General features: G+C 57.3%; 50 protein-coding genes and 1 pseudogene (1 of these 51 running past the window's edge). 27 read left to right on the top strand and 24 right to left on the bottom strand.

Annotated features, from left to right (window positions below):
* Window positions 1-475 precede the first annotated feature (475 nt).
* Both VOM14_RS19040 and VOM14_RS19035 read right to left on the bottom strand, forming a co-directional pair.
* On the bottom strand, window positions 476-1,156 hold the full coding sequence (locus VOM14_RS19040) for a DUF2242 domain-containing protein (RefSeq protein ID WP_327630282.1): 681 nt from the start codon (window positions 1,154-1,156) through the stop codon (window positions 476-478).
* A 206-nt stretch (window positions 1,157-1,362) separates the two neighbouring features.
* Complete coding sequence (locus VOM14_RS19035) at window positions 1,363-2,013, bottom strand: lytic transglycosylase domain-containing protein (protein WP_327630281.1); 651 nt, start codon at window positions 2,011-2,013, stop codon at window positions 1,363-1,365.
* A 329-nt stretch (window positions 2,014-2,342) separates the two neighbouring features.
* Here VOM14_RS19035 and VOM14_RS19030 point away from each other — a divergent pair, with 329 nt between their 5' ends.
* The gene (locus VOM14_RS19030) at window positions 2,343-2,603 is read left to right on the top strand and encodes a DUF6723 family protein (protein ID WP_327630280.1); all 261 of its coding nucleotides are present in this window, start codon (window positions 2,343-2,345) and stop codon (window positions 2,601-2,603) included.
* 354 nt (window positions 2,604-2,957) lie between these two features.
* Here the strand turns inward: VOM14_RS19030 and VOM14_RS19025 are convergent, their stop codons facing one another.
* The 6 genes from VOM14_RS19025 to VOM14_RS19005 form a co-directional block, all read right to left on the bottom strand.
* Window positions 2,958-5,240, bottom strand: coding sequence for a hypothetical protein (locus tag VOM14_RS19025; protein WP_327630279.1), 2,283 nt, complete (start codon window positions 5,238-5,240; stop codon window positions 2,958-2,960).
* Between the two features lie 37 nt (window positions 5,241-5,277).
* Window positions 5,278-6,144: a hypothetical protein gene (locus VOM14_RS19020; RefSeq protein ID WP_327630278.1), complete on the bottom strand. Its 867-nt coding sequence runs from the start codon at window positions 6,142-6,144 to the stop codon at window positions 5,278-5,280.
* Between the two features lie 104 nt (window positions 6,145-6,248).
* Window positions 6,249-7,898, bottom strand: a complete 1,650-nt coding sequence (locus VOM14_RS19015) for a TniQ family protein (RefSeq protein WP_327630277.1) — start codon at window positions 7,896-7,898, stop codon at window positions 6,249-6,251.
* Window positions 7,888-8,718 (bottom strand): TnsD family Tn7-like transposition protein, encoded by an 831-nt coding sequence (locus VOM14_RS31445; RefSeq protein ID WP_442955561.1) that lies wholly within the window; start codon window positions 8,716-8,718, stop codon window positions 7,888-7,890. Before VOM14_RS31445 ends, VOM14_RS19015 begins: the two co-directional genes overlap by 11 nt.
* Before the next feature lie 898 nt (window positions 8,719-9,616).
* On the bottom strand, window positions 9,617-11,083 hold the full coding sequence (locus VOM14_RS19010; protein ID WP_327630276.1) for a hypothetical protein: 1,467 nt from the start codon (window positions 11,081-11,083) through the stop codon (window positions 9,617-9,619).
* A gap of 183 nt (window positions 11,084-11,266) precedes the next feature.
* Window positions 11,267-11,593: a hypothetical protein gene (locus VOM14_RS19005; protein ID WP_327630275.1), complete on the bottom strand. Its 327-nt coding sequence runs from the start codon at window positions 11,591-11,593 to the stop codon at window positions 11,267-11,269.
* A gap of 1,299 nt (window positions 11,594-12,892) precedes the next feature.
* Between VOM14_RS19005 and VOM14_RS19000 the strand changes: the two genes are divergently transcribed.
* The 9 genes from VOM14_RS19000 to VOM14_RS18960 all read left to right on the top strand — a co-directional run bounded on the left by VOM14_RS19000 (window position 12,893) and on the right by VOM14_RS18960 (window position 19,013).
* Window positions 12,893-13,399 carry a DUF6471 domain-containing protein gene (locus VOM14_RS19000; RefSeq protein WP_327630274.1) on the top strand — a complete coding sequence of 169 codons (507 nt, stop codon included), beginning with the start codon at window positions 12,893-12,895 and terminating at the stop codon, window positions 13,397-13,399.
* A gap of 171 nt (window positions 13,400-13,570) precedes the next feature.
* Window positions 13,571-13,930: a hypothetical protein gene (locus VOM14_RS18995; protein WP_327630273.1), complete on the top strand. Its 360-nt coding sequence runs from the start codon at window positions 13,571-13,573 to the stop codon at window positions 13,928-13,930.
* A complete protein-coding gene (locus VOM14_RS18990) occupies window positions 13,927-14,250 on the top strand; it encodes a BPSL0761 family protein (RefSeq protein WP_327630272.1) in 324 nt (107 codons plus the stop codon). Before VOM14_RS18995 ends, VOM14_RS18990 begins: the two co-directional genes overlap by 4 nt.
* Window positions 14,251-14,489: 239 nt before the next feature.
* Window positions 14,490-14,819, top strand: a complete 330-nt coding sequence (locus tag VOM14_RS18985; protein ID WP_327630271.1) for a hypothetical protein — start codon at window positions 14,490-14,492, stop codon at window positions 14,817-14,819.
* A gap of 25 nt (window positions 14,820-14,844) precedes the next feature.
* Entirely contained in the window at window positions 14,845-15,129 is a 285-nt protein-coding gene (locus tag VOM14_RS18980) for a hypothetical protein (RefSeq protein ID WP_327630270.1), read from the top strand.
* 129 nt (window positions 15,130-15,258) lie between these two features.
* Entirely contained in the window at window positions 15,259-15,819 is a 561-nt protein-coding gene (locus tag VOM14_RS18975; protein WP_327630269.1) for an HAD domain-containing protein, read from the top strand.
* A 296-nt stretch (window positions 15,820-16,115) separates the two neighbouring features.
* Complete coding sequence (locus VOM14_RS18970; RefSeq protein ID WP_327630268.1) at window positions 16,116-17,219, top strand: hypothetical protein; 1,104 nt, start codon at window positions 16,116-16,118, stop codon at window positions 17,217-17,219.
* Window positions 17,220-17,228: 9 nt separating this feature from the next.
* Entirely contained in the window at window positions 17,229-17,651 is a 423-nt protein-coding gene (locus VOM14_RS18965; RefSeq protein ID WP_327630267.1) for a hypothetical protein, read from the top strand.
* A gap of 18 nt (window positions 17,652-17,669) precedes the next feature.
* The gene (locus VOM14_RS18960; protein ID WP_327630266.1) at window positions 17,670-19,013 is read left to right on the top strand and encodes a type II toxin-antitoxin system HipA family toxin; all 1,344 of its coding nucleotides are present in this window, start codon (window positions 17,670-17,672) and stop codon (window positions 19,011-19,013) included.
* A gap of 575 nt (window positions 19,014-19,588) precedes the next feature.
* On the opposite strand, the gene VOM14_RS18955 is transcribed toward VOM14_RS18960, so the two are convergent.
* The 5 genes from VOM14_RS18955 to VOM14_RS18935 form a co-directional block, all read right to left on the bottom strand.
* Window positions 19,589-20,590 carry a transketolase family protein gene (locus VOM14_RS18955; RefSeq protein ID WP_327630265.1) on the bottom strand — a complete coding sequence of 334 codons (1,002 nt, stop codon included), beginning with the start codon at window positions 20,588-20,590 and terminating at the stop codon, window positions 19,589-19,591.
* A complete protein-coding gene (locus tag VOM14_RS18950) occupies window positions 20,587-21,438 on the bottom strand; it encodes a transketolase (RefSeq protein WP_327630264.1) in 852 nt (283 codons plus the stop codon). The genes VOM14_RS18955 and VOM14_RS18950 overlap by 4 nt, the downstream gene beginning before the upstream one ends.
* Window positions 21,439-21,464: 26 nt before the next feature.
* Window positions 21,465-22,793, bottom strand: a complete 1,329-nt coding sequence (locus VOM14_RS18945) for an MFS transporter (protein WP_327630263.1) — start codon at window positions 22,791-22,793, stop codon at window positions 21,465-21,467.
* A gap of 139 nt (window positions 22,794-22,932) precedes the next feature.
* A complete protein-coding gene (locus VOM14_RS18940) occupies window positions 22,933-23,682 on the bottom strand; it encodes an SDR family NAD(P)-dependent oxidoreductase (RefSeq protein WP_327630262.1) in 750 nt (249 codons plus the stop codon).
* 123 nt (window positions 23,683-23,805) lie between these two features.
* Complete coding sequence (locus VOM14_RS18935; RefSeq protein ID WP_327630309.1) at window positions 23,806-24,696, bottom strand: LysR substrate-binding domain-containing protein; 891 nt, start codon at window positions 24,694-24,696, stop codon at window positions 23,806-23,808.
* Window positions 24,697-25,117: 421 nt separating this feature from the next.
* Here VOM14_RS18935 and VOM14_RS18930 point away from each other — a divergent pair, with 421 nt between their 5' ends.
* The 4 genes from VOM14_RS18930 (at window position 25,118) to VOM14_RS18915 (ending at window position 29,707) form a co-directional block, all read left to right on the top strand.
* Entirely contained in the window at window positions 25,118-26,647 is a 1,530-nt protein-coding gene (locus VOM14_RS18930) for a sugar ABC transporter ATP-binding protein (protein ID WP_327630261.1), read from the top strand.
* 45 nt (window positions 26,648-26,692) lie between these two features.
* A complete protein-coding gene (locus VOM14_RS18925) occupies window positions 26,693-27,688 on the top strand; it encodes an ABC transporter permease (RefSeq protein ID WP_327630260.1) in 996 nt (331 codons plus the stop codon).
* 34 nt (window positions 27,689-27,722) lie between these two features.
* A complete protein-coding gene (locus VOM14_RS18920) occupies window positions 27,723-28,739 on the top strand; it encodes a substrate-binding domain-containing protein (protein WP_327630259.1) in 1,017 nt (338 codons plus the stop codon).
* A gap of 71 nt (window positions 28,740-28,810) precedes the next feature.
* Entirely contained in the window at window positions 28,811-29,707 is an 897-nt protein-coding gene (locus tag VOM14_RS18915) for an amidohydrolase family protein (RefSeq protein WP_327630258.1), read from the top strand.
* Window positions 29,708-29,816: 109 nt separating this feature from the next.
* Here the strand turns inward: VOM14_RS18915 and VOM14_RS18910 are convergent, their stop codons facing one another.
* From VOM14_RS18910 to gabT, 5 genes are all read right to left on the bottom strand, one after another.
* On the bottom strand, window positions 29,817-30,797 hold the full coding sequence (locus tag VOM14_RS18910) for a CobW family GTP-binding protein (protein ID WP_327630257.1): 981 nt from the start codon (window positions 30,795-30,797) through the stop codon (window positions 29,817-29,819).
* A 7-nt stretch (window positions 30,798-30,804) separates the two neighbouring features.
* Window positions 30,805-32,409, bottom strand: a complete 1,605-nt coding sequence (locus tag VOM14_RS18905; protein WP_327630256.1) for an amidohydrolase family protein — start codon at window positions 32,407-32,409, stop codon at window positions 30,805-30,807.
* A gap of 44 nt (window positions 32,410-32,453) precedes the next feature.
* The gene (locus VOM14_RS18900) at window positions 32,454-32,792 is read right to left on the bottom strand and encodes a tRNA-binding protein (protein WP_327630255.1); all 339 of its coding nucleotides are present in this window, start codon (window positions 32,790-32,792) and stop codon (window positions 32,454-32,456) included.
* Between the two features lie 81 nt (window positions 32,793-32,873).
* Entirely contained in the window at window positions 32,874-34,076 is a 1,203-nt protein-coding gene (locus VOM14_RS18895; RefSeq protein ID WP_327630254.1) for an aldehyde dehydrogenase family protein, read from the bottom strand.
* Between the two features lie 3 nt (window positions 34,077-34,079).
* Window positions 34,080-35,378 (bottom strand): 4-aminobutyrate--2-oxoglutarate transaminase, encoded by a 1,299-nt coding sequence (gabT, locus tag VOM14_RS18890; RefSeq protein WP_327630253.1) that lies wholly within the window; start codon window positions 35,376-35,378, stop codon window positions 34,080-34,082.
* Between the two features lie 253 nt (window positions 35,379-35,631).
* Here gabT and VOM14_RS18885 point away from each other — a divergent pair, with 253 nt between their 5' ends.
* The 6 genes from VOM14_RS18885 (at window position 35,632) to VOM14_RS18860 (ending at window position 45,276) form a co-directional block, all read left to right on the top strand.
* Entirely contained in the window at window positions 35,632-36,918 is a 1,287-nt protein-coding gene (locus VOM14_RS18885) for an MFS transporter (protein ID WP_327630252.1), read from the top strand.
* 48 nt (window positions 36,919-36,966) lie between these two features.
* The gene (locus tag VOM14_RS18880) at window positions 36,967-38,529 is read left to right on the top strand and encodes a PucR family transcriptional regulator (RefSeq protein WP_327630251.1); all 1,563 of its coding nucleotides are present in this window, start codon (window positions 36,967-36,969) and stop codon (window positions 38,527-38,529) included.
* 138 nt (window positions 38,530-38,667) lie between these two features.
* A complete protein-coding gene (locus VOM14_RS18875; protein ID WP_442955560.1) occupies window positions 38,668-41,634 on the top strand; it encodes an FAD-binding and (Fe-S)-binding domain-containing protein in 2,967 nt (988 codons plus the stop codon).
* Window positions 41,631-42,236, top strand: coding sequence for a hypothetical protein (locus tag VOM14_RS18870; protein ID WP_327630249.1), 606 nt, complete (start codon window positions 41,631-41,633; stop codon window positions 42,234-42,236). The genes VOM14_RS18875 and VOM14_RS18870 overlap by 4 nt, the downstream gene beginning before the upstream one ends.
* Before the next feature lie 128 nt (window positions 42,237-42,364).
* Window positions 42,365-43,747 (top strand): aspartate aminotransferase family protein, encoded by a 1,383-nt coding sequence (locus tag VOM14_RS18865; protein WP_327630248.1) that lies wholly within the window; start codon window positions 42,365-42,367, stop codon window positions 43,745-43,747.
* A gap of 56 nt (window positions 43,748-43,803) precedes the next feature.
* Complete coding sequence (locus VOM14_RS18860) at window positions 43,804-45,276, top strand: NAD-dependent succinate-semialdehyde dehydrogenase (protein WP_327630247.1); 1,473 nt, start codon at window positions 43,804-43,806, stop codon at window positions 45,274-45,276.
* Window positions 45,277-45,332: 56 nt separating this feature from the next.
* Here the strand turns inward: VOM14_RS18860 and VOM14_RS18855 are convergent, their stop codons facing one another.
* From VOM14_RS18855 to VOM14_RS18835, 5 genes are all read right to left on the bottom strand, one after another.
* Window positions 45,333-46,469, bottom strand: a complete 1,137-nt coding sequence (locus tag VOM14_RS18855; RefSeq protein WP_327630246.1) for a porin — start codon at window positions 46,467-46,469, stop codon at window positions 45,333-45,335.
* Between the two features lie 302 nt (window positions 46,470-46,771).
* On the bottom strand, window positions 46,772-46,987 hold the full coding sequence (locus tag VOM14_RS18850; protein WP_327630245.1) for a hypothetical protein: 216 nt from the start codon (window positions 46,985-46,987) through the stop codon (window positions 46,772-46,774).
* Between the two features lie 111 nt (window positions 46,988-47,098).
* Complete coding sequence (locus tag VOM14_RS18845; protein ID WP_327630244.1) at window positions 47,099-47,590, bottom strand: Lrp/AsnC family transcriptional regulator; 492 nt, start codon at window positions 47,588-47,590, stop codon at window positions 47,099-47,101.
* Between the two features lie 27 nt (window positions 47,591-47,617).
* Window positions 47,618-48,361, bottom strand: a complete 744-nt coding sequence (locus VOM14_RS18840) for a haloacid dehalogenase type II (RefSeq protein ID WP_327630243.1) — start codon at window positions 48,359-48,361, stop codon at window positions 47,618-47,620.
* Between the two features lie 118 nt (window positions 48,362-48,479).
* Window positions 48,480-49,205, bottom strand: a complete 726-nt coding sequence (locus VOM14_RS18835) for a haloacid dehalogenase type II (RefSeq protein ID WP_327630242.1) — start codon at window positions 49,203-49,205, stop codon at window positions 48,480-48,482.
* Window positions 49,206-49,566: 361 nt separating this feature from the next.
* Here VOM14_RS18835 and VOM14_RS18830 point away from each other — a divergent pair, with 361 nt between their 5' ends.
* From VOM14_RS18830 to VOM14_RS18810, 5 genes are all read left to right on the top strand, one after another.
* Window positions 49,567-50,478, top strand: coding sequence for a DMT family transporter (locus tag VOM14_RS18830; RefSeq protein ID WP_327630241.1), 912 nt, complete (start codon window positions 49,567-49,569; stop codon window positions 50,476-50,478).
* A 302-nt stretch (window positions 50,479-50,780) separates the two neighbouring features.
* The gene (locus VOM14_RS18825; RefSeq protein ID WP_327630240.1) at window positions 50,781-50,981 is read left to right on the top strand and encodes a CocE/NonD family hydrolase C-terminal non-catalytic domain-containing protein; all 201 of its coding nucleotides are present in this window, start codon (window positions 50,781-50,783) and stop codon (window positions 50,979-50,981) included.
* A 427-nt stretch (window positions 50,982-51,408) separates the two neighbouring features.
* Window positions 51,409-52,308, top strand: a complete 900-nt coding sequence (locus VOM14_RS18820) for a LysR substrate-binding domain-containing protein (RefSeq protein ID WP_327630239.1) — start codon at window positions 51,409-51,411, stop codon at window positions 52,306-52,308.
* 146 nt (window positions 52,309-52,454) lie between these two features.
* Window positions 52,455-53,750, top strand: a complete 1,296-nt coding sequence (locus tag VOM14_RS18815) for an MFS transporter (RefSeq protein WP_327630238.1) — start codon at window positions 52,455-52,457, stop codon at window positions 53,748-53,750.
* 10 nt (window positions 53,751-53,760) lie between these two features.
* The gene (locus VOM14_RS18810) at window positions 53,761-55,020 is read left to right on the top strand and encodes a metal-dependent hydrolase family protein (protein WP_327630237.1); all 1,260 of its coding nucleotides are present in this window, start codon (window positions 53,761-53,763) and stop codon (window positions 55,018-55,020) included.
* Between the two features lie 78 nt (window positions 55,021-55,098).
* Here VOM14_RS18810 and VOM14_RS18805 read toward each other — a convergent pair whose 3' ends face one another.
* Window positions 55,099-55,842 (bottom strand): FadR/GntR family transcriptional regulator, encoded by a 744-nt coding sequence (locus VOM14_RS18805; RefSeq protein ID WP_327630236.1) that lies wholly within the window; start codon window positions 55,840-55,842, stop codon window positions 55,099-55,101.
* 339 nt (window positions 55,843-56,181) lie between these two features.
* On the opposite strand from VOM14_RS18805, the gene lhpI reads away from it, so the two are divergent.
* Both lhpI and putA read left to right on the top strand, forming a co-directional pair.
* A complete protein-coding gene (gene lhpI, locus VOM14_RS18800; protein WP_327630235.1) occupies window positions 56,182-57,099 on the top strand; it encodes a bifunctional Delta(1)-pyrroline-2-carboxylate/Delta(1)-piperideine-2-carboxylate reductase in 918 nt (305 codons plus the stop codon).
* A gap of 248 nt (window positions 57,100-57,347) precedes the next feature.
* A pseudogene (gene putA, locus VOM14_RS18795) lies at window positions 57,348-57,671 on the top strand (trifunctional transcriptional regulator/proline dehydrogenase/L-glutamate gamma-semialdehyde dehydrogenase) (its annotated part continues 3,387 nt past the right edge of the window); the annotation flags it as partial.

Here is a 57,671-nt window from a genome sequence, read left to right as displayed (position 1 = left end):
GCTTGCAAAAGAAGACACGCAATCTTCGTACCGTCCGGCTTCAATTTGCGCGTGTCGACGCGTGCGATCTGTACGTTCGCGAGCGATCGCCGATGGAAAAAACACGGCCGCCGGAAGGCCCGCCTGCGCGGCCTGCAGCGGGCTAGTTATCCACACCGACCTCTGCATAACTTTGGGATAGCGCATTGAACAGCCTGTGCGCGAAATCTTGATAAGCCGGAGCGATCGGTTCGAGCCGGAAAAGTTATCCCTGGCTGGTAGCTTTTCTACAGTGCCGCTCCGCACGGTTATTGGTTTCGCATTCCCTTGATGTAACGGAAGAATCGCCGGTTATCCACAGACAGGACGCGCCCTTGTTAACTACTACTACGTATGTATACGTCTGAGATAAAAGACATAGGAGAACTGCCGCTGCGCGCTGAATTCGCAGGCTGAATGCGCTTCGATTCTCATCAGCCGCTGCGCGCATCGGAAGTTAGCGCAATGCCCCCGGGTCGCTGGCGGGTTGGACGGAAGCAGCTTTGTCGATCGCGTCGGACAGAACGGGCGACGGCGCGGTCGCTTCAACCGGCACCGGCAGCAGATGCGTCTCGATGCGGTCATTCACGACAGGCTGCGTGCGCACCACCGTTTGCAGGTAATGATCGACGAGTCCGAAAAAGCGGTCGTAGAACTTGCCCGACGGAATCGTTTCGCTGGAAATTTTCACCATGGCGTCGCTGTTCGAGCGGATCGGTAGCGATAGCGAGCCGAGCACGCTCAACCCGACGCTCGCCGACGTATCGCTCTTCTTCAGCGCAAAGCCGTTCTGCACCGCATTGACGTAGACGATGCTCGTACTGCTCGCCTCTTCGCCCGGCGTACAGACCACATGAAATTCGACGGACACGTGGGTGTCGCTGGTCGGCTGGAAGTTCTTGGTTCCGTCGACGGTGTCGGTGCCTGTCATCGTCGTCAGATAGCCCTGACTCAGCAACGCGCGGCGCGCGGCCTCGCAGGAATCCGTCACGCTGGAGTTGAAATTGCGCGCGTAAGGGCTCGCGCCGGTTTCGAACAATTCCTGCGAAAACTTGGGCGTGGGCGCGCTGCTACAGGCGGCCAGCGTCATCAGGCCGCACAGCGACGCGGTCGTGATCTTGAAAAGCGAGGTGGACATGGTCAATCGGAAAACGCTGCGTGAATGCGAAACAAATCGCGAGGGAAATGCATTGTAGAGCGGTTGCCACGCGTGCGTAAAAAGCATGCAGCAAAGCAGGCAGCGCGCGGCTTGCGTTGTCTTTCACGAAGCCGTGGCGATGCAAGGGCCGCGGCTTAACGACGGCGCAGTGACCAGCAAGCGGAGAAAGAGACGAAGCGCGGCGCTCAGTTCGACGAAGCAGGAAGCGTTGCCGACGCCGCTGCGCCGTCGCCGATGGCTTTTATCGCAGGAACCGTGAAAGCATTGATCCAGTTGCCCGGCACAGGGCAACTGCGGTCATTCGCCCGCGCGTCGCAAAGGCCGGCGTCTTGAGCATTTCCAGACTTTGCGAGGTCGCGCGACGGTGCGACGCCCGCGAAATCGCCGGCACGCAAGCTCACTTTCTGCGCGTAGGCTTGCGAGCCGCCGTAGTTCTTCAATGCGGCGTTGACGTCGCCGTTGGCCGAGCGCACGTAGCCCGACAGAATCGCGGAGCCGACTTCGATATTCGTCGTCGGCTCCGTCAGATCTTTCACGTTCCTCAAAAGTCCGCGATGCGCGCTCGGCACGACCTGCATCAGCCCTGTCGCGCCATTCGCGCCCTTGGCCTTCTCCTTGAAGCGCGATTCGATCGAGATGACCGCCAGCAGCAATGCGGGCGGCAGCGAATATTTCGATGCAGCGGATTGAACCGCGTCGGAAATCTTTTGAGCCTTTTCTTTTGCCACGCCGAATTTCTGCGTCAGATACGCGGACATGCGGTCACCGTTTTCCTCTGCCATCGCGGTTTGCGCGAGGCCGAGCGAAAGCAGAATCAGGCAAAGTAACCGGCTCATGGAATAGGTCTGACGAAAAGAATGGCGCATTATAACCTTGCCTTAAAAATAGGCATCGAGTGGGGGAATGAGGACTCAGGGAGCGGCTGGCGGGCGAAACCCCGCGCACGGGGCGGTTCAGGGGCGGCCGGTCGGCTTGCAGACCCGCGTTTTTGACGTCTTAAAGTTATGCTGTTAGTTGCAAATGTGTTGATTGCGCTCGGCCATTGCAGTGTTCGGCGCCTTTGTGAGACGTCTCGTTTCCTCGAATTTGAGACAATGGCGTCTGCCGGCACGCGCTTTTTTTTCGCGGCACGCTGGCCCATCGAACACGAGATGTCCCACTCAGCATGAGCAAGATCGCATTTATCCCCAGCGTCCCGGCAACGTCAGAGGAAGACTTCGACATATCGGCAGGCTCGAAGCTCGCCGGCTATCGGCGTTTCTTCGGCGTATTGAAAGTGACTCGAACGACGGACGGCCGCGTGCTGTTCCCATTCGACGGCGCGCCCGAACTCGGCCCGTATCCCACGAAGCTGGAGGCGATCGCCGCGGCGCAGGTATACGGCGAGCACATTGTCATGAGCGATCTGGCTCGCCCGGAGCTTTGACGGGCCGCTGACGCCCTCGGAGAAGGAGCCCGCAAGCGCGGGCTCCAATAAAAAAAACGCCGGCTTCTAGCCGGCGCTTTGCTGCCCAAGAATGAAAGCGTCCCCCATTGCACTTCGCATTTCGCGGAAAGCCAGGCCACACTTGCTTCTCGGAGGTTTGAGGGACACTTTTTCGAGCCCCGTTATACCCCCAAAAAACGCATGATTCCCCAATTTGGTGCCAAAACCGAATGAAAGTGTCCCTCACCAAGTCCCGCATGGCTGAGCGAGGAAAACAACCCCCAGCAAAGCACTGGATTTTCCACCTTTCTCTATCGCCACGGTCTCGTGTTCAGACCGTGGCTACCCGGCGGGTTACCAGTCGACGGCCACCGGTCGTCGAGGGCGCTGTGAACGAAAATCTGTCTCCGGCGCACGTTGCGCAGGAACGTCGTCTCTAACGGCGGGTGCTCCCAGACGTGTGACCAAGTCACGGGTGTCGTCATGCTGACCGAAGGCAGTCGCCGCCTCCTTGGCCTCAGCCTTAGTGACCCCCTTCGTCCAGCCGTCGACCTTCTCCATCTTTTTTTGCTTAGCCTTGGACACCGGCTTCGCAGGGGTCTTGTCGACAGGTGCATGGAAGCGCTCCTTGTCCCGCTTTTTCGCCAAATCGGCGTTCGACAGCATGGTCATGTAATCGTGGAGAAACTTGTACCCATCTCCGTAGACCTTCAACGCGCCGTCGGTTGCGTCGAGAAGCTCCAGTTCTCCGTCGTTGTCCCATAGGAGGTGCAAGGGAGAGGTGAATAACTCGTACCCCTTGATTACCATCGTCTTATTGCCATTACGTTTTGCGTACTCGGTCGCCTTCTGCTGAAGCAACGGCGAGGTGTAAGTTCGCCTGGCCAACGAGACAAAGCCTCCCGGAGCTTTTTTTTCGAAAGGCACGGACAACTGCCGGAAGATTTTTTCTTCGGTCCAATCCCATGATGCATCCCCTCTCTGAAGCGCCTGGTTATACAAAAAGACTTCTTTTGGTACAGGGGCCACGCCCGCTTTGGCCATTTCCTTCGTGCGAAGGTCGGTGACTTTATGCGTGACGTTGTACTTGCTGATGGCCGTAAGAAACGCCTGCATGAACTGCCGGAAGGTTATGACCGCACCTTTAGGGGCATCTCTCAACTTCAGACGATTCCGCGAACGTACCTCGTCTTTTTCGTCACCCGTGCCTCTTACGGGCTCTTGGTAACTTGAGCCGGGAAGGTTGCCCAGTTCCTTCTGCAGATAGCCGATGAAGTTTTCCACATTGCCCTTGCCCTCTGGGTCTCCTGGTTCGGCCATCAACAATTGCTCTCTCATGCGAGTCACAATCGCATGTTGAAACTTCTCCGAGATACCTGCGTAGCGGTCAACGAAGATTTTCCTCGCACAACCGTAGACCATCCCATTCAGCTTCGGTACGCCCCATCTCAGCAGCTCTCGCTCTTTGTCGGTGTAGGCACTGAAGACACAAGCAAGATACGCGTTGGTATCCTCATTTCCTAAAGTAACATAATGGCCGATGCAGCACTGGCTACCTCTATCGAAAGCGACGAGAAACGTAGGCTTGAGAGCTCCGTCAATTTGAATAAAGTCGCTACCAAACCGCAGAAAGTTCGTCGATACGGTGCCATCGATGTCGAATACGTTCAAGTCACCATTGGCGAGTTGAGCCGTACTCCCAGCTTTCCGACCTTCTTCAGCGCGCCGTTTCAACTCAATGCGCGCCTCAATCAACGCCTTTCGTCCTTCCTCCAGCATCGATGAATCGGGTGGATAGTGGCGAGGGTCAATCGGGTAATACTGCGTCTCACCCGCTTCGTTGCGGTTGTAGCCAACGAGCTTGAGTTTGAAACGCTCAAGCAAATCGACAACCGTAGTAGCGGCCTTGGCAGCATGCTCGCGGATAAATTTCACCCACCTAGTCAGCATCTTAGGGCGGAGTTGCTTTCTCCCGAGATGCGTATCAGGGTCAAGCCGCTCCGAGGACGTCTTCCTGCCCTGCTTGATGTACTTTCCGTCGACCTTCAAGTCACGTCTGCTTTTGCCTTTTCCGCCTTTTCGCCAATGCTGCTCAGCGGTAGCATTCTTATGCCCACCATAAAAGAGGTGTCGCTCGTAATACTTTCTCACGGTCTTAGGGTCTACCTCAAAGAGCTCCTCTACGCACTTGACCATCTCCGAGTAAGTATTTTCGTCCCGAAACGGGTCATCTCCGAAGGAGCCTTCGATGTATTCCATCATGCGCCGCCGCGACACCATGTCTCTCACGCCCTTCGTGCCCAGCGCTTGCTTTTGACGAATTCGGAAGTCGATGGCCTCGTCATCCTCCATCTCATCGGGAATCGCGCGTTCCTCAATAGGCCGCAGCAGCCCAGCTCGAAACCAGCTCTCGGCCCTCCCACGTTTGAACGAGACTCTATTCTTCAAAGTATCATCTTGGTCGCTAATTTCAGCCACTCCATTCGGCGCTTCACCGAGCTTGACCGCGTAGATGAAATGCTCACTATCCCCTAGATATCGGTATAACGTTTGCTTTCCGCTTGGCAGAATGTGTACGAAGGACTCGAACTTCCTGAAGTTAATCGGTCTAGGTCCATAGTAGTCCCTAATATTCATGTTTTTGCTCCTTTTTGAGTTTTGATGGTTGTGCCTTTTACTTCTTCAGGTGCATCGGCTCGAGAGGGTGTATCTCATAACGATGGTCCCACTGGAGGTGGCCCAAGAAGAACGCTATTGCCATCACTCGATACGCTTCGTTCAAGCTCCAGCCGTGCCGCTTGCCGACCATTCCAACGACTCGGTCCATCGAGCCTTTTGCCTCAGACTTCTTGAGCGCCCTTCCAAAAATGGCTGCCGGTCTTGCCAGACCGCGGATGTCGTCGGTGCTTTGTTGCCCCATGTACGTGAGCAGACGTTCATAGTTCGTTGTCTCAAGTTCAGAAACCGTCAATTCGGTCATTTGCTCATGCGTTCCACCCCACTCCCACAGGCCGTCAGCCTCCTTCCTATGTCGCGTGATTACCTTGCGGTCTAACAGCTGTGCGTCCGGTTTTGCCGAAACGCCGTGGTAGATGTGATAAGGGAGACCCGGCAAGCAGAGCCTGAGCATGAAATCGATTGTTCGGAGTCTGTTGTCGGGGTATCGGGAGTTGGACCGGCAATACTCGAGAAATTCTGCTCGGTCCCATTGCGGGTATTGCGTTCGGATTTCGACAACGAACGGGCACATCTCAAAGTACCGTAGCAGCCGAGCTTCGAGCCACGAGTGGCAGGCAACCTTCCCCATGCCCTTGAAGCTGTAGTAGTAGCCCGCAACGCCGATTCGGCTGTCACTCGCCTTCTTCCAACACTCGAACGTATCCGCGCTCAACACGCCGCGCGGGTCTGTTTCAGGGAGGACTATTGGCCAATTGAGCACAGGGTTGCCGCCGAGCAGACGCAGTCGTAATGAAGCTGGGTCATCCGGGTCGTAATCTTGCGGGCTAATCTCCTTCGGAAGTTCGACCTCATCTACGGGCAACGACCATCGCGAATGAGGCGGTGGGCGGGTACCCTCAGCAACTGCTATCCCTCGCAGGCGCGCGCCTTCAGCGCGAGAGAACGGAAGGTGACTGCAGTCGCCAACTATGCGGAGTTCTTTCTTAGCCATTTCATCGCGTCCCTAATACGAGATGTAAGTTTATGTACGCTCAAGCCTTGGTAAGTCGATGTAGAGCCGTACGGGTGATGGATGGACACCTCTGCGACTTTCTTGCAGACGTAACCAACTCGACGTTCTAGGTAGCTTTCCTCTGTATCAACACATGCTTCGAGCGCATCACGAACGGACCGAGTGCGCTCCGCCCACCCCGGTATAGATTCATTGGTCGAGTTGTTCAGGAGGCGAGCGCGCGTGATGCGTTCAAGCGCTTTGAACTGGACCAAGTGGTCTCGCGTTTCATAGATTCTGTCCGCAAGCTCGTTTTCACTCGTGGAAGACACAGCAAGCGGAAACGCAACCCTTGCCTTCACTTTTTTTCTTTGGTGCCTTTCAGGCGTTCGGCGAGGTATCGCCTTTTCAAGCCAAGCCGTATCCATGTGAAGTGCAAAGTCATAAAGCAAGCGTCCGCCGGGTAATGTGGCGAGCTGATTTCGTGTGAGTGAAGGCTTTCGCTTGAGAGCTTCCCGTATGAACTGACGCGCTTCGGTACGTCGCGCTTTTCGTTCGTTTTCGTCAAGATTATTGAATCTGCGGATGTAGTCCGCTTTGGTATCCTTCCCCGACCTTCGGCGTGCCGGTGAGTAGCGGCACGAGGCCTCATAAGCGTCGATATCCGTCAGACGAAGGTCGACCTCCTTTTTCAGCCCGTCCCAGTCGCCAAAGACGGTGTAAACGAAGGCGATGTTTTGCCGAGGGTTTATCAAATACTGGCCGTCTTCCAACTTGCCGAGCAACCGCTCTACCGTGTTGTCGCGTACGTTAAGCAGCCCCAGTCCCTCCTCGCCTAAGGCGTCGGTTAGCCAACTCCTTGCCTCTTTTCTCAGATGCACGCGCGCGGGTTGCCCTTGGCGCAGCAGATAACTTCGAGCGTGTTGAGGAATGAGTCCAGGCTCTATCGTGACCGGACACGTTCCTTGCATCAGGTCGACGGCCATCAAGTCGATTGCCAACAAAGCGTCTTGAGTCTTTTGCCGCTTTGGAGCAGCAAAGCGCCGCAGCGCCTTCCCGCAGGCGCACTTCTTAGCTGGATAAATAGACTCGTTGTTTCGACGGTGTCCAAGTTCACAGCTCTCACAGAGCGCGTACAGCAGCTCTTGGTGAACTGCACAGTAGGTTGCTCCGGGTATGAGGTGGGCCCGCCGCCAGCAAGTGAAGCGGCCGTCGGTTTTCTCCATGTCCTCTTGCACGCACTTGAGGCATACACCAAAGCGTGCCCTGTCATGCATCCCAAAGGAGCTAGCTATCCCCGAATTACCTGTCTTTCGATGATGCATGTAGAGGCGTCTTCGCTTCGCATTTTCAAGGAAAGGTGCAAAAAGCGGATAACGCGTATGGCTTTTAATCAGGACCTCAATTTCGGGCAAGGCACTCGGGAATAGCTCTATCGCTTCTTGCAATCGCGACGGAAATGACCACGCGAAGCGCCCTGATGCGCTACCAAGCAATTCGATGAGCTGCTTCCGCGAATCAGCGGACCTGTAATCAAGCATTCTGTTGAGGAAGCCGGTCGCGTCCTCCTGTTCCTGAATCTTTCCAGCTAAGAAAAGCCGACCCTCCAATCCTTCACGACCCATCCCCTCTCCTCCTCTTAAGTTCCATCTCAACAGTTATCGACCGCAGACCAGCAACCTTTCCGAGCTGCCAAGCGGGGGACGCAAGGCCTGTGGGCAATCGCCTACCGGCCCAGTCAACCCTATTCGCAATCGCCTCGCCCCTGGACTGAGTCAGCGAAGCGCTGTTGGCTCCGAGCTCTGTCGATGCGAGCGCATACTCGGAGATGCCTAGTTTTTGCTGAAGGCGATACCTCGAGCGCCGTTGCGGTGGTCGGTTTCCGCGATTGCAATCAGTGGCGGCCAAGCTTGCCGCCAAACTCAACGTGCGCGTCAGATGAAAAGAGCGCTTTGAACCTGAGCGTCGTGCCGCTCGCGCATGCTTCGGGCTGTGTTGAGCGAGCCACGCATGTGCATTCCGATGTAACTGCGCATAGACGGTCGGCGCTTTTGCTCGCAGGCTTGTCACACCCTCCATGGGATGTTTCCTACAGAGTGCTATCCAGTGCCGCTTGGCAGCCGCTGTTTGCTTGCTAGTGGCAGCGCGGCGAATCCCGAGATGAGGCTCGGGCGACGCACCGAGAATCCGATAGACGGTCGCGGTCGAAACCCGAGTCAGGCGAGCAACCTCTGTCGGTCGGCGACCCTCCTCCAACAGTCGCAGCACAGCCTGCAGTTGACTGTTATCCAGGAGTCGTGCGCGCGGTGTGAACGGAATGCCAATGAGCCTGCACCGAATCGAAAGTCGATGAGCGTCAACACCCAACTCTCGCGCTATGCTGCTCAAAGACCGATGCTGCTCAACGAGCTGAGCAATGAGGTGGCTATCGGGAAGCGCGGCCATCTCTTTCCGAGAATGAGTCGTCGGCTTGCACTGCCAGTGCGAACACTCTTGCGCGAACCACGCGAGCAAAATGCACCACACAGGATGAAGCGCATGGTCATCTCGCAACATTGCTCTAAGGGCGTTCTCTACGTGGTCGTGAGAATTTAGAAGCAGCGACAGCCGGTCGTCTGCGAACGACGAAACAAAATACAGCCGGAACGCATCAATGAGAGGAGCGACATGCATTCGCCCGCTCTCCGCAATCCAACCCGATTCTGCCAAGGCGCGCTTCACGTGGTCTTTCCGATAGGACACTCCCGCGAGCCCATCATCGATGCAGTCCGCTGTACGATTGGCGAACTCAATCGCCCGAAGCAGCTGATGCCGAGTCGGAGAAGACCGACAGAGTTGGTCGAAGAGCAGACCTTGCGTGCCCGGTGTTTCCAACGGACGGCCGTGTAATCCACAAACCGTAACGAACGGCGCCACATGATTTCGATGCAGGTACTCGAACGGATACTGCTTTGAGGCCGCTTCACGGCAATCGGGGCAAACGAGGTACTCACCTTCCGACGGCGTGAACAGAACGGGCAGTCGACACAGTCTCACGGGTCCCGGCAGCTTCCCTAAGACTCGTGCTCGCTGCTCGCCGAGGCGATTCGGGGGAAGTCCGCGGCAGTAGTACTCGAGATGTGTGTGCCGCCCCAGAAGCGTTTCGACGCCGCAATACAGGTGACCTATCGACGAGTGAAACTCCCCGAGGCAACTGGGCATCCCGTCAAGCCCCGTCTTCCGAGCAAGCAACTTACGGCAGAGTTGAGCCAAGGACCGGTTCTCGTGCATGTTGCTCACTCGCCGGAGGTACGGGTTGACCAGCTCGCCGTCGGGGAAAGCAGGAAGAATAATGAGAGGCAGTTCAGCGGCGCGCACGGGACTTGGGAGCAACAGACAGCGTTTGAGGGAGCTTGAACTGCTCTGCTGCATTGGCGGGAAAGTGGTCCATGAATCGGATGAAGTCGTACTCGTTCAGCCTCTGCTCCGTCTGAGACATGCGAAGGGCGTAGCGAACGTCTTCACTATGAGCGAGTTGCTCCTCGAAGATTTCGGTCACGAATCGCTCGTCAATATTCGCCTCTGGGTACCAGATGAGCTGCTCGTGAAGTGTTTTGAATCCGGTCGCGAGCCATGAAACACGACCGAGGCAAATGGCATAGGTCCATTTTGGTAAGTCCTTCGGCATCGGACGCTTCTCGCCGAAGAGACCTTGTAACCAGAAGAAAAGACACAGGGACACCCACTCGCCCATCGCAGCTTCGTCGTCCTCGTCTCCGTCGGCCGACACGTCGGTGGCGTCCTTGGGTAGGAGGTCGTTCTGAAGCTCTTCTGGCGGTCCGAAGGGGCGAAGGGTTGTGACGCTCCCGCCAAGTGCTTTGACGACCCTCGACGGGCTCAGTGACGCTCGCCGGTGGAAGGCCTCCGTGCAGGACAGTAAAACTGGTATTCCGTAGGACTTGAGTTTCAAAGCGAACGAAAGGATGCTTTCGAAATCGTCGCCTAGATGTTCAACATCAGCACCATCCAAGACGAACAGTCCGACGTTCAACAATATGCACGCCGCAATCGCGGCATTGTGCGCATCTCGGCGCTCCAGCGCGCGGAACACACCCTTGGTCGACTCTGTTGGGTCCTTCAACTCGGCAATGAAGGTTTGCCTCATGGACCTGATGACATCGTCGACGGACCGGCACTCTTCCAGCTTGACGGTCAGAGTCGGGAAATACCAGAGAGTTGGAGGCGAGTCAGGCAGGTTCGGCTCGACTGAGAACGGAGGCCCGTACATCGAGCAGAGCCTTCGAAGGAAAGCAGCTCGACCAGTGTGCTTCACGCCTCGCAAAACGAAGCTACGGCCGTCCAGAAGGCTGTAGTCTCGTCGTGCCGGTAGCTGTTGAGCCTTGTTTAGTACTAGGGGTAGCGCGTACAGAAGGCGCTCGTATCTAGGATTCGACCGCTTCAACCTTGCATGCTCTGCGACTGCGGCGGTGACAGCGATTGCGAACTGGTAGTGCTCGTCTATCACCGAGAATCCGTCAGCAAACGCGGCTAGGGCTGCAATTTTGGCGTTCGGACTTGCGCTCCAAAGAGTCGGGTCCTTAGGTGCGCATCGATTCTGCAGTTGCTTTGTCACCCATTCGGAAGACGGCACCTCAATGATTTCTGGCAGCTCGGACGTGAGGTTGAAGTAGCGCGCTTTCGTTGCCAGAGGGCTGGCATTGGCAAGCTCGTATGGCGAGCGCTCTAAGAGCTCACCTTGAACCGAATTCACCAATGCTTGCCTACTGTCGCTAGTGAGCTCTTCAACGTCGGAAAAGCTTGTTTCGACCATAGCGTTGCTTCCCTCCCTAGGTAGGGGTCGATTTATCAAGAATCTGCGCACAACTTTTAAGGCGGTCTGCGCTCGCTGTGCATCGCGTCGTGTGCTCGTGACGAGATAAGTCAATCAAACGGGCGCGAGTAAGTGACTCGATGAGCGTTCGCTGTCGAGTAGGTCGCAATCCTAATTTACGCTTCACGCCGTTGACCGCGAAACGTTGGCCTCAGGAGGCAGAAGCGCCTCGAAGGCTTTGGTGTCGACGTCGGAGCGCAGCAGGTCGGCTAACAGCGCGTCGACGATAACGGCGAGCCTATGAGACCCGTTACCGTGGTCAACGAAAACCTGTTGGGGGTATGTGACGGCCGGCCAAAAGTCGGCGCAAACCGTTCGCGTGCCGCGCGTGATTGCTGACGGCTCGGACTGGGATGAAGAGGTTCTGTCAGCCGAGGTCAGCAGCGCCGGGCGCTGCTGACACTTCGGCTGGGCGTGGAACCGCGAATCAGCGTGGGTGCTGTGGTTCATGGGGTCTCATTCTCCATTGATATCAAGCGCATACAAACTGCACTTGACTCTGCGCCCCCTTTATGAGACCCTTCGCGCGCGAAAGCGTGGGGTGCCTCGAAAGGGGTACGCCATTCGGCCTGTACGGTTGCAGCCGTACGGGCCGTTCTCATTTTCAGGGGTACGCGTTCTCTAGCTTGTTCGTGTCCTCTTCAAATAGGTCAAACCAACTTCCTCGTTTTCCCGACAAAAGCGCTGTCGGTTGCGAGGCGGACGAGTTGGCGCGGAAAACGTTTTAGATGATGCCGACGTCATGACGCCAAAACCATGTCGGGAAGGCGATGAGCGGTCGTTGTCCGCCGCATCTTCCGCCCATACAACAACCTAAAATCGCCATTTCTAAAATTTGCGAGCAACTCGTTAGAATCTGCTCGCGCGCGGCCCAGACCCTTACTGGGTAAGGCTTTTCGCCGATTTGCATGCAACATTTCTAAAGCGGGCAAGACGCACTCTCAAATTTCGCTTGAGAGTCTAAAACTTTCCAGCTATGATGCTATCTATCTTGCGATAACTGCGTCTTGGCATCGGATTATGCCCCGATGGGTGAGCGCACGTCAACAGCATTTCCGCACCTTATTTCCCCCTCGCCGGTATCCCCAGTTAATTCAACGACTTGAATCGCTCTGAGATAGCGGTCCACGTGCCGTTTTCAGCGCACCAAAGCCCGTGTTTGACGATGAGCGCTCGCTCCCGCAACTGCATCGGGACGTACCGAGCGTCGCAATCAACAACTAAGACCGGGTCGGGCTCGCGTCTAAAATAGTCCCGCTCAAGCAGGTCGCGACGCGATGGGGCCTCTTCCCGTAAGCCCGTCCTCAGGAGTTTGTTTCCAGGCGCCGTTGCTCCCACCACTCGAGAGGAGAGCGCACATGGAAGGATGCCGAGCACCGTGCGATAGCCATGCTGAGCAACCCAGCTTGAGCTGAGCACGACTTGCACATCATTCATGGGTTGGAGTAAATCGCCGAGCCGATGCAGGTGTGCGTCAGGGGAAGCCCCTCTTTAGCTGCTGGCTGGCGGGATTTCCGGCGAGTGGAAACAACACGCCTTCTACCGTTAAATAAAGCACGCTCCGAGCTACCATAGCGCACCCCCGCTTGAGGGCAAGACGACCGTCTCGAATCACGTAAAATGTCCGAGTACGAGTGAAGCGGCCGTAGAGGTTGCGGTTGTTCGACTTTTGCCGGCCAGCTGCGAGATGAGATGTTTATCTCATCTTTAAAATAGCTCGTCGCTCTTCAAAATGCAAAAGGATTTCACGTGAGCGAAGCGGACTCTCCGTGGGCGCGGCTCGCCTGTCGCGTCGTGCGTGTTGCGATGGCGCGGAAGGAGCACACCTATTCATCGCTTGTACAACTGCTCGCAAGCGATGGAGTTGACGAGACTGAGCGCAGCTTAGTCCTGCGCATCAATCGAGGTAGCCTCCGACTGAGCTCGCTGCTGCACATCCTTTCGCTCATGTCGGCTACCGTACCTGAGCTCTGGCGTACGAGCTTGTCTACAGGAACCGATTGGCCAACGCGCGCCCGCGATGTCGTCCTTGTTGAGCTCCGAGAGGGTGGTATCACTGACCTTGCTTTGCTTACAGACCAACTAGCTAAGCTCGGAACGAGCATCACGGAACAGGTGCTCGAGAACCACGTGATGACAGGAACAATTCCGCTTTCCTTGGCTTTACAGCTCCTGTTCATCGTGCGGTCGCACTCTCTGGAGCGGTACTGTGACTTCACCGACATTCTGAAGACAGCCGACAAGGCAATCGTCTAACATGAAATCGAGCCTTGACGGCCTCGTCAGCCCGTCTATCCTGTGAGATAGATATCTCATCATCGGGCATCTAAAAGTCGAACGATAGCGAGCCCGTCCCGCCTTCCGGCCCTGCTTCCAAGCGCCGTCGTTCACGCACGGCTCGAGCATGGCCGGTCATTAGCGGAGACCATGATGCCCATCTGGTCCACAGCTCCCGTTGGAATCGAACCCGAAATCCTGCTAATCGCCTGGGCCGTTATTCAGACCGAGCCAGAGCGCGGCGAGCACCATTTCCTAGGCTTCAGACCCGACATCGCCTCAGCACGCATTAGCTCGGCCATAACCGCGTTTGACCGGCGCGCAATGCAAGGGCTTACCTCCACCGGCCGGTCGTACCAGCTCGTCGGACCGCCCGGTGTGACACTTGATTCGCAGTATCTCCTCCTGAACTGGTGTCGCCGGCATGGTATTGAACAGATTTCTGATGTGACCAATGAATACCTGCCGGAGCTCCCCTCTTCCATCAACGGCGCGGGAGCACTGCAATGACCCAACCCAAAGAGCGGACTAAGTCGCTCATCGACGCGCGAATGCTTCTGCAGACTCTGCTCGACGCGGAGGAAGCGCCACTCTGGGCGCTGGTTCGTACTGTCGCGCTGAACGTCCTTCGCCATTTCCCGCAAGACAGCGACATCGCCCTGTCGGCGGCAGCCCTCCCAACCTTGTGGTCAATGCCTCCCGCTCAAACTGCGCACGAAGACGAGGATTCTCATCATCAAGAGCGAGAGATTCAATCCTGCGTAAGAAGCCGCATCCGAGGGCTGCAGCTCGTGTCCACGGAGGCCTCCGACCGGAGGCTGACACGATGACGTATCGCCTCGTCGCCAATCAGCGTCCCCAGATGGCGTCCATCTTTCTACTGCGAGCACGCTCACTACTGCGGACACTTTCGCGCGCCATTACACCGGTAGCATGTGCGATGAACGCCCGCGACTCCATCCTCCTCTCCTGCTGTGCGGTCGCAACCCACATCGGTGTAAGGCTGGGGCCACTCGATTATGAGAACCCGGACGCGGTTCATGTCTGCCTACGTGGTGCTCGAGTGTCATTGGACGACATCGACCGAGTGCTAGCCCTCTTTGACTGGTTCCAACCTAACGCCTTGCCAGACGAGCCCCCATGTTCGAATTACGACCTGTTGACCATCTCGGACCGCATCTACCGGCGGGCGTTGAACATGTGTCTTCAGGCGATGATAGGACAAGCGTCTACCAAGAATCCCGCAGATGACGCTCGCCCCTCTTCGAGCATGAGCCCTGGGACGAATCAAGGCGACGATGACGAGCTTGACTTGCCGATGGTCATCGTCGACATCGTTCAAGGTAGCGTCAGCGAATCGCTCGCAAGCACGCCACCCCGCATTGCGATGGTGGATTGAACTTTGCACCCGCGCGGAGGACTCCATGCTCCTGGTAACCGTTGAACTTCTTCCTCAGGGCTTTGATGAAGGGCGAAAGACCCTCGCCGAGGCGCGCATCATCAATGTCGGAGGGGACGCCGCCTACGGCTCATACTTAATCGAACTGATGGAGAGCGACAAGACAATCGCCTCAGGGCAATTGGCCGACTACCCGCGATTTGCTACCACGGTCCTCGACTTAGTCGCGCGAGGAATTGCGACCGCGCTGTCTGGCACCGAAGCATTGCCACCAAGACCGGTTCACTCGTGGCGGGAAAGCGGAGCTTGAAATGGTTTCGACTCGACGGCCAACGTCCTCGTGTGACCTGCGTGAAAGGGCGCGGCAACGCACCGCCTCATTTGCATGCGGGAACTCGGACTGTGGCCCGCAACTTGACGTAGATATCTGAGGCTCGGTGTGTACGAGTGTTCGCCAAATCAGCTAGGGCCAGGCGTCGGGGCACCTCCTCCGCGCCATGTTGGAGGACGGATTGTCTACGCCGACTATGACGGCTGCGTACACCCATCCGACGTTTATTGGCGTCCTCGTACCGGCCCGTTTCTGATGAACTGCCCCGGTCATAGTCTGTTCGAGCATGCCGCACTACTTGAGCGCGAGCTTACTCCGTATCCCGAGGTCCGGCTCGTCCTCTCGACGAGTTGGGTGCTGCGCTACCGAGGGTCTGTGAGGCGCGTTGCTGCCAGACTAGGACCATCTCTCGCCGCACGGGTCGTGGGTGCGACGTTCCACAGCGGCATGAATCGCGCTGACTTCGAGTGGGCATCGCGCGGTCAGCAAGTCTGGGCAGACGTCATCCGCCGCAAGCCCAGGGCTTGGCTCGCGTTGGACGATGACGTCCACGGTTGGCCTCTTTGGTGCCAAAGCCATCTTGTGCAGTGCGACCCCATGTATGGCCTGTCCACGCCAGACGCTTTAGCGCAACTGCGACACCTTTTGGAGGAGATGCACAAGCTATGAGCATCGAAGACCTTCTACCCCAACTGCGCGAAGCATCGCCGGGGGCAGCGGTGCTAGTGCGGCAAGCAAGTCGTGATGCCGGCGAGTGCGACATGGTGCGCGCAGTCGTCCGCCGTGGCGGAACCCTTGGACGTCTAGGGTCGAGACAGACTGGACGCTGACGCGATTACAAGCGTCGCTCGGCTGGTAATGGGTATCTCTTCGCCCGCATCCGCTATTGCGACGCCTGATGCTACCGAAGGAGCAGCCTCCTTGGCTATGAATGCTCGGGCACCGGAAATAATACGAGTTGCGCTATGAACGTCAGAGAATTGATGAGTCGTTTGCGTCAAGCACCAGGCGGGGCCACCGTCCTATGCCTACAGAACCATTGCGGAGCGGATGAACACGACATGGTGCGCGAAGTTCTCATTCCGCCCGGGCCGTGGCTACACGAGCGACAACGTCGGCCTGACGGCCACGTCGTTCGCCGTTTTCATCAACGGGTTGATGAGAGGTCGGAGGGGTTCAACGAGGCGACTGACGAATCGTCCCTCGAGCGAGTGGTGATACTACTGGTTTCGAATGCGGAAAGCTTGGAGCATACGCTCGTAGAGTCCGCTCGGACAGGTCGAACCATCGACCTGAAAGTCGTCCGTGCGAAGCAGGCCCAGCGCTATCGGGACATGCTTTCATACGGCAAGTTATTGTCCGAGGAGGTCTTTCGGTCACGTTTGAGCGTAAGCGAAAAGCGCCTATCCAAGATGGTCGAGAAAGGCCATGTGTTCGCGCTCGACGTCGATGGTCACAGGGTGTATCCGGCGCTCTTCTGTGATTCTCGTTTCAATTTGAAGCGCCTCTGGAAGGTCGCGCAGATTCTTGTGCCCGCCCCAGCCACGTTACGCTTCGACCTGCTCACGCATCAGTGCGGCGCTCTTTTAGACCAAGTCCCGCTTAACTTGCTCGAAGACGATAAGACCTATCGTGAATTGCTGAGATTCGCTCGCGGCTGGACGGCGGAATTCAGCCGCACGGCTGTCAAGGTGTACGACGCCACGGGGCCCGTGGACAAAGCGAATGCCGTGCCTTTGTATTCATGCGCCGTTGAAGTCGACCCGCGAGTCCTGATTTGGAAGCGCGCTCTGAAAGCCGTTCGCTCGCCAGGCTACCAAATGCCGTACGAGATTGCGGTGTCGCCGGCAACAGTCGTCATCATCGTCGAACGCGCCACTGCTGGCCAAGCCGGGACTGAAGTTGAAGCACACCTCATGTGCGACCTTGACGGCCGGACCTTGCGGGCCACCGTGACGCCTGCAGGCGACGCTCCCGCCATTGAGCATAAGCTCAAGCTGAAATCAAAACATCCGAGCGTGACCGACTTGTGCGATGCCGTTTTCAAAGCGCTATCGACGTTGGAATGAGCGTCCGCCATGAATCCCCGCTCTATGAACTTCGGACTTGTGCACACGAACGAGAGCGACGAGATGCGCTCCGTACGTCGAGCAAGGCGGCTGCTCGTGCGCCGAGAGCTGCTGACGAAGTCTGAGTTCTGCTGCCGCGCCGGGGTCTCGCCATTCGAGCTTGTTCGCCGGCTGCGCAAAGGAACGGTTTTCGCCGTCGTCGTGGGCCGACGCCGCTTCTTCCCCTTGCTCTTCATTCCGACCGACCGTACCGCATCGCGGCTTGCGCGCGTGACACGCTCAATGATGGGGATGAAAGACCCGTGGGCCCGATATTTCGAGCTCACTTATCCGTTTGAAAGCCTTGACGGCAAAACACTTGCCAAATTTCAGCGGCGTGGCAACGGCCTACGCGTCGCAATCAAGTACGCACGAGCTCTGGCCGGTGACTGATACCGCGAGATTGATGCCATGGAAGACATTACCTCTCACCTCACCGTCTTTGCGAATGTAGACGGTACTTGGCGGCCATGTGGTCGGCTTTCGATGGCCGAATACAGCGACGGTGGTGTCGACTCGGCGTTCGAATATGAGCCGAGCTACTTCGATGCTCGGCATGCGTTTGAGCTGGACCCGTCCGATTTGTCGTTCGAGAAAGCGAAAGCGCGACCCGGGCAACCGCTGCACCCTTCCCGCTTGCTTTCGTTGTTTGGGGCCCTCCGGGATGCGTCGCCGGACGCGTGGGGCCGCCGCGTCATCGAAGCAAAGCTGGGCGCCGCCGAGAACAGCCTGCCAGAGGCAGCGTATCTCCTGCACGCGGGCGGACAGCGAGTCGGCGCAATTGATGTGCGAGCCACCAATCAAGACCGATTTGTGGAAAGCGCTTGTCGGCTTGAGGACCTTCCGGACCTGATTGAGGGTGCTATCTGCATCGAAGAGCACAGGTCGGTACCGGAGCATTGCACGTCCATCTTCGAATGCGGCGCATCCTTGGGGGGAGCTCGACCGAAGGCATGCGTTCGAGATAACGACGACACCTTGATGCTCGCCAAGTTTTCCTGCGCCAACGACCGCTTCAACATGCCTGCGGTTGAGTCCGCCACCCTGAATATGGCCGCAAACATCGGGCTGTGTGTCCCGCGCGTCAAAGCGATTGCGGTGAACGGTCATCCCGTCATGCTGATTGACCGCTTCGACCGCAGTTGGCTTCGCGAAAACGAGGCGGCACCGCGGCAAGGCACGCACGACGCCGCTGATGACAGGTCCCTAGGTATTGAGCACCGAATTCCGTTCATTAGTGCCTTAACGCTGTTGGGCTGCGACGAACGTTCCTCCCTCGGCGCGTCATACATCGGACTTGGGTCTGTGATGCGTGAATACTGTAACCAAAGCGTCCTCGGGTTCGACCTCGTGGAACTGTACCGACGGATAATTTTCAACATCTTCGTGACGAATGACGACGACCATCTTCGGAATCACGGATTCCTGTACGACTCGTCGCTACGCTCCTGGCGACTCAGCCCGCTATACGACGTGCTGCCGCGCCCGATGATTGGCTCCGAGCGTTACCTGCATCTTGTTCTCGGTGATGAGGGCCGACTGGCGACGCTCGATAACGCCGTAAGCCGCTGCGATGCCTTCAGCCTCACAGAGAACGAGGCGTACATGCTGATTGGCTCAGTGTGGGAAGTCGTCGAGGACTGGCGGAGCTACTTCCATGCGTCTGGCGTTGGAGAGGAGGACATGGAGTACGCTGCCAGCGCTATTCGGCATATCGACGACATATCAACCGAAGAACTTCGGCGATGCGTGTAAGAGTAGCGGGCGGGCCGCAAAAGAAAGAGTGCACCTTCTTCATGTTAAGGACTTCCTCGCTTTGCGTTGGGCGGTGCGGACAAGAGGATGTCGCCTGGAGGATGTGCTCGCCTTGTCGCAACGAACACGGTGTCTGTATTTCAGTTTCCGTGTCATCGTATTTTGTCGCATCACCGACCGGTGCTTTGCGCGAGCTGGCACTGTGGGACAGCGCCGGAGACGAGGTCCGCAGCAAAGTCGAGCGAGAGGTTCGCATTCTGACCCAGTGTTTGACGCCAGCATACAAGCGGGTCAAGAAAGCATGGAATGGCCTTGACCTTTGGTGGCGACAGAGCTAGCTCCTTAATAGGCGCCCGATTGAGCAATCGATAAATGGCGACAATAGTCGGTGTTGATGCCGCCTTTGATTTTTGCGTTCCAAACGATTTGGCATTGCGCGGAGAACAAAAAAGCCCGCACAACCGGCGGGCAAGCCACGTCAACTCGACAAAAAAACCTACGTCGAGCAATCACTAATATTGGATTGCCTTCTCTCAGGTTCTAATAAGTCCGTGCTGTCGGTCGTGAAAGGCTATTTACGCAAGCCAACCTTTAATGTTGCTCGCCATCACGCTTGTGGAAATGCCATATCTGTCATGAAGCGTCGGAAGCGCTCCGGCATCGAGAAATGCGTCGGGCAAACCGACTTGCTTGAAGGTGCATGCAACACCGGCACTCAAAAGCGTTGTTGCAACCGCTTCGCCGAGGCCGCCGATGACAGTGTGATTCTCGGCAACGACCACCATGCGACCAGTGCGCTTGGCTTCGCGGATGATTGTTTCCGTATCGAGTGGCTTGATGGTCGGTACGTGCAGGACAGCAACATCAACCTTATCTGCTTCCAGCACCTTGGCCGTCTCGAGGGCACGCATTGTCATAATGCCAGACGAGATGATGAGTACGTCGGCACCGTCGCGAATCATCTTGGCCTTGCCGAGTTCGAACTGATAGTTGTACTCGTCCAGAACAGCCGGAACATTGCCGCGCAGCAGGCGCGCATACACTGGCCCCTTGTGAGCAGCAATTGCTGGCACCATCTGTTCGATATCGAGTGCGTCGCAGGGGTCGATAACCGTCATGTTCGGCATGGCTCGCATAAGCGCCAAGTCTTCCGCGGCTTGGTGGCTAGGGCCATAGCCAGTTGTCAGGCCGGGCAAGGCACAGACGATTTTCACGTCCAAGTCGTCTTCTGCGATGGTTTGGTGGATGAAATCGTACGCACGGCGGGTTGCGAACACAGCGTATGTGGTGACAAAGGGCTGAGCGCCCTCGTGAGCGAAGCCCGCAGCCGCCCCCATCAGCAGTTGTTCCGCCATGCCCATCTGGTAGTAACGCTCAGGAAATTCCTTCGCGAAGATGTGCAAGTCCGTGTACTTGCCGAGGTCGGCCGTCATGCCGATGACGTTCGTCTTCGTACGGGCCAATTCAACAAGCGCATGTCCGAACGGCGCTGAGCGGGTAACCTGACCCTCGCCCGCAATGGACGCAATCATCGCTGAAGTTTTGAGGCGGGGCTTCTTGTCAACGACCGAGTTCATGCTTTTCTCCCTGCGAAAGTCTCATCCAGTGCTTCCAGTGCCAGCTTCCATTCGTGCGCATCGACACGAATGAAGTGGTTCTTCTCTCGTTGCTCCAGGAACGGAACACCGCAGCCCATTTTGGTGTCGCACACGATGATGCGAGGCTTCGCTTCCTTCAGATTGCGGGCGTTGTCGAAAGCAACCTTCACGGCATCGATATCGTTGCCGTCGACACGTTGCACATACCACCCGAACGCTTCGAGCTTTGGCACCAACGGTTCGAACGCCATGACCTGAGTCGAAGGACCGTCGGCTTGCTGATTGTTCACGTCAATCATTGCAATCAGGTTGTCGAGCTTCCAATGAGCTGCCGACAACAGCCCTTCCCAGATTGCACCTTCGTCAAGTTCCCCGTCTGAAAATAGCGTGTAGACGAACGACTTCGAACCTTTGCGCTTTAATCCAAGGCAACGGCCTACGGCAATGGTCAGACCCTGTCCCAGCGACCCCCCTGACATCTCCATGCCCGGCGTGTAGCTCGCCATGCCCGACATCGGCAGCCGGCTGTCATCGCTTCCGTAGGTTTCGAGCTCCTCTTGAGGAAGAATTCCTGCCTCAAACAGTGCTGCATAGAGCGCAATGGCGTAGTGACCATTGGAGAGGAGGAACCGGTCACGCTCCTCCCAATCCGGGTCGGCGGGACGATAGTTCATTGCACCGAAGTACGACACCGCGAGCACATCCGCAATATCCAGTGCTTGGCCGATGTAACCTTGGCCTTGGACTTCTCCCATCAAGAGGGCATTGCGTCGGATGCGGTAAGCGCGCTCGGCGAGCTTTACATCCTCAATAACAGGCGTACTCATTTGTTTGTCTCCTTAAAGACTTGGGTTCAACGATTGACGGTTTTGGCCGGCACGAAGAAGACCAGCACTGCGCCAAACACCACAGCTGTTGAGATAAAAATAAGTCCTGCGGTCGACTTACCGGTAAGGTCATTGAGCCAACCGACGATGGCGGGTGAAAAGAACCCCGCGAGATTGGCGAAGCAATTGACTGCTGCAATACCGGCCGCCGCAGACATGCCGCCCAATACAGCAGTTGGAAGTGCCCAAAAAAGCGAGGACGATGCGAGAATCCCAGCCGCTGCCACGCTCACACATACAATCGATGCGCCGACGCTTCCGAGCATCGGCAGGGTCGCGAAGCCTGCGGCTGATACCAACATCGGAATAGCAAGGTGCAGACGACGCTCGCGACGCTTATCCGCGCTGCTGCCCAGGATGGGAAGAGTGATGATGGCGCAAATATAAGGAATCGCCGTCAAGATACCGACCCAAAGGGGGTCCGCTACGCCCGTGCGGCGGATAATGGTGGGTAGCCAAAAAGTCAAACCGTACTGACCCAGTACAACACAAAAGTAAATCCCGGCCATCAACCAAAGCCGGCGGTCGCCAATGAACGAACGGATGGACACGTGCTCTGTCGTCTGCGTGCGGTCGTTTTCAACATTCCGCTTAAGCAAAGCCTTCTCGTCGTCGGAGAGCCATTTCGCGCTCGCAATTCCATTATCCAGATACGCAATGATTGCAAATCCAAGGAAGAGCGAAGGAAGCGCTTCCAGCATGAAAAGCCACTTCCAGCCGGCAAGCCCATGGACGCCCTGAAAGGCATGCATAATCCAGCCAGAAAGCGGACCGCCCACGATTCCAGCCAAGGGAATCGCCATGAAAAACATTGACAGGGCTTTTGCACGACGCGCTGCCGGAAACCAGTACGTGAGATAGAGAATCACGCCAGGTGCGAATCCAGCCTCAGCAACACCAAGGAGAAATCGGAGGATATAAAACATCGTAGGCGACTTAACGAACACAAAGCTCGCAGAAATCAACGCCCACGTCAGCATAATGCGAGCGAGCCAGTTGCGGGCGCCCACCTTGTGAAGAATGATATTGCTCGGCACTTCAAAGATGAAATACCCTAAAAAGAAGATGCCTGCACCAATACCGTAAATGGTTTCTGAAAACTTCAGGTCGTTCAGCATCTGCAGTTTTGCAAAGCCCACATTAACACGGTCAAGATATGCACCGAGATAGCAGAGCATCAAAAACGGAATCAGTCGCTTAGCAACCTTTGCGTAGGTCTTTGCTTCAAAGCTCGTGGCGTCGCTGGACGCAGTGAGCTCAGCGCCAATTGATGGCGCAGCTAATTTGGATTTCATGGATTGTCTCCTATCAGCCAGGCTCAGCGGTTCTCGACGAGCTAGACCTCAAGCTTTTATGCCACTTGAAAGGGCGCGGCGCCACGGCTGGGCCGCATGCGCCGTATGCGCGCACATTGATGCGCGCAGGTGTGCGGCGTCAGTGAATCAGCATGCCGCCATTTACGTCGAGGGTGATACCGGTCAGATATGTCGAGAGGTTGCTAGCAAGGAACAGGCAGGCGTTCGCAATGTCGTTCGCTTCACCGAGACGTCCAAGGGGAATGCCCTTGATAATGTCTGCGCGCATATCAGGAGTCAGCTTGTCGCCGGTGATATCGGTTTGAATGAGACCCGGAGTTATCGAGTTCACACGGATGTGGTCAGCGCCAAGCTCGCGAGCCATCGCTTTTGCGAGCCCGAGGACGCCGGCTTTGGCGGCACTGTAATGCGGGCCGCCGAAGATGCCACCACCCCGTTGTGCAGAGACTGATGACATACAAACGATGCTGCCGCTCTGCTGCTTCTTCATGTGCGGAATGACCGCTTGCGACATGTAGAGCGTGCCAAGAAGGCTTACGCCGACAACTGCATCGAAGTTTCCGCGAGTAATCTCGAGCGTCTTGATGGGTTGCGTGATTCCCGCATTGTTCACCAACGTGTCAATACGGCCGTATTTGGCGGCGACCGCATCTGCTGCGGCAATACAGGCCTCTTTGTCGGTCACGTCGCAGGCCAAGCCGATGTGCCCTTCGCCCAAGTCCCGCGCCGCACTCTCGGCATCGGTCTTGTTAAGGTCGAGGATTGCCACTCGTGCGCCTTGTGCCGCCATCGCCTTCGCTGTGGCCTTGCCAATGCCGCGTGCCGATGCCGCGCCCGTGATAACAACGACTTGATTCTCGAGCAACATTGCAGTGTCTCCGTTGATGAACTAGGTGTAGGACGAAGTTTGTCCGTCGGCGACCGCTGCATCAACGCAGTTTGCCTCAACTGAAGCTGAGAAATTTTCAGATTCTCGGTGTAATCCCTAGGTTTACCGTCCGCTTCGCTCGATTTCCTGTTCAATCCAGGAGAGGAACTTGGCAACACGGGGCAACTCGGCGTTTTGGCTTGGGTAAACGAGATGGTGCGCTGCAACCTCGACCGAATGACTATTCTCGAAGACTTGAACGAGCGCCCCCTCGCGAATCTTTTGAGAGGCCATCATGGTGCTTTCTAACGCGATGCCAAGGCCGAGCGCGGCCGTTTCAATCGACATATATGAGCGGTCGAACGAAAAATCAAACCTCTTGCTCGGACCCGGAATCCCGCTGCGCCCGAACCACTGTCGCCATTGCACAAGAGGCGTTTCAGAGTAGATGAGCCGATGGTTGATAAGGTCTTCGGGGGTCGCTACCGGATGGCGCTCCAAATATTTCGGTGACGCGAGAGGTGCGATGAACTCTCCCCGGACTGTCTTCACTTCAAGGTTACTCCAGCCGCCGTATCCGTGGCGGATGTCAATGTCGAAGTAGCCGTTGGAGAACGATACATCTTCATAGGAACAGGCAACATTCAGCTGGACGTCACCGTTCGCTTCCTGAAAGGAAGACAGACGAGGCAGTAGCCACATGAGTCCAAAGCTCGGGCTCGAATGCACGCGCAAGATATCGACTTCCTTACGGCTTGATGCTCTCTCCGTTGCTCGACTGAGGTCGGCCAGCGAACCTGTCACATCTGACAGATAGCGCTCTCCCGTCGGCGTCAATATGAGACCGCGCCCCGTCCTCTGGAACAAGGGCTGCCCTATCAGCGCTTCAAGATTGCCCAGTTGATGACTGACCGCGGAAGCCGTCAGGTCCAGTTCCTCCGCAGCACGATTGACGCTCTTTGTGCGAGCAATGCATTCGAACGCGATGATGGATTTCAGAGGAGGAATGCGCATCGTCAAATTTTTTTCAGTCGCAGTTGAAGGAAACTGCATTGCCTTCATACGGTACCCGCTGCCATCCTGACCTCAGGCGGCACGGATTCGAAACAACTATGCAAACGCCCGTGTCCGTCCTGCGAGGCTGCTCTCGCGATAATCAATATTGCGCGGTGCAACAACCGTGCAGGAGACACACATGCATTATCCGTTCTTCTCTTCGGCAACGCGAATCATCTCTGGGTTCACGCTGACTATGGATGGCTCGTACTCGATGGTGTTCGAGCGCGGCTGACGCTGCCCAGCCAGGCCTGCCAACCGGCGCGACGCCGCATCATCGGTTTCGGTCGGCCGCTTACTCAGGTTCCCAATTTTCCCTGTAGGTGTCCCGGCACACGGCCGGACGCGCTCGCTTGCACCTATTGCGACGGAGACATCCATGGCTGAACAGCAAACACTGTTGCTCGCTCACTCAATCGTAAAGAGCTTCGGACCGACCAACGTCCTGAAGGGCTTTGACTTGTCTATCACCGCCGGCGAGGTCCATGCCTTTCTCGGAGGTAATGGTGCTGGGAAATCGACCTTCATCAAGATAATTTCCGGTCTGCACGAACGGGACAGCGGCACTCTCGAGTTCGCCGGTCGCGAGCTAGGTGGCTCCTCCGTGTCACCCATCGATACCGGCGAGATAGCGGTCGTAAATCAGGAGCTTGCATTACTTCCGCATCTCACTGTGGCCGAGAACATCGCCATGCCTCGTTTAAACCGAGCCTGGCGGAAATGGAGCGCACGCGAAGCGCGTACGCTTGCAGTAGAAGCACTGTCGCTAATTGACCCAGACTTCGCGCATCAGTCGGTGGAACGTCTTGTAGGAGACTTGAGTCTCCACGAAAGGCAGCTCGTCGAAATCGCGCGTTCACTCCGGTCAGGTGCGAAGCTCCTGCTTCTTGATGAACCGACCGCCAATCTAACAGCATCAGAAACCGGAAGGCTTTTCTCCGTCATCCGGCGGTTAATTTCCGAGACCAACCTCGCGGTCTTATTCGTATCTCATCGAATGCGCGAGATTCGGCAAATCGCCGATGTTTGCACCATCATTCGAGACGGTAAGACCGCTGTTGACCGTGCGTCGCTTGATTCCATCACCGACCAAGAAATCATCGAGTTCATGGGGCAGACTGCTGAGCCCGACCAACGAGCTCAGGCTCAGGCAGAAGAAGCAGTAAACGTGAGCGGCGAACGGAACAGTCCGTCAGATGCAAATCCCGCGGCCCAATCATTCCATGTGACCTTGGATGACACGGAGCTAGAAATACATGCGGGCGCAATTATCGGGCTGGCAGGTGCGCCGACCGGCCCCCTGACCTTGATTGGAGCACTGACCGGGCAAGCTCGAAAGTCTCGCTGGAAGGTACGCCAGAAAGGCGTGCAGCTCAAGCATCCAAGCCCCTCAGCAGCAGCTCGCACAGGCGTGGGCTACATCTCCGGCGACCGTTCAAACAAAGGTATCTTGGCAACCCTTCCCATCATTGACAACTTGATGGCAGCGCGGCGAGTCGTCGAGCGTCGAGGGATTGCAAAGAGGGATGAGATTGAGCAAGGGCAGAGTCTTCTCGATGCACTCAAGATTCGCGCAGGCTCGCTTTGGGATTTGCCATCCACACTGAGCGGGGGGACTCAACAAAAGATTCTCATCGCACGCTGGCTGACTCTTCAGCCACATTTGCTTGTCCTCGAGGAACCCACGCGTGGTGTGGACATACGAACAAAACGCGAGATATACGCCCTTGTTCGAAAGCTCGCGGCGCAAGGAACTGCGGTTGTCTGGTGGTCTACCGAATATGTCGAGCTCGTCGAGTTGTGCGACAGCGTGCTCGCGTTCGACCTGTCTGGCCGACCCACGGTTGTCTTGAGCCATGCGGACATCAGCGAGACCAATCTTGCAGAAGCCACCGGTATGGCAGCGTAAAGCACATAAGCCCTCGGCACCAATACATCAATCAAGGAGACAACCGTGAAGATAGCAACCCGCTCCCTCGCGAGCGAAGCGCGTCAGCCTGGCGGCGGTATTCGACGAGTTTTATCAACGTACCGAACAGAGATTGCCATCGCTATCGCCATCGTTGTAATTGAACTGGCGGTGGGCATGGTGGTCCCAGCCGCGTTGTCCGCAGGAAACATCGCGAACGTTGCACAGGCTGCAGCACCACTTGTCATCATGGCAATGGGCGTGCTTCTTGTCATTATCACCGGCGGCATAGACCTCTCGGTCGGTTCGGTTTTCTCATTGACGGGCATGGTGACCGGACTGGCGATGTCGCACGGGTTGGGCGCTGTTGCGAGCAGCTTTTCGGGCCTTGCGGTTGGGATTGTCATTGGGTCCATCAACGGGGCGCTTGTGACATATGTTGGCCTTGCGCCCTTTGTCGTCACATTGAGCACTTATGCCATCGCCGGCAGCCTCTCGTTCATCGTCACGGACGGACATTCGCTCCCTATCAACGACCCCAACTACTGGCTTCTTAATTCGGGAACGCTCATTCCTGGCGTAGTCAACTACGTATTGTGGTGCGCCTTGCTCCTCATCGTTATTGAGTTTTGCTTACGCAAGGTTGTGGCTGGCCGTTGGCTCTACGCTATTGGCAGCAGCAGTTCATCCGCGCGAGTTATCGGCATTCCCGTAAATCGCGTCCGGTTATCCGCGTACGTGCTCTCGGGACTGCTCGCATCCTTTGCGGGCATCGTCAGCGTCTCGTATATCAGCAATGCAGAAGCGACTGCTGGGTCAAGCCTCATGCTGCAAGCAATTGCAGCCGTTGTGATTGGCGGTGCGAGTCTTTTCGGTGGAACGGGCTCTGCAATCGGCGCGCTTCTCGGCTCATTGATGATTACGATAATTCAGAACGGTGCAAATCTGATTGGCGTCAACAGCTTCTGGCAAGGCACCGTAACTGGTGTCGTCATTCTCATCGCGGTACTTGTCGACCGCATCACAAAGGCACGGCGATAAATCCGGCTGAATACAACTCATGAAGGAGACAGTGATGACTAGCTTCGCGCGTACTAATCTCGTGAAATCCAGGACCTCGTTTGTGAAAATGCTGACATGTACCGCACTAGCTCTCGCGGCCGCGACTTCACAGTCAGCATTTTCTCAGGCCAAGCAGACCGTTGCATACATCGCGCCTTCCTTGGATATTTCGTACTGGCAGTGGGTCGCGTATGGTGTCAAGCAGCGTGCCAAAGAACTTGGTATGGACTATGTTGAATTCACTTCGGAGAATTCGCCGGCAAAACAGATGGATAACGTCAAAACGGCTCTCACGCGCGGCGTCACAGCCATCGTCATGGGACCCGTGAGTTCGACCAGTACACCCCCTGTCTTGCGGCTGTTGAAGGACAAGTCCGTCCCCATCGCGTTTGCGGGGATTGGGCCGGGGCCCGGTCAGACCGACTATACGTCGGCCGTGACGGCGAATAACTACGAGACAGGTAAGGCGCAGGGTTCTTACGTATGCAAGCTCGCAAAGGAGCGCGGAGGCAACAAAATTGCGATGCTGTCGCTACCGCAGGACCGCGAAAACGCACAGAAGTACATGAAGGGCGCGAAGGAGTCTTTCTCGGCGGACGGTTGCGAACTTGTTCAGGTTCTTGAGACGCACGGCTTGACCGTGAACGAAGCCGTTTCCCAGGCGAATGACATCCTTACAGCGCATCCCGATGTCAAGGCAATCTACGGAATGTACGACGAGGCCGCTACGGGTGCGGCAAAAGCGCTACAGACGCGGGGGCTCACCGGAAAGGTCGCCGTCGTTACGGCAGATGGTAGCCCGACCACTATTCGCCTGCTTCGTGACGGTGCAATCCAAGGCATTTTCTTGCAAGAAGCGGTTGGTCAAGGTATCGATGCGACGACCCAAGTCCATAACGCCCTGAACAAGAAGCCCACAACTCAGGAACTTGCTTTGAAAGAGCCGCTAGTCACGAAAGAAACGATTGACCAACCGAGCGCCCAGGCGACAGTGAAGCGCGTGTATCCGCCCTCGGCCGGCAGCTACTAAGTCCTTTCGTACGGCGCGCCGCTACGCAAGCGGTGGCTTCCGAGCTTCCGCCCTAAGAAATTGGAGACACCATGGACAATTTCCCAATCATCGACCCGCATCATCACCTTTACGACCTGAAGACCGGCAACTATCCGTGGCTTCAAGGGCCTATGCTGGAACGCGTTTTCGGGGACTATTCGGCCATCCGTCAGGACTATCTCATCGAGAACTTCCTCGCAGACATCAAGAACCAGAACGTCGTTAAAACGGTTCACCTTCAAGTGGAGTACGACCACAACGACCCCGTCGCCGAAACTCGTTGGCTGCAGAGCGTCGCAGACAAGCATGGCTATCCGCATGGAATCGTCGGATTCGCAGACCTATCGTCTCCGGACGTTCAACAGGTCCTTGAAGCGCATCTTGAGTTTCCGAACGTACGCGGGATTCGCCAATGCCTGAACTTTCATCGCGACCCCGTTAAGACTTTCATCGACAGTCCCCACCTAATGAGCGACCCTCAGTGGCGCGCGGGATATGCGCTCCTCAAACGATACGACTTGTCGTTTGACTTGCAGCTGTATTACACGCAGATGGAAGAAGCAACTGCACTCGCCCGCTACTTCCCGGACACCGCGGTCGTGCTTAATCACACGGGTATGCCGGTGGACAGACTGCCGGACGAAGTGGACGCGTGGAAGGAAAGCATGACACTCCTCGCTTCTGCTCCAAACGTCTTCTGCAAAATCTCGGGGCTTGGAATGGGAGACTGGAAATGGACCGTCGATAGTATCCGTCCTTTTGTCCTGCACGCGATTGAGGCGTTCGGTGTCGAGCGATGCATGTTCGCCAGCAACTTTCCGGTCGACAAGTTGTTCAGCAGCTACGACGAAGTCTTCAATGCGTTCAAGTCCATCACAACGGATTTTTCTCCGGCCGAGCGTGCCGCGCTTTTCCACTACAACGCCGAGCGCGTGTACCGTCTGTGAAGCAAGGTTTTGCCAGCATTGGTGAGTTGATGCGACGTGCTTTTCGGCACCGCACGTCGCGCACCTCCCACGAATGCTTCTGCTTGAACCGCTTTGGCCTTGCTTCCGACTACCGGTAGTCGAACCAACTCACTGCGTGGTCTGTTGCGACCTCGTCTAATTCCTGTCGTCCGCAGTCTCTGGCAATGATGACCGCTCCAAGTGGTGCTGTCGTGCCCGCGATTAAGCGCCGCGGCGCAGAAAACGTTGTCCCGACGCTTTGCAAGAGAATCCGGTTGTTGGGATTCTCTCCAGGAACAATCGCCTTGATGCGCAGCAACCGGTCTCCGAGAGCCCCTGCAATATTCTCGAGCCAGTCCAAACCTGAGTCCCACGACAATCGCTCGTCGACCTTTGCCCGAAAGACGCGAATTCGTGGATGAAGCAGCCGGCGTCGCTCCGGTACGCCACAGTGGATGTCGCGAACGACTGTGTCACCATTGCTCGGCGGTCGAAACGCATCGCGCGCGCGAACCGTCGCCGAGATTTCGTTGACTATGTCTGCCATCGGATTTACGGCAGTAACTGCTTGCAATACTTCGTCGCGCTTCTCGCTCGAGATGAGGTCGACTTTAGTGAGCACGATGGTATTGGCACCAGCAAGTTGCGCAACAGCGTCTTCGAAGTCGCCTGTCTCCATCGCTGGGCGACTGCAGTCATATGTTGCTATCAGGTGCAATCTGAGACGGAGGTCGGCAAGCTCCTGCAGCGACGATACGATTGGACCTGGCCGCGAGAGGCCACTGCATTCCAACACGATACGAGAGAAAATTTCTTGACCTGCAGCCCGGCGAAATTCAACGAGGTCCTGAACGGTCGTGACGAGGTCACTCGTCATTGAACAGCAAACACAGCCGTTGCTTAGCGTGGTCATTGACGTACCACGCGCAGATTCGGAAAGCACTGCTCCGTCGATGTTTATCTCGCCCGCTTCATTAACGATAATGGCCGTGTCAGAGGCGTCTTCACTGGCAAGCACAGTCTCGAGCAGCGTGGTCTTCCCGCTGCCAAGCGCGCCGGAGACAATAACGAATTGAGGCCCTGATTCCATGACAACCTCACTTCGTACGGGGAGCACTGGACGCTTCCGGCCAAGTACCTGCGACCATCTCGCGAACGTCTGAAAGCAACTCTTCGACGTCGTAGACCATCCCGCCCCGAATCGTCTTTTGCAGGCACCGTTTGAATTCCGGGCCATTTGTTTCCTCGTTCAAGCGGACGGCTCCAGTGCCATACAACAGCTTGAAGTCTGTCAGCGGATTTTGGTCGTGAACGAGAATGTCCGCTCGCTTGCCTACCTCGAGCGTGCCCGCTTCGTCTTCAATCCCGAGAAGTTCAGCCGCATGCGCGGTGGCTGCTCGCAACACTTCGAGAGGCGAAAAGCCTGCCTCTTGAAGAAGCTCGAGCTCGCGCACAAATCCGAAACCGTAGACCTGGTACATGAACCCAGAGTCGCTACCGGCGCACACACGGCCGCCACGGTTCTTGTATTCGTTCAGGAAGGTCATGAGGATGCTGAAGCTCTCCTTCCACTCGACCTCGTTCTTCACCGACCAGCGATAGAAGTATGCGCCGTGCCCGCCACGTTGCGGCTGGAAGTACTTCCATGTCGTGCTATCCGTGTATTCATCATGCCAGTCTGCACGACGCGCACGCATCAAATCGCGATTACTGTCGTATACATTCATCGTGGGAACGAAAGTATGTCCCGCCTCGAGGAAAGCCTCGATGACATCGTTCCACTTCGTGCTACCGGGCCTCGCTGCCTGCAGAAATGTCTGACCGGCAGTGGCAAACCGCATGTATTCGTCGTTGTAGTTGTAGTCGTCGCTAACTGATTGCAGCGTACGACCGTCGAACAGTGCCTCGGGGATGCCATATGCGTGCTCGGTGCTGGTGAGTCCCCAACGGGCCGTGCGCAGTGCGTTCATGCGGCCAACCGAAAGCTGCGCATGGTGACAACAAGTCCGCAAACCGAGCTTCTTGCTCTCATCGAGCGCCGCTTCCATGATTGCCGGCGGAGCGCCGAAGAACTTGACGCCGCGCGCGCCTTTCGCATGGGCCTTTCGAAGCCACTCACGGCCCTGTTCAGGCGTGAAAATGGTTTTCAGGTAGTCGTTGACTGCAGGAAAATAGACGTACGGGTATAGCGTTGGTGCAGCAATTTGCCCCTCATCGGCGGCAGCCGCCTGCTGCTGCGTCCAAGCAAGTCCGTTCATCGTGCCTGCTTCGCGGACGCTCGTCACACCGTGAGCGAGCCAAAGCTTGTAGATGTAGTCGGCTGGCAGCATCTCGCCGTTTTCTGCGTGAAACGGCGTGCCGATGTGCGCATGGCAATCGATGAAGCCCGGTGTGACGAATTTTCCAGAGCAGTCAATCTCATGGTCGCCAGCGGTGGGTCGACGGGCCGGGTTGATAGGTAGCCCCGGTACGCCAACTGCGGCGACTTGAGTGATGCGCCCATCTTCGACCACGATGTCGGCCGGTCCCCAAGGAGGTGCGCCCGTGCCGTCGATGACCATCGCACCGCGCAGGACGAGTCGACGGAAGGGGCCGGCGCCGCGGTCCCGCTTCGTCGCGGCTTGCACCTGTCCCAAACCTTTCTTTGCGAAACCAGCGACCATCTCTTCGCCGACTTCAATTTCCGCACCGGGCGCGCCCATGCTGTCTCCGTTATCGATTTGCCCTTTCAGGCTTTCGTCAATTCTCAAAATACCTTCGTGCCGGGCGCAACATCACGCTCCGGCTTGAGATAAACAACTGCGCCGTCCGCGTCCTCGACGCCGAGCATCAGCACTTCGGACTTGAAGCCGGCGATTCGCCGTGCGCCCAAATTCACAGCGCAAATGACCATCTGTCCAACAAGCTCTTCAGCTTTGTAGAGTGCCGTGTATTGGCCGCTGGTCGCGAGTTCACCCAGCTCACCGAAGTCAATCCAAATCTTGTAGGCAGGCTTGCGTGCCTCCGGGTTCAACTCAACGCGGGCGATGCGACCGGCACGCATGTCGACCATCGAAAACGCTTCGTAGGGAGTTGTATCGCTCATCTTGTGACAATAGGAAAATTGTATCCAAAGCCCAACGGGGTCTCGAGACGAAGCCGCAGTACGGCTGATGTTATCTGGTCACTATGCCGTCGAGTCCGCGTTCAACATCTGTACGTCCTGAAGTTCGTGCGGATGCTTGTACCTGACCACAGGGAGCAAAGGTCCTTCGAGTTCTCCTTGGCAAACCCGCATGGAAGGTTGTGCATAGTCCAAAATCGCGGGACGGAAATGTCGTGGCTCAGCCGCCGACTCGATGGCTGAAAGCACTGCCCCTGCGGCCACCGCCTCTTCGATTTGTTCCTCGAGCAGCGTCGCCGCGACATCGTCGATTAGAGGTCCAACGTCGGTACGCTCATCAAGTGGGTCTCCGACATGTAACTGAGATACTCGGCTGATGAGTGCGGAGACCACCGAGTCCCCAATGGAATCGGGTACGTAAAGACACGATACGCGCTCGGCTTCCGCTCGCAAAGGAGGAAAAAAAGCCCGCTGAATGATTGAGTCACATACGGACTTGATGTCGGAGTGCTCGTCGACTGCAAACGGAGACCGAGTGACCGTAGTCACCGTCACGGGAACCAACGCTTCATCGCACGCACGCAGGATGTAGTTGCCGACCTCACGGCTTCCTCGAAACCGGACTTCGCTCACACGAGAGTGCATGAGTGCCGCACGTAGCATTCCAATCGCGTCAGTGGAAGGAGCGACGCACAGCAATCCGTCGAGGTCGTCACCTTCGTTCCAGAGCGCGGCGAGCGATAACGAAGATAGCGAGGCTCGCGTAGAGGGCTTTACAAGCAAAGCGCGGCCGTTGCTTAGCGCCGCCACCGTCTCTGTTACCAATGACAAGACCGGGTCGCACCAATTCAAGATGCCAAATGTCACCTGCGCTGCTGTCCACTCTCGTGCCGGGGACACAGCCGGGCTCGAACAATACAGGTCGAGAGTCGCGAGCGCCGTCAGCACCTCGACGCGAGCAAACCGGATTGGCTTGCCCGTCTCCAGGCTAATGGTGCGCGCCAGCTTCTCTCGCTGTACGGCGATTCGTTTCGCCCAGGTACACAACCGCTCCTGAACGACTTGTGCTGTGTGAAGCGTTCCCGCAGCGATAACAACGCGCTCGAAAAACGCTGCGATGGTTCGGCAGTCCGTGTCGGGCGCGGTGCCAACAACCGAACCGTCGAACGGACTATTGATGTCAAAATGACGGATGACGCCTGCTCGCACGCCGAACGGATGCGCAAGCAGGCGTTGGGTGGCTTCGTCAAGCCGTCCGTCCAGCATCGCTTAGACAGCAGCCTTGGCGGCAGTCACGGCGCGACCGAACATCCCCAGTGCGTCGGATACGTCCTGGTCCGAAACCGTCAGGGGCGAGAGGAAGCGGACGACATTGCGTTCAACGCCGCACTTGATGATGAGCAGGCCTTCGTCGCGTGCTGCGTCGAGGATGCGTTGTACGAGCGCGCTGTCCGGAGACTTCGTAGTCGCATCAGAGACGAACTCGACAGCGACCATCGCTCCGGTTTGACGGATTTCGCCCATTTCTGCGTGCTGGGCCTTCAACTCTTCCAGCCCAGCCCGGAGTTGCTCGCCGATTTTGACGCTGCGCTCGAGCAGGTTTTCTTGCTCGAAGATGTCCAGCACGGCATTTGCGGCCGCGCAACCCAACGGGTTGCCGCCATACGTGCCGCCCAATCCGCCCGGCTGCGGCGCATCAACGATTTCGGGGCGACCCACAACGCCCGAGATGGGCAGACCGCCTGCGAGACTCTTCGCCACCGTCACGAGGTCAGGTTGAATGCCCGAGTGCTGGAAGCCAAACATCTTTCCGGTGCGGCCAAAGCCAGTCTGGATTTCATCGCAAATCAGAATGATGCCGTGCTTCTTCGTGAGTTCGCGTAGAGCCTGCATGAATTCGGCCGGGGCGGCGAGGAAACCACCATCGCCCTGTACGGGTTCGAGGATGATTGCCGCAACACGGTCCGGCTGAATTTGCGTGCTGAAAATGGTCTGGAGTGCCTTCAGCGCATCGTCCGAGCTGATGCCGTGGTATGCGTTGGGATACGGAGCATGGTAGACATCTGGCGCAAACGGTCCGAAGTTCTGCTTGTAGGGTGCGCTCATGCCGGTAAGCGACATGCCAAGGAGCGTGCGGCCATGGAATCCGCCGCGGAAGGCAATCACGCCAGGGCGATTCGTGTAGCCACGCGCAATCTTGATGGCATTTTCAACTGCTTCGGCGCCGGTCGTCAGAAAGACGGACTTGTAACCCTGGCCGGGCGCGACCAGCTCGGACAGACGCGCTGCCAAGCGAATGTACGGGTCGTAGCCGACCACTTGAAAGCAGACGTGCGAGAAGGATTCAAGCTGCTGCTGCACTGCGGCGACCACAGCCGGGTGGTTATGGCCAACGTTAAGCACACCGATGCCGCCTACGAAATCGAGGTACTTGCGACCCGTGTCGTCCCACAGATACGCACCAGCCGCACGGGTAGCGATAATCGGGTGCGCCGTCGCCACACCGCGAGCGACGTAGGTTTCACGCAGCGCCGCGGCGCTCTGATTTTTGTCGAGTTCCTTGTTCATCAAATCACCTCCTGAGATGGAACCCATGGTAGGAAGCCACAAACCGCGCGAATACCTACGGAAAGTAGGAATTTCGTCGACCGTTTTCGCTTTTTTTGGGCTAATTCATAGTTCTTGCACTAATCTACAAGCTCCCGTTCCTACCAAACATGGGTAGTTATGTGATTTCTGGCTGAGTTCAATGAGGTACGGCTGGTTCCCGACCGGAACCGAACCGACCATTGAAAGCGCTAAGTACGCATCGGGAGCGGAGATGAACACAGTAAATTTGGCAGGAACCTACGTAGACGAGAAAGCCACCCGACGGCGGGCGATTGTTGCCACCGTGCTGGGGAACGGCTTCGAGTGGTTTGACTTCATGGTGTACGGCTTTTTCGCCATCACCATCGCAAAGCTGTTCTTCCCGACTGGCAACGACCTCACGTCGCTGATGCTCTCGGTCGCGACGTTTGGCGTCGGCTTCCTTGTTCGGCCCTTTGGCGGCATTCTCATCGGCATCTACTCCGACCGCGCCGGCCGGAAAGCTGCGTTGTCGCTGACGATTCTTCTAATGTGCGCCGGTACGGCAATTATTGGTCTCGCCCCGACCTACTCGCAAATCGGCATGGCAGCCCCCTGCCTGATTGTCTTTGCGCGCCTGCTTCAAGGCTTTTCGGCCGGCGGCGAGATGGGCACGGCGACTGCCTTCCTGACGGAGCACGCACCGAAGGGCAAAAAGGCGTATTACTCCAGTTGGATTCAGACGAGCATCGGTTTCGCCGTCTTGATGGGTGCCTGTTTTGGAACGGGCATCACGCTCGGCCTCTCCACTGCCGACATGGAGAGCTGGGGGTGGCGCATCCCGTTCCTCTCGGGTCTGCTCATCGGGCCTATCGGCTTCTTCATTCGCCGCAATCTGGACGAAACGCCGGTCTTCCTCGAGGCAGAGAAGTCGAAGACGCCGCTGAAGGAGGTTCTCCGCGATTACCCGTGGCAAGCCTTCGCAAGTTTCGCGATGGTCGTGCTCTGGACAGTTTGTATTTACGTGATTCTGTTCTACATGCCGACGTTCTCGGTGAAGGTCCTGAAGCTTCCGCAATCCGCATCGTTTATCGCGGCAATGGTCGGTGGCGGTGTCATCACTGTCTTCTCGCCGTTCACCGGCTGGTACTCAGACAAAGTGGGCCGCAAGTGGCTGCTCGGTGGCGCGTCGGCTGCGATGCTTGTTCTCGCCTGGCCGATGTTCGCGATGATTGTGAAAGCTCCGTCACTCGCGACGCTGTGCGTTTTTCAGGCCGTTTTCGGCGTGCTCATCGCGATATATACGGGTCCTATCTTGGCTGCTCTGTCGGAAACCTTCCCAACCAAGGTGCTTTCGACTGGACTCTCGGTCGCCTACAATCTCGCCGTCATGACGTTCGGCGGCTTCGCGTCGCTCATTCTGACGTGGCTCATCAGCACGACGGGTACGGCTATGGCGCCGGCGTTCTACGTCATCTTCGCCGCCGCGTTCAGCTTGCTGGGCGTGCTGTTCGGTTATCGCCAGCCTAAAGAGGTTTAATTGTTGCCGCGGTGTCGCGCTGATACCGCGGCGAAACTATTCGCCGCCATGAAGCTTGACACCGCAATTCGTGAAACCGTTTTACGTGAAGCAGAGGTTGTTGCCGGAGAAGAAAATCTCCAACGGGACATCACCTGGGTTCACATGGTCGACCACCCAGATATCGTCAACTGGGTTAAGCCTGGCGAGCTGCTGCTGACCACGGGCTACAACTGGCCAAGCGACACTGAGGCTTCGAGACGGCTGGTACGCGACCTGAGTAAAGTCGGCCTGGCGGGGGTTGTGCTGGCGGTTCCTCACTTTCGCGACCACTTCCCTCAAGAAGCCATCGACGAAGCGCGCAGTGTTGGCTTTCCTCTTCTCGAGCTCCCTTGGGCTGTTCAGTTCAGCCAGGTCACGCACGAGATTCTCGCGAAAATAATCAACTTCCAGGCCGAGATTATTGAGCGCTCGGAGCAAATGCACCGTGCTTTGACGAACGCCGCGGTGACAGCGAATAGCCTGGGTGACATCGCAATCACGCTCAAAAAGCTGGTCGGTCGCGAAGTAACTTTCACCAACATTTCCGGTGAGATGCTTGGCACGTCGGCCGCAGAATCCGAAACGCAGGCGCTTGAGGAGCAGTTCCTCACCTCGTTGTCCGATGGACCCATCGATTCCAGCAGTTCTTCGCGCCCCATCCGGGTGAAATTCGTTTTTGCTGGGCGCGCCCTTTATCGGCTCCGGCTGCCGGTTCGACTCCACGACTCGCTGGTTGCAGTGAACTGGCTCGATTTGGACGGCGCGGAGGTTGATGAACTGGACACTCGAGCAATGGAGCATGCGAGCGTGGTCGCCGCACTGCATCTCATGCATCAACAGCAGCTCGCGCAACAGGAAGACCGCCTCGGATACGCGCTCGTAGCCGGGCTGCTCGACGGCGAGTTCACTTCGACGCCGAGCGCGCTCGAACGCGCCCGCGTATGTGGCTGGAGTCAAGCGGGCCAATATCGCATCTGCCTTGTGCTGCTCGATGAGCCCATACCCCTGACCACGGAAGGCCTGAATCGTCGTGAGCGCTGGGTGGAGTCACTCAAGCATCAGCTTCGGGCAACAGGACAACCCGAGCTGCTCGCGATATGGCTGAACCAAATCAAGTTCATCCTGCCCGCAGATGCTTCTCCTGAGACGCTGTGGGACGCGGTCAGTGACCAGCGCGCTGCGATGGCAATCAGTCGCGTGCACTCAGGTGTCGACGGGATGGCGACAGGCTCGAAGGACGTTGATGCTCTGCTGCCGACATTGCGCCCTGGAAGACTGCATCGATTTGACGAGATTCTCTTTCCTCGAGCGCTTCTTGGCGACGCGAACGCCCGCGACATGCTCATCGAACGGCTCGTTACACCACTTGTCTCGCGGCCTCGCGGCGAGTCTCTACTCGAGACGCTGTGCACGCTCGCAGATGAGGGCTTCCAGTTGGTCAACGCGGCACGTTCGCTAGGTATTCACATCAGCACGATGCGCTATCGCCTCGAGCGAATCGAAGAAATTCTCAACGTCACGCTCGAAGACCCCAAGATTCGATTTCAGGTCCAGGTCGCGATGGCGCTGTACCGACTCCGCGAAGATTGACGCCAGCCTTCCTACTTTAAGTAGGAAGACTTCCACTTTGTGTCGCGTTTTAATTTTGGAATGACGCGGGATTTGAAGGCAAACGCGCAATTCGCGTGGAGCCGCAGTCTCGCCGCATTTTCCGGATTGCGCGACCACATGACTTCGAACTCGTCCTCCCCACGTCCCGACCTCAACAAGCTTCTTTCCCTGCAGCGTCGACTGGCTCAGACAAGCGACGCTGAAATTAGGTTCGATGCAGGGTCTCGAGCAGCGTACGCGTCAGAGGCATCGAACTATCGACAGGTGCCCATCGGTGTCGTCCTGCCGCGCACAGTTGAAGACGTCGTTTCGGTGATGCGCGCTTGTCACGAGGCCGACGTGCCGGTGCTCACGCGTGGTGCGGGCACGTCGATGTGCGGCCAGTCTGTGAACGTCGCGGTCATCATCGATACATCGCGACACCTGACCCGCATTGAGCAACTCGACGCCGAGCACCGGACCGCGTTGGTTCAGCCTGGCGTCATTTGTGACCAGTTGAAGACCGCCGCTGCACTCAAAGGCCTCACGTTCGGCCCGGACCCCGCCACGCATAGCCGCTGCACGATTGGTGGCATGGTGGGCAACAACTCGTGCGGCGCGCACTCAGTGATGGCCGGCAAGACTGCTGAGAACATCGAGTCGATGGAAATCCTGACCTATGACGGAGAGCGGTTCTGGGTCGGACCGACAGACGAGGCGGCATATCAAGAGCACATCGCAGCCGGGGGGCGTCGAGCCGAGATTGTGCAGGCGCTGCGCAAGCTCGTCGACCGTCATGCGGATGAGATTCGCATGGGATTCCCGAAGCTGAAGCGTCGAGTCTCGGGCTACAGCCTTGACCAACTCTTGCCGGAAAACGGGTTCAACATTGCTCGTGCGCTTGTCGGTTCGGAGGGCACGTGTGTGTCGGTGTTGCGAGCAACGGCAACCCTGGTGCGCAATCCGACCGCGCGGGTGGTCACCGTGTTCGGCTTTCCAACCATCTTTGACGCAGCCGATTGCGTTCCGCAACTGCTGCCGCTCGAGCCCATTGCGATGGAAGGCTTGGACACAGGCATCGTCGGTGGCTTACGCGAACGGGGGCTTGCCCTTGCCGACATTGCAGAGTTGCCTGACGGCAATGCGTGGCTGATGGTCGAGTTCGGCACGAATACTTTCGAATCCGCCGTGGAGCGTGCGCAAGCGGCCGCAAACCTTGCAGCGTCGTTGCCCGGCTCACCGAACGCGCGCGTTGTGTCTGACGCAGCAATGATGAAGCGACTGTGGTCGATTCGGGAAACTGGCGCATCCGCTACTTCTATCGGCGATGACCCATCGAAGCCCGACCCAGTTGTTGGCTGGGAAGATGCGGCAGTCGAGCCTCGCCTGCTCGGCGCTTACCTTCGAGAATTCGCTGCATTGGTCGAGCGGTACGGCTACACAACGAATATGTACGGCCACTTCGGGGATGGCTGCATCCATTCGCGCATCAACTTCGACCTGCGCAACAGCCAGGGCGTTCACACGTGGCGCGAGTTCCTACAGGAAGCAGCGAAGCTCGTTGTCAAATATGAGGGCTCGCTATCTGGGGAACATGGAGACGGACAAGCGAAAGGAGAACTACTCTCGTTGATGTACTCGCCCGAACTCATGGACGCCTTCCGCGAGTTCAAGACTATCTGGGACCCGAAGAACCGGATGAACCCCGGCAAACTCATCGACGCCATGCCTGTCGATGAGAACTTGCGACTGGGGCCGACGTATCGCCGAGTCGAAGTTCCGAGCCACTTCTCATTTGGCAATCTCCAGACGCCAGACACTTTCGCGCGCGCGACCGAGCGTTGTATCGGCATGGGCAAATGCCGCTCGCTCGACGGTGGGACGATGTGCCCGAGCTATCGTGCGACCCGCGAGGAAAAGTACTCGACCCGCGGCCGCAGCCGCTTGCTTTTCGAGTTGCTCAAGGGCGAAGTCATTACTGACGGTTGGGACAACAAGGACGTCAAGGACTCGCTCTATAACTGTCTCGCATGCAAGGGATGCCGCAGCGACTGCCCCACGCACGTTGACTTGGCGAAGTACAAGAGCCACTTCTTGTACCAGCATTATCAGAAGGCGAAACGTCCTTTGATGGACACGATGATTGGACACATCGGCACATGGCTGCCAATCGCGACGCGCATCAGCGGTGTCGTGAACACTGCCATGAAGATGCGTCCTTTCCGCGCCGTGGCAGAAAAATTCGGCCTGGCTTCCCACGTCAAGTTCCCCGCTGTAGCTTCCACCGCTTTCAGAAACGGTGACACCAGCAAGCATCTCGTACAAAACGCGGGTGCGGCGAATACCGATGCAAAGACGGTGCTGCTGTGGACCGACACCTTCAACAACGGATTCTCTCCAGAGGTTCTTGAAGCGTCTGTCAGAGTGCTGGAGTCATATGGCGTCACCGTCCGTCTCATGAGCAAGCAAATTTGCTGCGGGCGTCCGTACTACGACGCCGGCATGCTAGACCACGCCAAGCGCAACCTCGTCTACATCATGGGCGAGCTGAAAGAAGTCATCGCGTTGAAGCTTCCGGTGATTGTCCTGGAGCCGAGTTGCCTTTCAGTATTCCGTGATGAACTACGCTCGCTCTTTCCGAGCGACGAGAAGGCCACCGCCCTGGCCACCTCAGTCAAGACACTGGCCGAGTACCTCGAGGCGCAAGGCTTCGATGTTCCGAAGCTCGACGAAAGCGTCTACGTCCACGGTCACTGCCACCAGAAGGCGTGCGGTGGAGTCCAAGCTGAGTCTCGTCTCGTCGACAAGGCCGCGCAGTCTGGAGCGGTCCTGCAGACGGGCTGCTGCGGAATGGCAGGCGCCTTCGGCTATCACACGAAGACGGCAGACGTAGCGCGTTCAGTCGCCGAATCCGAGTTGGTGCCAAAAATTCAGCCGCTCGATGAAGGCGCCGTCCTCGTGACCGACGGCTTCAGTTGTCGCTCGCAGATTCGAAACACCACGGGCCGCTCGGCGATTCACCTCGCGCAGTGGCTTGATGGAAGAACCAAGAAAAGTCCGGCACGGCGCCAGGTCCAATCGCCCAAACAGGAGGAAACCGTATGAATCGTCGTCACTTCGCAAGCCTTGCGGCAGTCAGCGCGTCGGCGCTGCTCCTCTCTCGCACGAGCAACGCCGCCACGAACGTCAACGGCAACGCCCCCTCGGCTACGCTCGCTCAAGCCCAAACTGCTATTCGGCAAGCCACCTCGCGCGACGAGGCGATTCAAGCCTGGCTCGAGGTTGTTAAGCCGCGACTTCCGTTTCTCCAGGCGACGGCTTTGGTATCGCGTCCGCGCCCCGAGGCACCGAAAGAACTTGGCGCCGTCCGCCGGATTTACTCCACTGTTCCGAGCGCTTATCCCGTAGGTGGCTGGAAACAGCTTTCGGGTTCCGACTGGGCCCGGAAAGTCCTTGAACGCGGAGAGGTACTTGTTGCAAACAACGACGCGGAGCTCGAGCACTACTTTCCCGACCACAAGCTGCTGCAATCGCTCGGGACTGCAACGCTCGTCAACATTCCTGTGGTCGTCTGCAAGCGCACCGTCGGCGCGTTCGCCTTCATGTGCGCTGAGGTTGTCCCTGAAAACGCCATCACCGAAGAAATTCGACTGTTGACGGCACTAACCGCTCCTCTGTTTTCAGACGACCTGGTGCCGGCCGCCTGACAGCAGAAAATGCCGCGAGGAGCCTCGGCTCGATTGGGGAAGTCGACGGTTGACTCCTCCGGGCGAAACCAAATGCTGCAGGCTCCGGATACTCTAACGATAGGCTAACCCCTATCAAGGATTGTGAAATGTCACTCGCAACGCTTATTGATTCAGACCGCAAGCATCTCATCCATCCCGTCGCCAATTACCGCGCACATGAGCAGCGCGGCGTGACGGTCCTCGAACGCGGTAAAGGCGCCTGGTTGTATGACGCCCAAGGCAACGAACTGCTTGATGCGTTCGCGGGTCTCTGGTGCGTCAATACAGGGTACGGCCACGAGAGTATCGTGAAGGTCGCGGCGGAGCAGATGGCAAAGCTTCCCTATGCGACGGGATACTTCCACTTCGGCTCGCAACCGGCCATCGAGTTGGCCCAACGTCTTGTCGACATCACGCCCAAGAGCCTCCAACACGTCTACTTCTCGCTTGGCGGCTCCGATGCGGTCGACTCAGCCCTGCGCTTCATCACGCACTACTACAACGCCATCGGTCGGCCGGGTAAGAAGCATTTCATTGCTCTGGAACGTGGCTATCACGGCTCGTCGTCCATCGGCTCTGGCTTGACAGCAATCGCCAGCTTCCATCGCAACTTCGACGTTCCGCTGCCGACCCAGCATCACATCCCGTCCCCTTATCTTTATCGCAGCGAGACGCCAGACGATGCCCAGGCGCTCATTGCAAAATCAGTCAAGTCGCTGGAGGACAGGGTTGCTGAGCTTGGCGCAGAAAACGTCGCTGCTTTCTTCTGCGAGCCAGTTCAAGGCTCGGGCGGCGTCATCGTGCCTCCGAAGGGGTGGCTCAAGGCGATGCGCGATGCGTGCAAGCGGCTCGACATTTTGTTCGTCGCCGACGAGGTCATCACAGCCTTTGGCCGAACGGGTCCGATGTTCGCTTGCGAAACCGAAGGTGTTGAGCCCGACTTGATGACTATCGCGAAAGGCCTGACCGCTGGCTACGCCCCCATGGGCGCAGTGCTCATGTCTGATGCGGTCTATCAAGGCATCGCTGATGGTAGCAAGCCGGGAGAAGCAATCGGCCACGGTCAAACATATTCGGCGCATCCGGTGAGCGCCGCTATCGGACTTGAAGTTCTCCGGCTGTACACGGAAGGCGGCCTACTAGCGAATGGGCAAGCCCAGGCACCGAAATTCGCGAGCGGTCTCGACAGTCTTCTTGACCACCCGCTGGTCGGGGACTCGAGGCACGCCGGTCTGCTCGGTGCAGTTGAACTGGTCGCTGATAAGACGACACGGGCCCAATTCGACCCGGCACTTCATCTCGCTGACCGCATTTTTGACGCTGCTGCTCGCAACAAGATTATCTTCCGCGCCTTTGGCGACAACATACTCGGTTTCGCTCCGGCGCTCTGCTACACGGAAGGTGAAGTCCACATGTTGGTTCAACGCGTCCGTAAGACGCTCGACGACGTTCTCGAAAGCGCCGATGTTCGTCGCGCAATCAAAGGTTAAGGCCTGCGGCTCATTCGCCGGAGTAACACGAGAAGTATTTATCCAAGGTATCGAGTATGGAACTGAAACTTAAACGCGAAGAACTGCTGCGCCGCCAGAACTTGATTGGTGGCGAATGGACGGACGCGGTGGACAACGGCCGATATCCGGTGACGAATCCGGCGACGGGTGGGCTCATTGCCGAAGTCGCGAACAGCGGCAAGGCTGACGCTCGTGCTGCGACTGACGCAGCGGCGAAGGCGGCAAAAGATTGGCGTGAGCGTCTGCCACGAGAGCGTGCAGAAATTCTGAAGCGTTGGCACGCTTTGATTGTTGCGAACACTGACGACCTTGCTACGCTCATGTCGATGGAGCAAGGCAAACCGTTGGCAGAAGCTCGCGGCGAAGTCGCGTATGGCGCGTCGTACGTGGCCTGGTTCGCTGACGAAGCCACGCGCATCTACGGTGACCTCATTCCCCAGCAGCAACGCGGCAAGCAGATGCGCGCCATCAAAGAGCCGGTCGGAATCGTTGCCGCCATCACCCCGTGGAACTTTCCGCTGGCAATGATTGCCCGCAAAATTGCTCCCGCGTTGGCTGCAGGGTGCACGGTGGTCGCAAAGCCGGCCGAAGATACGCCCCTTACGGCACTGGCGCTTGCAGCACTCGCTCAAGAGGCAGGCGTTCCTGCCGGCGTCCTCAACATGCTCAGCGCGTCGCGTGACCAGGGCATCGAAGCCGTTGGTGATTGGCTTGCTGATGAGCGCGTGCGCAAAATCACGTTCACTGGTTCGACGGCGGTCGGAAAGTATCTCGCGCGCGAATCGGCTGGCACGCTTAAAAAGCTCTCGCTCGAGCTTGGAGGCAATGCGCCTTTCATCGTGTTCGACGACGCGGACCTCGATGCAGCCGTGGTCGGCCTGATGGCAGCAAAATTCCGCAATGGGGGCCAGACGTGCGTTTGCCCTAATCGCGTCTACGTCCAGTCGGGCGTGTTCGACAGGTTCGCCGAGCTGCTCGCCGCGCGAGTTGGTGCGCTGAAGGTCGCCCCTGCGACGGACTCGCAGGCTCAGATTGGTCCCATGATTAACGCGAAGGCAATCGACAAGATTGACCGTCACGTCAACGACGCGGTTTCGAAGGGTGCGACCGTGCTGACGGGCGGCAAGCGATTGACAGAAATGGGGCCGAACTACTACGCGCCGACGGTCATTGCGCATGCGACCAACGAAATGCTTGTCACCTGCGAAGAGACCTTCGGGCCGGTGGCACCACTCTATCGTTTTGAGACTGAGGAAGAGGCGATTCGTCTGGCTAACGACACGCCGTTCGGACTCGCCGCGTACTTTTACACGCAAGACATGCGGCGTGCAGACAGAGTGTCGCGTCAACTCGAAGCAGGCGTCGTTGGCCTGAACGAGGGCGCAGTCGCGAGCGAAGCAGCGCCTTTCGGAGGCGTGAAGGAATCGGGCTACGGTCGTGAAGGGTCGAAGTACGGTCTTGAAGATTACATGTCTATCAAGTACATCTGTCAGGGCGGTCTCGACTAATATCGCGTCGAGTCCAGGCCATCGTCTCACAAGGACGATGGCCTTTTCTGTTCCGCTCAGAAAGCCTGACGCATCCCGACACGCACGACCACCTGATTGCTCGTGCTCGACGGCGTCACGAAGGCCATAGCAGCTACCGCCTGTTTGCCAGTGGAGTCCGTTCCGATTGCGTGTTCCCACGCAGCGATTGCATACAGCATGGTTCTCTTCGACAGGTCGTACTCAGCCCCGACGTTCACCTGACTGTACTTGGCGTTCTCTGCTTTCGTATAGTTATAAGCTGCGCCGACAAGCATATCAGGCCTGATGCGGTACGTCGCGTTCGCTTCGATGCTGTTAAACGTCGCAGTGCCTGAGAACGGTGTGGAACTCGTCGGAACCACATCTTCGAATCGCGTGTTGGTGTAAAGCACGCCAATCGTCGCGTTACCCACGGCGTAATTCACGCCGCCACCAGCAATCTGCAAGGTGTGCGCCGAGACATAGCCGCTGAAAGTCGGGTTCGTGATGGGGTTCGCGAAAGTGGCGCCCGCCTGAGGGTTTGCCGTCGCGTCGTAGAGCGATGTCGCCGGATTGTTCAACCTCAGCAGTGCGGCTGAAGCGGTCACAGGGCCGCCTGCGTACGTCAGGCTCAAACCTTCACCACGCCCCTGCGAGAAGTTGCCCGCGACGCCACCGAGACTAAAAAGCGCACCAAGCCTGAAACCAGCAAAATCCGGAGTGTAGTACTTGATGGTGTTGCTGACCGAGTAATCGCCCCAGACATTGTCGACGTCCCCCGCGCGCGTGGTGAGCACGCCGCCAAACTTGAGCGATGAGGCCAACGGCATCAAAGCGTCTGCGATGAGGTCATATTGCCGCCCCAGTCGCAAGCTACCGAACGGTCCATTGAGCGCGACATAGGCTTGCCGTCCAAACAGTCGACCGCCATTGCCGAACTTTCCAGTGTTGACGTCAAATCCGTTTTCAAGCACGGCAACCGCATTTAGCTGGCCGCCGAAGTCTTCGACCGTGCGGAAGCCCCATTTGCTGCTACCGCGCCCGCCATTGACCATCTGGTAGTTGTGGGAGCCTGATTGGTTATTCGTGAATGAGAAGCTATCGTCGACGACTCCGTAGAGTGTCACTGAACTTTGGGCAAAGCACGTCGTTGAGCCGACAAGCATCGCAGTGCACAGCACCGTCTTCTTCAATTGTCCCCTCCGGAAGGTATGAAAACATCCGCCCGGCAGCGAGACCGATTGAGCAACGGTCGATATGACTTCCTGACTGCCGAGCTACCGGAGGTCAGTATTCCTGCAACTATTTTTGGCACCAATCGACGAAAGATAGGAAACTGATGCGTCGGCTTCGAACGTTTCGTACGTTGGATGTCAGGTGCCGGTCCAGTTCCGGAATAGATACGGTTCCGTCGAGATACGACTCTGTTGGCTGGAGTGGGTTGCTGTAGATGTGTTGAAGAATTGGAGCGGAAATAAGCGAGCTAGCGGACTCATCAATGCAGCAATGCTGCGAGCTCCGCGGCACACCACTTCTGGAATGCGTTCGCTCGACCGTAGTTCATGTGATAGCCGACGGCAACCACTGCTCGGTGACTCAACAAACATCCGCGCCGCTCATTTCGCTTGAGGTCTTTTTCTTCGTCGATTTCGCCGGTTGCGCCGACCTGCCAAAGAACCTTAGCCGCCTGCTCAGGCCTGATGCCGAACATGCGCGACCTGATGGAAGTCGAACCATGCAGTGTGCTCGTTCAGCTTTCCATGAATTGACCTGCCGCTGGAGGCACAGACGTACTGGAGGGTGGTCATGCTCATATGCTCCGTTAGTCGTCGTCATCCGAAAGCAGTTTGTCGAGCGGTACCGTTTGCTTAACGAAAGTTGACCGTATAACGATGTAGGTAAAGTACTTCTCGATTCCGATGTTGCGGTCAACCAGCTTTTCGATGACCTCTTGATAATGGCCGATATTCTTGACGATGGATTTCAGAAGATAGTCGTACCCGCCACTCACTAAGTGGCATTCCGTTATCTCTTCGAAGTCACGCAGATTTGCCTCGAAGCGCGTGAAATCTTCCCGGCGGTGGTCGTGAAGCATGATTTCGGTGAATACCGTCACCGTGCTCGTCAGCTTCGCCAGATTCAGATGAGCGCTGTAGCCCGCAATGATTCCCGCGGCTTCCAGCCGCTTAACCCGTTGCAGGCAAGGACTTGCGGACAATCCGACTGCGCTCGCGAGATTCGCGTTTGTCATGTTGCCGTTCTTCTGCAGTTCGGCAAGAATTTTGACATCGGTCCGGTCAAGCTTCTGTCGCATATCGTGCGTATTCGAATCGGCAGGGTGTCAATCGAAGGCGGCTATGCCATGCTCAAGCAGGTCCTCGTGGTGCGCTTTCACCAACTGCGCCATGCTCGTGAATTTGTAGTCGACAGATGGCTCGACTAAATACTTCACGTTTGCGCCCGCTCCGCGTTGCTCATAACGTCGTTGAATCCAGCACGACCGAAGCTGCAACTCGCCGGCAGGCTGATGGTCGTGGTAGACGCTATCCGCGACGTGCAGTGTATCGTTCTTTCCAATACCCATCGAAGCAAGGGTGGAGAAAAGATAGTCGAAATTGTTCCGCGACGGCTTGTACGACCCAACGTCTTCTGCTGTCACGATTGCATCAAAATCGACAGCGAGCTTCTCATTCGTTGCCCTGAAGCTGCGATTATCGACGTTGGACACCACGACCAGCCTGAAATACTTCTTCAGATATTGCAGCGTACTCGCGGAATCTGGGAATGCGGGCCAATCTCCCACGGACGCACCGTAGGCGACGGCTTCGTCCCATCGATACGGCACGTTCCACTCCTCGGCCAACCGCTTGAAGACAACCTGAAGCAAGTGGTCGTACGGCATGGCCGGTGTGATTCGCTGCTGGTGCGACTCATGGCGGGCGTGAGCTTCGAGAATGTCGTCGCGCGTGAGCGGTTCGGCAACCCGAGAAGCCAACTCCGACAGACCTGACGCGATACCTGACTCCCAGTCAATCAGAGTCCCGTAGCAGTCAAATGTGAGTGCCTTGAAATCCGTCAAAGCCACAACGCCCCCTTTGTTTCAATCGCCTGCAATCAAATCTTAACTGGCCTCAATGGTCTCGTCTGCCCCGACCGCGCAAAAGCGGCTCGCGGTGCCACGAGGCTGACGAGATTCCATTGTCTTACTTATTCGCCAGCTCTTCCTGGTGCGCCTTCGCGAGGTCCGCCATGCTATTAAAGCGGAAGTCGATGTTCGGCTGCGAGCCCGGGTCCATCGTTGCGCCAAACCCCGGTTGAGCATGGCGGCGATAAATCCAGCACGATGCCAAGCCGTGTTCGTTCGCAGGCTTGTGGTCATGGAAAAGGCTTTCTGCCGTGTGCAGAATCTTTTCCTTCTTGATGCCACGGTCACCGAGCTTCTCGAGCATGTATTCGAAGTTGCGCGGCGACGGCTTGTACGAACCCACGTCTTCCGCGGTGATGATGGCGTCGAACTCGACTTTCAGCTTGGCGTTGCTGTAGGTAAAGCTCTCGTTGTCGATGTTCGACAGGATGACGAGCTTGAAATGCTTCTTCAGATATTGCAGCGCCTCGGCGCTGTCTTCGAACGCCGGCCAGTTCTGGACCGAACGACCATAAGCGACGCATTCTTCGTGCGTGAACGGCAGACCCCATTCCTCGGCCAGACGCTTGTAGACGATGGGCAGCAGTTCTTGATAGCGCTTCGCCGGCGTGTACTTCTGTTGCGATGACTCGTGACGGGCATGCGCCTCCAGCACCTGGTCTCGGGTGAGCGGCGTCTTGGCCCGCTCCAGCAGGGTCTTCAGACCCTGGAAGATTCCACTCTCCCAGTCAATCAAGGTGCCGTAGCAGTCGAACGTAAGGGTGTTGAAGTCGCTCAGTTTCATGGGTTACTCCTCTCATGTGTTCAGATGGAGAGCACAGTTTATTGAGCGCCGGCGGCAAGCAGCACTTTAATCGAGCGGCCGGGCAGCAGCTTTCACCGTGCTGAACCGCCGCGGCAGCAACTTCTGCTGCCGCCGTCTTTCCGCCTCCGGCTCTAAGCGTTTTCCCGAACGACGAAGTCCCGCAGAACAGCAAAGGACGCCCCGGCGGTTGCTTCCGACTCTTGTCGTTATCGGCGAGGACCTTGCCGGGATTCCACCTCCTCGGCGTGCAGCTACAAAAATGTGCCGAGGTTTTCATACTCCAAGTGGGAAGACAACTGTCGTTGGATAACGCAGATTCAGTCATTTTGCAGGGGCCAAGATGACCACCGCCGGCGTGCTCGTGACCGTTTTGATGTGGAGCACGCTTGCAACGAGCGTGGACCTCCTGCATGGAACACCCACATTGTTCGTCAACGGCATCGCTCTAACAATCGGCGGAGTCATTGGTCTGCCCTGGTTTCGCCACTGGAAAATGCCGCTGACGCTCCTGCTTGCGGGGGCCGGTTTGATGTTCGCTTATCACGTAATCTACTTTTACGCGCTACAACTTGGCGAACCCATTGGTGTGAGCCTCGTGCACTACCTGTGGCCAATCATCATCGTGTGCATGACGGGCTGGGTGGCACCACCAGAACACAAGCCCCGGTTCCTGTATGTCAGTGCGCTGCTCGGCTTCGGAGGAGCTGTCGCCGCTTGCTGGTCGATGCAAGAGCCCCTACCGATGCACAACACAGCGGCCTCGATGGGGTCGCATGTGTTCAAAGAAATCGGGGCTTACCTTCTCGCGTTACTTTCGGCTCTTGCCTGGGCTGCGTATTCCGTTCTTGGTAAGCGATTCAAATCGATTTCCAGTCTATCGGTGGGCGCCTTCTCGCTACCCGCCGGTTTAGCGTGCCTTGCGATGCACTTCGCCACGAGCGACTGGCCAAGACTGCCGTCACAGGACTGGGTTGTACTTGTCTACATGGGGCTTGGCCCCATGGGTACCGCGTTTTATCTGTGGGATTCCGCGATGAAGAAGGGCAACACGGGTCTTACGACGGCATTGAGCTACGCCACGCCTGTTCTTTCGACAATCTTCCTCGGTCTACATGTCGCGCAGCCATTGCCACCCACCTTGTGGCTCGGAGTTGCGATGGTCACCGCCTCTGTTGTTTTGGCACGTTCTCGGCGCCGTCCGGACCCAACAGCGACAGATGGACGAGCGCACCCGAGCATCAGCGAAGGGTAGGTGCCGTGTGCATTTAACTCGTGGTCGCTACAGTAGTAAAAAGGCTCTGTCCTCGATACAGGCTTCCTTCTAAAACCAAAGCAAAAGAGCTTCTTATCCAACCGCGTCCCATCTGCGAAGACATAGTTGGGTCCGAAAGTCTTCCGGACGCAACATGGTCATAGAAAGGTGAATGCGTTGCGAGGCAGAGGTAGCGAACCTGCACGCTCTTGAATCGTCATTCTCACAGCTTCGGCGAACACTCCGACCGCGGTCGACCGCGTTTTTCCGATGGGTATCAGACCGCCCCACTGACGAAACCCATGAACATTGCCGGACACGCGGTTGCGACCTTGCGGATGGCAGTAGACCAGGGCGATGCATCGATTTTCGTCTACCCTTCCGAAGTCGACATAGAGGGCCGAGCTTTCTACATGACCGAAGGATTGCTCAGGGCAATTTATCGAAAGACGTTACCCGCGCCATCAAACTACGTGACTGCATGGCCATTCCGGTCCCTATAGCAGGGAGGACGCCGCCCGGCGCGAAGCAGGAAGCGTTACGGAATTCATCATTCCGCTTTTACCCATCGCCTCGACTTTGAAAGAAGGAAGCAAGCTGCGCGTATCGATTTCGGGCGCGGACGCAGGCCACTTCGTCCCAATGACGTATGCCCGCCCACCGGTCTTCTCGCTTCATACAGGTCCCGCAGGCAGTTTCATCGACTTGCCTGTTCAAGCCGCCTCGAGCGTTTCCGTGCGGACAGGGCTGGCCGTCGTCGATGTCTGACCGACCGGTAAGGCCGCGGTGCGGTTGCTTATGCCCGTTCGTGCGTCAGAGTGACCATGCGATTCATGCGGGGCTGGAGCCGAACACCGAGCAGGTATCCCTGAAATGCGCGATGTTCGGCTATTCTTCGGCGGTCATCCTCGTCACGCGCCTCCCTCCGCAATGGCTCTGTCCCCCTTACCACCGCTTCCTTGTTTGCATGCCTTCGAAGCCAGTGCCCGCTATCTGAGCTTCACTAAGGCGGGCCAAGAACTTCACCTATCGACCAGCGCGATTAGTCGGCAGATTTCTCAACTCGAAACGTTCCTAGGGCGGCGGCTCTTTATACGTGAACATAATGCGCTGAGACTGACGCCCGCCGGCGAAACATATGCGGTGGACGTTCGCCGTATCTTGGAACTGTGCACAAGCGCTACCTCGAGCCTGATGGCGCGCGTTGTGAAATCTCGCCTGACGGTTTCGTGCACCGCCGGCATCTCGACTCTATGGCTGGCGCCGAGAATAGGCTCTTTCATCGATGCTAACCCGGACGTCGACCTTCGCATCATTGTCAAAGACCATTTCGGCGTCGTGTCACCTGCTGAGTACGACATCGGCATCTTCCTCCTTCGCAAACCGGAGATGCCGGATACCCACACGATAAAGCTGTTCGACGAGCAGGTCTTCCCGGTGTGCTCGCCAAATTACCTCAGCGGTAGAAAGGCGACACCAGCCGAGCTGCTTTCTTGTACGTTGCTCGTGCTTGAAGACGCGGAGAGGAGCTGGATGTCGTGGCACAGTTGGTTCGAGCGTTCAGGACTAGACCGCCCTTCGTTGAACCAGACCATAATCGTAAATAGTTATCCGGTCATCGTGCAACTTGCCGCGCAAGGAAAAGGCGTTGCGCTTGGATGGAACGGTGTCATTGACCTCCTGCTCGAGCATGGAACGCTCGTAAGAGCTTCGGACGCGCAGGCCACACTTGGGAGTGCTTATTTCCTTACGTGGCCATCGGAACGCGCACAAAGCTCGGCCGCTCGCCGTTTTCAAGAGTGGGTTTTAGCCCAGACGAGCGCCACCTGACGAGACTGTTCCTCCCGGAACGCGGTTGCGTTTTTCGCAACCGCGTTTGCGAAATTAGCGTTATGTCATCGGCACGCCAAAAATTACATTGATTGCGTGACGAATCGCGAACGCTCACCTCGCTAAACGAAATCGGGGAGGTCCAGATGTCAACAGATGTATCGAACGAGTTATACGTAGGAGAGTCGCCCGCTCGCTCGGTGACTCGCAAGAAGGCGATTCTTGCGACAGTCATCGGCAGCGGTCTAGAGTGGTTTGATTTCTCTGGCTACGCCTTTTTTGCAGCAATCATCGGCAAGCTGTTCTTTCCCGCCGGCAACGAGACGACGTCCTTGCTGTTGGCGCTGGCGACGTTTGGAGTTGGCTTCGTCATGCGGCCGCTGGGCGGTATCGCTTTTGGCATCTATGCCGACAAGGTCGGTCGAAAGCGTGCGCTTTCACTCGCCATGCTCGTCATGGCGCTGGGTTCGGCCATCATCGCCTTCGCTCCCACATACCAGTCCATCGGTATCGCGGCCCCGTGCCTTATCGTTATCGCGCGAATGCTGCAGGGCTTGTCAGCAGGCGGTGAGATGGGTGGTGCAACGGCGTTCCTTACTGAACATGCGCCAGCGAGACGCCGCGCCTTCTATTCCAGTTGGATTCAAACAAGCGTCGGCTTCGCCGTCGTCATCGGCAGCATCACTGGCGCGGTCATCACGTCGAGCATGTCGCCCGAATCTCTTACCTCATGGGGATGGCGCATCCCCTTCGTTATTGGGATGCTTGTTGCTCCCGTCGGCTACTACATCCGCCTGAAAATCGAAGAGACGCCCGAATTCACGTCAGAGAAAAAGCACACAGATACTCCGCTCCGCGATGTGATTCGGGAATATCCCCGCGGGGTCATATCGAGCTTGCTGATGGTCGTCCTGTGGACGGTCTGCACGTATGTCATCTTGTTCTACATTCCGACATACGCAGTAAAGTATCTGCACATGGCGCAGCGTGACGGCTTCATCTCAGGCATCGTCAGCGGGGCTGTCCTGATGGCAATGGCCCCGGTATTTGGCGCAATCGGGGACCGCATCGGCAAACGACAAGTCATCACTGTCGCAGCTCTCGCCATCCTAGTGGCCGCCTATCCGCTGTTTTCTCACCTCAATAAGTCGCCCACGCTCGGGACCCTGTTGACGTTCCAGGTCATTTTCGGCCTTTTGATTGCGGCCTACACGGGGCCCATCCTGGCGCTGTTCACGGAATTGTTTCCGAGTCGTGTACGAACAACGGGACTCTCGTTGGCCTACAACGGTGCCGTGACCATCTTCGGTGGCTTCGCCTCTTTCATCATTACGTGGTTGGCGCAAGTCACCGGTGATGCAGAGTCCGCGTCGTACTACATTATTTTCGCCGCAATCGTGAGCCTGCTTGGCACGCGGTTGATGAAGCCCATCCAGAAGTGAGGAAACACACATGAGCAAGCTTGTCCTTGGAGGCGTCGCGGTCTTTGACCCCGTCACTAAGAAGCGCCAGACAAACGTCAACGTCTGTATTGCGGACGGGAAGATTGAAGCAATAGGCGATGTTCCGCCGTCCTTCAACGACGCACGACGAATGGAACTGCCTGGTCGTACCGTGCTTCCTGGTTTCATCGACCTTCACGTTCATGTTGCGGCCGCCCATACCAATCTGGGGACGAGCGCCTCGATGCCCAACTTCCTCGTGGCGCTCAAGACCCTACCTGTGCTTCGCGGCATGCTTAACCGAGGCTTCACTACCGTCCGAGATGCCGGTGGCGCAGACTACGGCATCTGTGAAGCGGTGAATAGCGGTGCGCTTTGGGCCCCGCGTATCCTGTCGTCGGGTAAAGCGCTGTCTCAGACCGGTGGCCATGCGGACTTTCGTCAGCGGAACGACAAGCTGGATGACGCCTGTGGCTGCTTAGGCCGCCAGGGCTCCATCGGACGGGTTGTCGACGGAGTAGACGCCATGCGACTCGCAGTCCGTGAAGAGCTGCTGAAAGGAGCAACACAAATCAAGGTGATGGCTTCGGGCGGTGTCGCTTCGCCGAACGACCCCATCACGAACACTCAATATTCGGAAGACGAACTCCGCGCGGCCGTGCAGGAAGCCGAAGCCGCAGGCACATACGTGATGGCTCACGCGTACACCGCGCGAGCCGTTCGACGCGCGGTGGAGTGTGGCGTCAAATGTATCGAGCACGGCAACCTAATAGATGAGGAAACCGCCCGCTTGCTGGTTGAGCGCGACGTTGCCTGTGTTCCCACTCTCTCCACTTTAGACCGCCTCTCCGAAAGGGGCGCAGAACTCGGCTTCCCTGTGGAGTCACTCGAAAAGATTGACGGCGCTCGTTCCGTCGGCAGGAAGGCGCTAGCGCTGATGTCGCGCGTCGGGGTAAGAGTCGGGTTCGGCTCTGACATGCTCGGTGAACTTCATCCGTTCCAGTCGGACGAATTTGCGGTTCGCGCTGAAGTGGTTGGTAACATCGAAGCCATCCGCTCGGCGACGTGCGTTGCGGCCGAAATCACGCGTGAAACAGGTGTGCGCGGTACCGTGGCGGTGGGTGCCGCGGCGGACCTTGTTGTAGTTGATGGCGACCCGGTGGAGGACATTTCACTCTTGTTGGGTCAAGGCGAACACATCCCTGTTGTCATCAAGGGTGGCGTCGTCATGAAGGAAGCAGGTCGGCTGCTGGAACCCGTTGCCGATTGATGCAGCGTTCCTGAGCTTGGTCGCGTACGGGCGGCTCGATGCCGCACGTACGTTTGCTCGGACCGAACGCATATTCAACTACTGCGGTGTGATGTCTCGTTGGACGCGGTGGATGTGCTGCTCAACATAGAATGCTGCGGCATCGCCGTCACCGCAGATAATCGCCTCGTAAATCAGCCGATGCTCTGCGACGTAGAGTCGGATGCGAGACGGGTCGTAAATCCCGTCATCCTTCAGTCGCTTCCAGAGCGACTGGTCCATGGTGGATGCAATTTCTTCCGCGAGCTTCGCGAGTAACACGTCACCGGTCATCACGGCCAGTTGCCGATGGAAAAGCCTGTCGCTGTTGTTCCACAGCGCTCGCTCTTCTGGCGTCGCGACGTCGGTCAACGTCTCCATCTGTTCAAGATAGTGCTCGGCAAGTCGGTCGCGTTGCTTATGAACTGCCGCGCGTCGTGCTATTGCCGGCTCGAGAATCAAGCGCACGTCGAGCGTTGCCGTTGGGCTGAAGTCCGATGTCGATTCACCGGTTACCGGGTCCTCACTCGGTGTCGCGGCGAGAATCTGAGTCGCGGCCGGAGCGACATAAGTGCCAGAGTTTCGCTTGGTTACAACAAGGCCCTCGTTCTGCAGTGCACCAATAGCTTCCCGCACTGCCGGGCGTCCGACGCCGAAGAGTGTCGCTAGCTCGCGCTCTGACGGAAGTCGCGCATCGGGCAGGAATCGCCCGCTCCGGATTTCAGCCCGAATCTTTTCCGACACCTGTTCGTAAATCTGTAGTGGCCGAAAGTTGCTTTCAAGTTCGAAGCGTGCGGATGCCATCGAGGGTTCTCAAACTCGGTCATTTGGTTCCTCAATATACCACTTAAGGGTATTTCGCTATCGGATTGTTTTAGACGACCGCTAGAGCTAAGTGAACAGACGTGCGACCAACAGAAGCCTTTTCTTTCGCTCAGAGCTGCATCGGCCGCTAAACTGGTCCTACCGTATCCACACGGCACCGCTCCAGGCGCAAATTGGCTTGAAACTCAATCCATTCTGGTATAGATTAGGCCCACAGGTATCTTGTTCGAAATTGGCTGAATTAGAGCCAGATTTCCACCGCGTTCAGCGCTGCCCGATTCCGTCGGCTCTCTGAAACTCCCAACTAAAGGTTTCCAAATGACGTCACACAGCATCCGAACTCTCGACGCGACCGAAACTGCTTCGGTACTTGATTACCGTCTCCTCGTACGCGTTATCGCCGAAACCATCGTCGAATACGGCGCTGGAAACGTGGTGAGTCCCGAGCGCCTGGCAATCCCAATCCAAGAGGGTGGCTTGATGTTGTCGATGCCAGCGAGCGCGCATGACATCGCGATTCATAAGCTGGTCAACGTCTGCCCTTCCAACGCGAAGCGCCAGTTGCCGACCATTCACGGTCAGGTCATCGCCTGCGATGCGTGCACGGGGGAAATGCTGTTTGTCCTCGACGGACCGACTGTGACGGGACGTCGCACAGCTGCGGTGACGGCACTGGGCATTCAGACTCTGCACCGCGAGCCGCCAAAGGAAATCGTCATCATCGGGACCGGCAAGCAGGCGTCGAATCACGCGGAGGCATTGGCGGCGATATTCCCAGAAGCGCAGTTGCGCGCAAAAGGCCTTTCGAAGGCCGATGCAGACGACTTCGTGTCTCGCAATCGCACCGTGGCGCCGAATCTCACCGCGCTTGCGAACGATTCAATTCCGGAAACAGCAGACGTCGTCATCACACTGACGACGAGCAAAACCCCCGTGTACACAGAATCCGCTCGACCTGGGCGCCTCGTAGTTGGTGTTGGCGCTTTCACACCGGATGCGGCGGAAATATCCAAGCAAACGGTTGACGGCAGCACGTTGGTCGTCGACGACCCGGTCGGTGCAAAGCATGAAGCTGGCGACCTTATCCAAGCCAAGGTCGACTGGAGCGCAGTTTCGCCGCTGGCGAAGGCTCTCGTAGGTGAGTTCCAGACGACAAAGCCTATTCTTTTCAAGAGCGTTGGATGCGCGGCGTGGGACTTGGCGGCTTGTCGGGTTGCCCGCAACGCGTTGCGCTAATCGTTGCTTGTGTCCGCGCGCCTCCAACGGAGGCGAGTCGTCACACCGCAGCACCCTTAGTCTCCTCGCGTGATACCAAGATGTGCGACGCGGAGAAGACGCATCGGAGAGTCGTCGCACGAAGATGACGTAACGCTGCTTCGCAAGACCTGCCTCCAAGATTGCGGCGATGGGCTGACATCGGTTCATCGCCATGTTCGTTTCGAAAAGAGTGATTCGCCATGTCAACTCCCGCCGCAACCACGCAGCACGCTTCTACTCGACAGTCCGAAAGAGGCCCGTTCAGTCAGTTCAATGCTGAATTGATACCGCAGTCACGCTTGCGCGAACTTATAACGGCTGTCTATCGAGAGCCTGAAACCGAATGCGTACCCCGAATCCTCGAGCAAGCTCGGCTCAGCCCGCCCGTCGCTAGAGCGACGGAACAATTGGCAGCCAAGCTCGTCGAGGCGCTGCGTCGGAAAAATACGGGCTCCGGCGTGGAAGGACTCATTCAGGAATTTTCGCTGTCGAGCCAGGAAGGGGTTGCGCTGATGTGCCTCGCTGAGGCGCTTTTACGCATTCCCGACAGG

This window comes from Paraburkholderia sp. MPAMCS5, from assembly GCF_036016995.1.
Taxonomy (GTDB): Bacteria; Pseudomonadota; Gammaproteobacteria; order Burkholderiales; family Burkholderiaceae; genus Paraburkholderia.
The sequence above is the reverse complement of the archived record's forward strand: the minus strand, read 5'-3'. Positions and strand labels throughout refer to the sequence as shown.

Bases quoted from the DNA above. Each gene is read 5' to 3' on its own strand.
- VOM14_RS19040 (WP_327630282.1), bottom strand. From the start codon at position 1,156: ATGTCCACCTCGCTTTTCAAGATCACGACCGCGTCGCTGTGCGGCCTG.
- VOM14_RS19035 (WP_327630281.1), bottom strand. From the start codon at position 2,013: ATGAGCCGGTTACTTTGCCTGATTCTGCTTTCGCTCGGCCTCGCGCAA.
- VOM14_RS19030 (WP_327630280.1), top strand. From the start codon at position 2,343: ATGAGCAAGATCGCATTTATCCCCAGCGTCCCGGCAACGTCAGAGGAA.
- VOM14_RS19025 (WP_327630279.1), bottom strand. From the start codon at position 5,240: ATGAATATTAGGGACTACTATGGACCTAGACCGATTAACTTCAGGAAG.
- VOM14_RS19015 (WP_327630277.1), bottom strand. From the start codon at position 7,898: ATGGGTCGTGAAGGATTGGAGGGTCGGCTTTTCTTAGCTGGAAAGATT.
- VOM14_RS31445 (WP_442955561.1), bottom strand. From the start codon at position 8,718: ATGGCCGCGCTTCCCGATAGCCACCTCATTGCTCAGCTCGTTGAGCAG.
- VOM14_RS19010 (WP_327630276.1), bottom strand. From the start codon at position 11,083: ATGGTCGAAACAAGCTTTTCCGACGTTGAAGAGCTCACTAGCGACAGT.
- VOM14_RS19005 (WP_327630275.1), bottom strand. From the start codon at position 11,593: ATGAACCACAGCACCCACGCTGATTCGCGGTTCCACGCCCAGCCGAAG.
- VOM14_RS18995 (WP_327630273.1), top strand. From the start codon at position 13,571: ATGATGCCCATCTGGTCCACAGCTCCCGTTGGAATCGAACCCGAAATC.
- VOM14_RS18990 (WP_327630272.1), top strand. From the start codon at position 13,927: ATGACCCAACCCAAAGAGCGGACTAAGTCGCTCATCGACGCGCGAATG.
- VOM14_RS18980 (WP_327630270.1), top strand. From the start codon at position 14,845: ATGCTCCTGGTAACCGTTGAACTTCTTCCTCAGGGCTTTGATGAAGGG.
- VOM14_RS18970 (WP_327630268.1), top strand. From the start codon at position 16,116: ATGAACGTCAGAGAATTGATGAGTCGTTTGCGTCAAGCACCAGGCGGG.
- VOM14_RS18965 (WP_327630267.1), top strand. From the start codon at position 17,229: ATGAATCCCCGCTCTATGAACTTCGGACTTGTGCACACGAACGAGAGC.
- VOM14_RS18960 (WP_327630266.1), top strand. From the start codon at position 17,670: ATGGAAGACATTACCTCTCACCTCACCGTCTTTGCGAATGTAGACGGT.
- VOM14_RS18955 (WP_327630265.1), bottom strand. From the start codon at position 20,590: ATGAACTCGGTCGTTGACAAGAAGCCCCGCCTCAAAACTTCAGCGATG.
- VOM14_RS18950 (WP_327630264.1), bottom strand. From the start codon at position 21,438: ATGAGTACGCCTGTTATTGAGGATGTAAAGCTCGCCGAGCGCGCTTAC.
- VOM14_RS18945 (WP_327630263.1), bottom strand. From the start codon at position 22,793: ATGAAATCCAAATTAGCTGCGCCATCAATTGGCGCTGAGCTCACTGCG.
- VOM14_RS18940 (WP_327630262.1), bottom strand. From the start codon at position 23,682: ATGTTGCTCGAGAATCAAGTCGTTGTTATCACGGGCGCGGCATCGGCA.
- VOM14_RS18935 (WP_327630309.1), bottom strand. From the start codon at position 24,696: ATGCGCATTCCTCCTCTGAAATCCATCATCGCGTTCGAATGCATTGCT.
- VOM14_RS18930 (WP_327630261.1), top strand. From the start codon at position 25,118: ATGGCTGAACAGCAAACACTGTTGCTCGCTCACTCAATCGTAAAGAGC.
- VOM14_RS18920 (WP_327630259.1), top strand. From the start codon at position 27,723: ATGACTAGCTTCGCGCGTACTAATCTCGTGAAATCCAGGACCTCGTTT.
- VOM14_RS18915 (WP_327630258.1), top strand. From the start codon at position 28,811: ATGGACAATTTCCCAATCATCGACCCGCATCATCACCTTTACGACCTG.
- VOM14_RS18910 (WP_327630257.1), bottom strand. From the start codon at position 30,797: ATGGAATCAGGGCCTCAATTCGTTATTGTCTCCGGCGCGCTTGGCAGC.
- VOM14_RS18905 (WP_327630256.1), bottom strand. From the start codon at position 32,409: ATGGGCGCGCCCGGTGCGGAAATTGAAGTCGGCGAAGAGATGGTCGCT.
- VOM14_RS18900 (WP_327630255.1), bottom strand. From the start codon at position 32,792: ATGAGCGATACAACTCCCTACGAAGCGTTTTCGATGGTCGACATGCGT.
- VOM14_RS18895 (WP_327630254.1), bottom strand. From the start codon at position 34,076: ATGCTGGACGGACGGCTTGACGAAGCCACCCAACGCCTGCTTGCGCAT.
- gabT (WP_327630253.1), bottom strand. From the start codon at position 35,378: ATGAACAAGGAACTCGACAAAAATCAGAGCGCCGCGGCGCTGCGTGAA.
- VOM14_RS18885 (WP_327630252.1), top strand. From the start codon at position 35,632: ATGAACACAGTAAATTTGGCAGGAACCTACGTAGACGAGAAAGCCACC.
- VOM14_RS18880 (WP_327630251.1), top strand. From the start codon at position 36,967: ATGAAGCTTGACACCGCAATTCGTGAAACCGTTTTACGTGAAGCAGAG.
- VOM14_RS18875 (WP_442955560.1), top strand. From the start codon at position 38,668: ATGACTTCGAACTCGTCCTCCCCACGTCCCGACCTCAACAAGCTTCTT.
- VOM14_RS18870 (WP_327630249.1), top strand. From the start codon at position 41,631: ATGAATCGTCGTCACTTCGCAAGCCTTGCGGCAGTCAGCGCGTCGGCG.
- VOM14_RS18865 (WP_327630248.1), top strand. From the start codon at position 42,365: ATGTCACTCGCAACGCTTATTGATTCAGACCGCAAGCATCTCATCCAT.
- VOM14_RS18860 (WP_327630247.1), top strand. From the start codon at position 43,804: ATGGAACTGAAACTTAAACGCGAAGAACTGCTGCGCCGCCAGAACTTG.
- VOM14_RS18850 (WP_327630245.1), bottom strand. From the start codon at position 46,987: ATGTTCGGCATCAGGCCTGAGCAGGCGGCTAAGGTTCTTTGGCAGGTC.
- VOM14_RS18845 (WP_327630244.1), bottom strand. From the start codon at position 47,590: ATGCGACAGAAGCTTGACCGGACCGATGTCAAAATTCTTGCCGAACTG.
- VOM14_RS18835 (WP_327630242.1), bottom strand. From the start codon at position 49,205: ATGAAACTGAGCGACTTCAACACCCTTACGTTCGACTGCTACGGCACC.
- VOM14_RS18830 (WP_327630241.1), top strand. From the start codon at position 49,567: ATGACCACCGCCGGCGTGCTCGTGACCGTTTTGATGTGGAGCACGCTT.
- VOM14_RS18825 (WP_327630240.1), top strand. From the start codon at position 50,781: ATGAACATTGCCGGACACGCGGTTGCGACCTTGCGGATGGCAGTAGAC.
- VOM14_RS18820 (WP_327630239.1), top strand. From the start codon at position 51,409: ATGGCTCTGTCCCCCTTACCACCGCTTCCTTGTTTGCATGCCTTCGAA.
- VOM14_RS18815 (WP_327630238.1), top strand. From the start codon at position 52,455: ATGTCAACAGATGTATCGAACGAGTTATACGTAGGAGAGTCGCCCGCT.
- VOM14_RS18810 (WP_327630237.1), top strand. From the start codon at position 53,761: ATGAGCAAGCTTGTCCTTGGAGGCGTCGCGGTCTTTGACCCCGTCACT.
- VOM14_RS18805 (WP_327630236.1), bottom strand. From the start codon at position 55,842: ATGGCATCCGCACGCTTCGAACTTGAAAGCAACTTTCGGCCACTACAG.
- lhpI (WP_327630235.1), top strand. From the start codon at position 56,182: ATGACGTCACACAGCATCCGAACTCTCGACGCGACCGAAACTGCTTCG.